We start from the raw sequence: 55983 nt of genomic DNA on the forward strand, positions 1-55983 counted from the left end.
CGTGGTCCGGCAGGTCGATCTTGACCAGGTCCAGCTCCTCCTGGAGCCACTGCGGGTCGTAGAAGTAGAAGAGCACCGGCTCCCCGGCCGCGTACCGCCGCCGCACCTCGGTGATCTGCGCGGGCTCGGACCCGGCGAACACGATCTCCAGGTCCAGACCGAAGGCATTGATCATCCCCTGGTCCTGGGTGACGAACCCGGGCGCGCCGCCCAGGAACTCCCCCCGGTCCCCGGTCTCGGCGGTGCGGAAGACGTCGGTGTTCTCCCGCAGCCCCTCCAGCGTGGTGATCTCCGGGTACTCCTCCGCCACGTAGGCGGGCACGTACCAGCCGATCACGCCCTCGTTGCCGTTGGGGCCGCCGTCGACCGCGGTGCCGTTGCCCTCGGGGCCGTACAGCTCCATGAGGTCCTCGTGGCCCCAGTTCTCCACGATGACGTCGATGACGCCCTGGTCGATGGCCTGCCAGGACGGCTGCTCGTCCACCCGGACCAGCTGCACCTGGTAGTCCATCTCCTCGCGGAGGATGTACGCGAGCACCTCGGCGCTGGCCTCGTAGCCCACCCAGCCGTTGAGCGCCATGCGCACCGTGCCCGGGTCCCGGGCGAGCTGGTCGGTGCGCACCGCGCAGGAGGAGACCAGGGCCGCCGCGGTCGCGGCCGCCAGGATCCTGACGAGGGGTCCCCTACGCACGCTGCACCCTCCTTCCCTGGGTGACCCGGTCCAGGAACAGGCCCAGGCACACGATGGCCAGGCCCGAGGCCAGACCCAGCCCCAGCTCGTTCTGCGCCAGGCCGAACACCACGTCGAAGCCCAGCGACCCGGCGCCCACCAGGGCGCCCATGACCACCATGGACAGCACCAGGATGAGCCCCTGGTTGACGGCGAGCAGCAGCGAGCCGCGCGCCAGCGGAAGCTCGACCTTGGTCAGCAGCTGCCACCGCGTGGAGCCCTGGGAGGCGGCCGCCTCCAGCGAGGCCGGGGACACCCCCCGGATCCCGTCGTCGACCAGCCGGATCACCGGCGGCAGCGCGAAGACGACCGCCGCCACCAGGGCGGGCACCCGCCCGATGCCGAACAGCGCCACCGCCGGGATGAGGTACACGAACGGCGGCAGGGTCTGCATGGCGTCCAGAACGGGCCGCAGGATCGCGGCGAACACGTCGCTGCGCGACATCAGCACCCCGACGACCACGCCCAGCGCGACGGTGAGCACCGACGCCACCAGCACCTGGGACAGCGTGTCCATGGCGTTGTCCCACACCCCGAGCAGGCCGACGACCGCGAACGACCCGGCGGAGACCAGCGCGACGCGCCACCCCCCGAAGACCCACCCCAGCGCGGTGGCGCACAGGATCACCAGCCACCAGGGCGAGCCGCCCAGCAGCTCGCTCAGCGGGCCCAGCACCCAGTCCAGGGTCCACGTGCCCAGCGCCGTGGTGAACGGGCCGACCACCGCCTGGAGCCAGTCCTCGAAGGCGTTCACCGGGCCGCTGATGTCGACGGACAGGTCGCGCGGCCAGCCCTCCACCCCCACCAGGCGGCACACCGCCACGGTGGTGATGAGGACGGCGAGGTCGGCCCCCAGCAGCGGCAGCCGGTACCGCTCGGGAAGCCTGTTCGCACCCCGCGAGCCGTGCCCGACGGCGCCGGTCACCCGGTCCATGGCGATGGCGAGCATGACGATCGCCAGCCCGGCCTGGAGCGCCTGCCCCACGTTGACCTTGGAGAGGGCCTGGTAGATGGCGTCGCCCAGGCCGCCCGCGCCGATGACCGACGCGATGACGACCATGGACACGGCCAGCATGATGGTCTGGTTGACGCCCAGCAGGATGGTGCGCCGGGCGCTGGGCAGCTGCACCTTGGTGAGGATCTGCCAGGGCGTCGACCCCAGCGAGGTGGTCGCCTCGATCGCGCCCCGGGGCACCTCGCGGATGGCCAGGGCGGTGATGCGCACCGCGGGCGGGATCGCGTAGACCGCGGTGACCACGGCCGCCGCCGGGTCGCCGATGCCGAACAGCAGCACGAACGGCAGCAGGTACGCGAACGCCGGCATGATCTGCATGAAGTCCAGCACCGGCCGGACCGCCCGGTGGAAGCCGTCACTGCGCCCCGCCAGGACGCCCAGCGGGACGCCGACCAGCAGGGCGATGGACACCGAGGTGATGATCAGCGCCAGCGTCCGCATCGACTCGTCCCACAGCCCGGTCAGGGCGAACACCCCGAAGGTGGCCAGGACCAGCAGCGCGATCCGCCACCCGGCCACCCGCCAGGCGACGATGGTGCCGAGCACGGTCACCCCGGGCCAGGTCAGGAACTCCAGGAACCGGTTGATCAGCACGACGGCCGATCCCAGCCCCACCGAGATGTAGTTGAAGAAGTACAGGAACAGCGGGCTGTCGTTGCGGTTGACGACGATCCAGGCGTAGATCCCGTCCAGCCACGCCATGAACCGCTCACCGGTGCCGGTCGGGAAGCCGGGTCCGCCGCCCCAGGCCAGGCGCGCCGCCCAGTATCCCGCCACCAGGACGGCGAACACCGCCGGCGCCAGGACCCACGGGGACCGCAGCGCCGCGGCCGGGTCCCGGCGCGCGGACGCCCGGGGCCGGCCCGCCCGTTCCCGGAGCATCGGGTCGGACGCTCCGGCTCCCCCCGCCGGGGTCGTCACGGCCATGTCAGCCACCCGACCCGGTCGGCGCGGGACCCCCGTGCCCCGCGGGGTCGGTCCCGGCCGGGGCCTGCGGGACCCGCCGGGAGCCTGGGGCCTCCGGGCCGTCCGGGGAGCCGGAGGCCGCCGGGGCCCCAGGAGGCGCCGGCACCGCCGAGGCCCCGGCCGGACCTCCCTCCCCCGACCGACCGGAGCCGCCGGGCCCGCCGGTGTCGGTGGGGCCGCCGGGACCGGTGGGACCTCCCAGGCGGTCGGGGCCACCAGGAACGTCGGGGCCGGTGAGGCCACCAGAGCCAAGGGGGTCATCGGAGCCACCGGGATCGGTGGGGCTACCGGGCCCGCCTGGACTGGTGGGTCCGACGGGACTACCGGAGGCGCCAAGACCGGTGGGGCCATGCGGGCCGTCCGGGGCGGTGTCGGCCGCGGGGTTGTCGGAGCCGTGGTCGACGAGGTCCTCGGACAGCTCGCCCACCGTCTCCTCCTCGATGGCGGCGGCCACGGAGGCGTCGGCCAGCTGGTCCTCGGCGATGGCGCGCAGCACGTCGTCGCGGCCCACGTAGCCGAGCAGCCGGCCGTCCTCCACCACCCGAACCGGGGCGGTGCTGGCGGCGAGCATCGGCAGCACCTCCGCCAGCACGGTGCCGGGTTCGGTCACCGGCCCGTCGGTGCTCTCCTCGGGGAAGGGGTCGCGCACCAGCCAGCGGGCCGTGAGCACGGTGGTGCGGGCGACGTCGGAGGTGAAGTCGGCGACGTACGCGTCGGCCGGCCGCCCCACCACCTCCTCCGGGGTTCCCACCTGGACGAGTTCGCCGTCGCGCATGATGGCGATGCGGTCGCCCAGCTTGAGCGCCTCCTGGAGGTCGTGGGTGATGAACACCGAGGTCTTGGCCAGCTCGCGCTGGAGCCGGACGACCTCCTGCTGCATGTCGCGGCGGATGAGCGGGTCCAGGGCGCTGAACGGCTCGTCGAACAGCAGCACCTCGGGGTCCACCGCCAGCGCGCGGGCCAGGCCGACGCGCTGCTGCATGCCGCCGGACAGCTCGCCCGGCCGGGAGTCCTCGTAGCCCGACAGGCCGACCATGCCGATCATCTGCTCGGCCCGCTCGTAGCGTTCGGGGCGCGCCATGCCGCGCACCTCCAGGCCGTAGGCCACGTTGTCGATGATCCTGCGGTTGGGCAGCAGCCCGAAGTGCTGGAAGACCATGGCGATCTTGTGGCGGCGCAGCTCGCGCAGCCGCTGCGGGGTGGCCTCGCCGATGTCCTCGCCGTCGAGCAGGACCTGCCCCGACGTGGGCTCGATCAGGCGGGTCAGGCAGCGGATGAGCGTGGACTTTCCCGAGCCGGACAGGCCCATGACCACGAAGATCTCACCGGGCCGGACGTCGAAGGAGACGTCGCGCACAGCGACGGTGCAGCCGGTCTCCTCCCTGATCCGGTCCCGGTCGGCCCGCTCCAGCCCGCTGCCGATGACGGTGTCGGCGTTCCTGCCGAAGATCTTCCACAGGTTGCGGACGGAGAAGGTGACGTCCCGCCCGCCGCCCGGCGGCGTGGCGGGTTCGGTCGTCGGGGCGCTCATCGGGCCTCCTCGCGGCGGTGGTCCTCGCGCACCAGGTCGGCGGCGCGCTCGCCCAGGGCCAGGACCGTGACCATGGGGTTGGGAGTGGGCAGGGTCGGGAAGACGGACGCGTCGGCGATCCGCAGCCCGCGCAGGCCCCGCACCCGCAGCCGCGGGTCGACCACGGCCATCGGGTCGTCGGCGGCGCCCATCCGGCAGGTGCCCGCCGGGTGGTAGACGGTGTGGGCGGCGCGGCGGCCGTACTCCGACAGCTCCTCGTCGGTCCGCACCCCGGGGCCGGGGGCGACCTCGGCCTCGATCCAGGAGCGGAACGGCTCGGCCTCGGCCACCCTCCGGGCGAGCTTGAGGCCGTCGACGATGGTCCGCTCGTCGTAGCCGTCGGGGTCGGTGAAGTACCGGAAGTCCAGGGCGGGCTTGTCCCGGGGGTCCGCGCTGGTCAGGTAGAGGCGGCCGCGCGAGCGCGAGCGCGGGATGTTCGGGGTCATGCAGACCGCGTATCCGTCGGGCGGGGAGGTGTAGCCCAGCCGCTTCGTGTTGTCGTCGAAGGGGACCTGGTAGATGTGGAACATCAGGTCCGGGCGCGGATCGGAGCCGTCGCGCCGGACGAACAGCGCGGCGTCGGAGTGCATCACCGTGTTCCGCGGGACCGGCCTGCTCGTCCTCCACATGATGATCGACTCGGGGTGGTCGAGCAGGTTCTCGCCCACGCCCGGCAGGTCGTGGCGGGGTTCCACCCCGACCTCGCGCAGGTGCGCGGTGTCGCCGACGCCGGAGAGCAGCAGCAGCCGGGGCGTGTCGACGGCGCCCGCGCACAGGATCACCTCGCGCCGCGCCGACACCGAGACACGGGTCCCGTCCCCGTCCGTCGCCTCCACCCCGGTGGCGCGGTCCCCGTCCAGGACGACCCTGTCCACCCAGGTCTCCAATAGGACGGTGAGGTTGTCGCGCACGTCCATGACCGGGTGCAGGTAGGCGACCGACGCCGAGGAGCGGTACCCGGTGTAGGGGTCGTAGGCGATGGACAGGAACCCGGCGCCCCCGGAGAACCCGCCGCCGTGCGAGGTCAGCGCGTTGAAGTCCTCGACGACCGGGACCCCGGCGGCCTTCGCCGCGGACTCCACCCAGTCGCGGACCATGGTGTTGCGGTCCTTGTCGGCGACCGGGACGATGTTGCACTTGATCCGGTCGGCGTAGGACTGCACGGTGGCGTTGTCCCAGCCCTCGGCCCCGGCGGCCACCCAGTCGTCGAGGTCCTCGGCGAAGGGCCGGAAGCTGATGAGCGTGTTGTGGGAGGAGCACCCGCCCAGCACGCGGGCCCGCGAGTGGAGGATGTGCGAGTTGCCGCGGGGCTGCTCGGTGGTCGTGTACTTCAGGTCGAGGTCGCCGTCGAGGACGCCCAGCCAGTCGCGCAGGCGGAGCACGTGCTCCAGGTCCCGGTCGTCGGGGCCGCCCTCGATCAGGCAGACGGTGGTGTCGGGGTCCTCGGTGAGGCGGTCGGCGAGCACCGACCCCGCGGTGCCGCCGCCGACGATCACGTAGTCGTAGGTCCGGTCGTGGGACACGGCGTGATTCCTCTCGTTGTTCTGCCGGGGGATGGCGGGGAAACCGGCCCGTGCCTTCGCGGTCAGCCGAACCAGCGCTGCGGTTCGGGTGCCAGGTTGCGGTAGATGTGCTTGGCCTCCCGGTACTCGGCGAGCCCGGACGGGCCGAGTTCGCGGCCGATGCCGCTGCGGCCGAAGCCTCCCCACTCGGCTCCGGGGAAGTAGGGGCCGTAGTCGTTGATCCAGACGGTGCCGTGGCGCAGGGCCGCCGCCACGCGCTCGCCGCGCGCGGTGTCGTCCGTCCACACGCCGCCGGAGAGCCCGTAGTCGGTGTCGTTGCCCAGGGCGATCGCCTCCTCCTCGGTGCGGAAGCGCTCGACGGTGACGACCGGGCCGAACACCTCGGTCTGCACGATGTCCATGGAGCGGTCGCAGTCGACGAACACGGTGGGGCGGTAGAAGTAGCCGTCCCGGAGCCCGGGCTCGTCGGGGCGCTTGCCTCCCGCGATGATGCGCGCGCCCTCCTCGACGCCGCGGGCGACGGCGGCCTCGACCTTGGCGCGGTGCCGCTCCGACACCAGCGGGCCGCAGCGCACCCCCTCGTCCTGGCCGCGACCGATGCGGATGGCGTCGGCGCGGCGGGCCAGCTCGGCGGTGAAGGCGTCGTGGACGTCCTCGTGCACGATGAGCCGGGCCCCGGCCGAGCAGACCTGGCCGGAGTGGAAGAACGCGGCGGAGAGGGCATGGTCCACGGCGGTGTCCAGGTCCACGTCCGGGAAGACGATGTTGGGGTTCTTGCCGCCCAGTTCCAGCGCGACCCTCTTGACCGTGGGCGCGGCGGCGGCCATGATCAGCCGGCCGGTGGCCAGGCCGCCGGTGAAGGACACCAGGTCCACGCCGGGGTGCTCCGACAGGGGCGCGCCCGCCTCGGGCCCGCTGCCGGTGACCAGGTTGACAACCCCGGCGGGGACGCCCGCCTCCACCACCAGCTCCATGAGCTTGAGGCTGGTGACGGGGGTGACCTCGGTGGGCTTGATCACGCAGGTGTTCCCGGCGGCCAGGGCCGGGGCGAGCTTCCAGGAGAGCTGGAGCAGCGGGTAGTTCCACGGGGTGATGAGGCCGCAGACACCGACGGGTTCGTACACGATCCGGCTCTGCACCCCCTCGGGCGCGGACACCAGGCGGCCGGCGTCCTTGTCGGCCAGGCCCGCGTAGTAGCGGAAGACCCCGGTGACGTCGTCGACGTCGATGCCGCCCTCCTCCACCGTCTTGCCGGTGTCGAGGGACTCCGCCAGGGCGATGTCGGCCCGGTCCCGCTGGAGGAGGTCGGCGATGCGCTCCAGCAGGCGGGCGCGCTCGCCCGCCGCGGTGCCGCGCCACGGGCCGGCGAAGGCCCGCCCGGCGGCGGCGATCGCGTCCTCGGTGTCGGCCCGGCCGCCCTCGCTGACGACGGTCAGCACCGACGCGTCGGCGGGGTCGATGATCTCCCGCACCCGGCCGTCGCGGGCGGCCCGCCACTGCCCGTCGATGTGGATGCTGGTGGCGCGGGTCGAGCCCGGGGGCGCCAGGTAGGGCGCCTCGGGGAGGGTGTCATGCCGTTCGTTCACGGGCCCGGTGTGCCCTCGTTCGCTGGTCACAAACAACCTCTCCCCATGGGGCACCTGCGTCACAATGCCCACGAACAGGCCCTGAACAGCGCGAATGACCGCAAGAGGCGTCGTCACCCGTGGTCCGCACCACGTGACCCAGGCGTAAGGAACCACACGCCGCGGCGGTCGGGGGCGGAGCCCACGCCCGGGCCTGGGGAATACGGGGAAGAGACTTTGACGTACATTTAGGTGTACCTAAGTGGTTCGCCCGGCTCACGGGCGTCCGGCACCGACGGCCCGCCCAGGGTCCGACCGCGCACCCTCGAGGAAGTCGCCAGATGTTGTTGGAGCAGGAACGACGGGACGTCTGCCTGGCCGCCCGGACCCTCGCCGCACTCCCCGGTATCGCCCCCGGCGAATCCGCCACCCTCAGCGTCCGCAACGGGGACCTGGTCGTCGTCACCCCGCACGGGGTCCCCCTGGACCAGGTCCAGCCCGCCGACTGCCCGGTGATGGCGCTGGACGACCGGATGCTGGAGGGCCGCCGCGACCCGGCGGCCGAGACCACCCTGCACATGGCCGTGCACCGGCGGGCCGCCGACCACGGGCGGGAGACGAGCGCCGTGGTCAACGCGTTCACGGCCGACACCGTCGCCGTGTCCTCGGTGCTGGCCGAACTGCCGCCGATCCACCACCGCGCCGCGGCCCTGGGCGGGGCGATCGCGGTGACCCCGTACACCCTCTACGGCAGCGGCGACATCGCCGACCAGGCGGTCAAGGCCCTCAAGGGCCGCGACGCCGCGCTGCTGGCCGACCACGGCGGGGTCGCCCTGGGCCGGGGCCTGGAGCACGCCCTGGAGAACCTGCGCCTGCTCGACTGGCTGTGCGCCGCCTACCTGCGCGCCCGCCGGCTCGGCGAGCCCCGCGTCCTCTCCGAGGACGAGCTCGCCGCCGTCTCCCACCGCGACACCTACGGCTGGGCCGGCCCCGACATCTGGTGACCGGCCCCGTCCGTGCGCTCCCCGCCAGGTCGCTCCGCGGATCCGGCGGTGAGCGCACACCGACGGTATTTCGACATCTCGGCGACGGGACGGCCCTCACGGGTGACGGTCACAACCTCCCCGCCCTCCACCGCTGCGAGCAGGTCCCAGAAGCACTTCGAGGCTTCGGCCTCGGTGAATACGCGCACAGCACCCGTTCTACCGGTCGGCGCCACGCGGCAAGGCGCTGACGGGGAAATCCGTCACTCCTCATCGGGCTGGACCCAGGCCAGATGGCAGGCGGGGAAAAGGTTGTGAAGCGCCAGCACGACCCACGCGACTGCGGCGGCCAGGCCGACCGGCACCTCCACCACCGCGCCCAGGACGTCCCCGGCGACCAGGTGGGCGATCCCGCCCAGCATCACCAGGGCCGCCATCGCCCGACCGGTCACCGTGTGGCCCAGGGCTCGGGCGTGGTCGATCTCCGCGCGCTGGCGCTCGTCCACCACCCGCTCGTAGCCCCTGAGCACGCGGGCTCCGGCGTTCAACCGCTGAGCGAAGGACGTGTGGAGGGCCAGCACAACGATCAGCGCCAGCGCCGAAGCGATGACGAGCGCGCCCGTCCGCGCGGTCACCATGACGGCGAACGCGGCCGTGCCGAGCAGGGTCAGGGCCAGAACCAGCGCGACCAGGCGCAGGCGGGTGGAACGGCGGGCCCAGACGGCCCGGGCACCGGGCTCCTCGAGCTTCTCGAGAAGGATCGTGTCGGACAGGTCGGCAGAACGGCGGGGGGTGTTCATGGTGCTCCTTTTCGCGCCGGGGTCCCGGCCGTCAGTCCTCGTCGTCGGGGAGCTCGTCGGGGCGGGTCCAGGCCAGGTAGCAGGCCGGGAACGCGGCGTGGGCCATCGTGGTGACCACCACCAGCGGCGCCAGCACGGCCAGCGGCAGCTCGGCCCCCATGTCCGTTCCGGGCGCCGCCGTGGCGAACCCGGCGGTCACCGCGACCAGCAGGGTCGCCAGGGCGGCCGTCACGTGGTGGCCGAGGCGGGTGGCCCGGTCCATCTCCGCCCGCTGGAACTCGTCCAGGCCGTGGTAGCCCACCACCCAGCGGGCGGCGATGTTGATGTGGGTCGACAGCACCGCGCTCACGAGCAGCAGCCCGACGAACCCGGCGATCCCGGCGAACGACAGCGAGGCGCCGACGACCAGGGGCAGGGCGAGGAAGAGGGCCGCCGCCAGGGTGAGGGCGACGAAGACGGCCACCGCCGCGCGGCGGCGCGAGCGCGCCGCCCAGAACGCCCGGCGCCGCGGGTTCTCGATCATGGAGCGGATGCGCTCCTGGGTCCGGCTGTTCGGCTGTCCGATGAACATGGCGATCCTTCGTGGTGGTGCGGTCGGGTGCGGCGGCTCAACCGCCGATGCGGGGGAACGGCTCGGTGGAGAACACGACCTCCACCGGGACCTCGAAGTAGCGGGCGATCCTCAGGGCCAGGTGGAGGCTGGGGCTGTACTCGCCCCGCTCCAGGTAGCCCACCGTCTGGTAGTGCACCCCGAGCGCCTCGGCGAGCTGGCGCCGCGAGACGTCCCGCTCCGCCCGCAGCATCGCGATGCGGTTGTAGATGGCCTCGGCCGGTCCGGCCGCCGCCCTGCCGCGGCGGCCGCCCCCGCCCTTCTTCTCCTCAGTAGGCACGCTGCATCGCCTTCTCCCGGGCCTGCTGGACCCTCGATCCCGACGTCTTGCGGGTCATCCGGCGCAGCACCCACTGCGCGGCCACGAACCCGACCACGGACCACAGTGCCAGAACCCCGGCGGCCTGCGGCAGCTGCCAGGTCCCCGCGAGCTCGGCGGCGGCGTGGGCCTCGGGGAGCAGCGCGGCGCGCACGCCCATGCCGGACCAGTAGACGGGGAAGACCTGGGCGAGCGTCTGGAGCCAGGAGGGCATCACCGAGATCGGGAACATGACCCCGGAGACCATGGTCAGCCCCATGACGGGCAGCATGATCACGCCGACGCCGGTGCGCGGGTTGCTCAGGGTGGCCCCGATGATCGCGCCGATCGGCGCGAGGGCGGTCATGGACAGCAGCGACACCCAGAGCAGGGTGAACACGCCGGACACCCCCTGGACGGCGAACCCGTCGACGAGGAGGAGGCCGGGCAGCAGCATGAACGCCATGGCGGCCGCGGACATGGTGACGAGGTGCCAGGTCTTGGCCACCGCGTAGCCGACCATCCCGTTGGGCGCGACGCGGGCCCGCAGCAGGGTCCCGTCCTCGCGTTCGCTGCCGATGACCTGGGCGACCGTGGCGGTGCCGAGCATGAGCAGCAGCATCGTCACGCCGCCGGTCATCATCATCGCGGCGACCGGGACGTCCGCGCCCTCCACCGTGTCGTCCCCCACGAACAGGGTGAGGGCGACGAAGACGAGGGGCATCGCGAAGTAGCCGCCGATCACCTCGCCCGCGTTGGCGAACGAGTTCTTGAACTCGGTCCAGCCGCGCGAGAACCCGGTGCGGACGGCGTGGGCGGTGGGGTTCATCGGATCTCCTCGGCGAACTCGGCGGCGGCGCGCTCGGCGTCGCCGGACTCGGAGCGCTGGACCAGGTCCAGGTAGACCTCCTCCAGCGAGGGGCGCAGGACCTTGAGGTCGGTGATCCCGTCCCCGTGCACCCGGTACAGCTCGGCGATGTGCCGGGCCGGGGCGTCGGTGGCGTGCACGTGGCGCTCCCCGCCGACGCTCCAGGTGACCTCGCTCTGCATGCCGACCAGGGAGGAGAGCCGGTCCGCGCTGCCGTCGGCGACGATGCGCCCGCCCGCGAGGATGAGGACGCGGTCGGCGAGCTTCTCCGCCTCGGCCAGGTCGTGGGTGGTGAGCAGGACGGTGGTGTCGTCCTCGTCGGTGAGCCGGTGGACCAGCTCGTGGAAGTCGCGCCGGGCCTGGGGGTCCAGGCCGGTGGTGGGCTCGTCGAGGAAGAGCAGCTCGGGGCGGCCGACCAGGCCCAGGGCGACGTCGACGCGGCGCCGCTGGCCGCCGGAGAGGGTGCGCAGCCGCTTGTGGGCGTGCTCGGCCAGGCCCAGGGACTCCAGCAGTTCGTCGGTGTCGTAGGGGCGCGGGCGGCCGGGCTCGGAGTAGGGGGCGTGGAAGCGGCCGAAGTGGTCGACGAGGTCGCGCACCCTCCAGGCGGCGTGGTCGCGCCAGGACTGCATGACCACGCCGATCCGGGACCGCCAGCGCTCGTCGCCTCGGGCCGGGTCCGAGCCGAGCACCTCGACCTCGCCGGCGGAACGGGCCCGGAAGCCCTCCAGGATCTCGACGGTGGTGGTCTTGCCGGCCCCGTTGGGGCCGAGCAGGGCGACGACCTCGCCGCGGCGGGCGGTCAGGTCGACACCGCGCAGGACCTCGGTGGCCCCGTAGTTCATGCGCAGGCCGCGAACGGTGATCGCGGCCGGCTCGGGGGTCCCGTACGACACCTCTCGGGCCACCGATCGCACACCGGCTTCCGCCATGGCCGCACCTCCTTCATCGTCTCTCTACTGCGGTTGATAGTACATGTACTACATCAGACAGAACAAGCACTACATCTGAAAGTAGAGATGGTACGGACCGCCGCACATGGACTATCCCCGGCGAAGGCACAGTTCGGCGCAGGGGCGTGGCCGCATCCGGACGGCAGCGGGAAATCCCCCCGCCACCGTGTCGGCACCCCCCTGGACCCGGAAACCGGGTACGGATACTCAGGAAGGGCGTCACCCCGAGGCGCCACACTGGTGCCGACGACCGCAGACCCCGCTGGGAGGCCCCCGAGATGCGCTGCAGCTACATCCGCCTACTGGTCGACGACTACGAAGCCTGCTTCCGGTTCTACTCCGACGTGCTCAAGCTCCCCGTGCTGCGCGGTGACGAGCACAGCCGCTACGCCGAGTTCGACGTGGACTCCACCACCCGCCTGGCGCTCAACCAGCGCGAGGTCATGGCCGAGGCGCTGGAGACCGACACGGCCGACCCCGGACTGCCCCACCAGGACCGCATGGCCGTGGTGTTCGAGGTGGACGACGTGGACGCCACCGCCGCCCGGCTGGTCGCCGCCGGGGCGCGCCAGGTGATGGCGCCGCGCGACTGGACGGCGTGGGGGATCCGCGCCGCCCATTTCCGCGACCCGGACGGCTACCTGCTGGAGGTCAGCCGCCCGCTCATCTGAGTCACGGGGCCACGTGCTCCACCAGCAGCTCGTTGACCCGGTCCGCCCGCTCCACACCGAGCAGGTGCGCGGCTCCCGCGACGACCTCGAACCGGGAGTCGGCGATGCCGTCGGCGAGCCTGCGCCCGTGCCCGGGCGGCAGCAGGGGATCGTGCGCGGCCGACACGACCAGGGCGGGCACCCGCACGCCCGCGACCAGGTGCCGCTGGTCCATCGCGTGCACCGCGTCGCACACCGAGGCGAACGTCGCCGGGTCGATCCGGCCCAGCTCGTCGGTGAACCGCTCCACCACGTCGGGGCGCTCCCGCCCCATGTCGGGGGTGAACCACGGCAGCGACACGTCGGCCAGCACCGACTCCATCCCGGCCTCGCGCGCCCGGTCCGCCAGCCGGCTCCACCGGTGCGCGGGGGGCGTGCGCGGCGCCGCGGCCAGCAGGGCGATCCGCTCCAGGGTGCGCGGCGAGTTGGCGGCGATCCACACCACCAGCGAGGCGGCGAACCCGGCGCCCACCGCCGACACCCGTGCCAGGTCCAGCTTCTCCAGCAGCGCCAGCACGTCCAGCGCGAGGTCCTCGATGCCGCACGAGCCGGCCGCGGCCGGCGAGGAGCCGTGGCCGCGGTGGTCGATCCGCAGGACCCGGCGGTTGCGGGTCAGCTCGGGCATCTGCGGCTCCCACACCGACATGGTGGTGCCGAACGGCGGCACGAGCAGCACGACGGGCGCGTGCCGCGGTCCGTCGATCCGGTACTGGAGCGGAATGGTCATGGGGCCTCCGGGTCGCCAGAACGCCAGGGTATCCGCAAGCGCCGGGAGGCCACCGGTATCCGCCGCCGGTGGAGGACAGAACCTGACCTCCACGCTTTCTAGGGTGGTACCACCGAGACGGCGAAGAGAGAAGGCGGCCACGATGGCGACGGACACCGAGCGCACCTCCATCCTGAAGATGCTCGCGGACCAGCGCGACTTCCTGCGGTTCGCGGTCAGGGGGCTGGACGACCACCAGGCCACCCGGCGCACCACCGACAGCGAGCTGACGCTGGCGGGCCTGGTCAAGCACGTGACGCAGATGGAGGAGAACTGGATCCGGTTCGCCCAGGACGGCCCGCCCGCCGAGCCGGTCGACTACGAGGACCCGGCCTCCTGGCAGGAGCAGGCCGACAGCTTCAACCTGCTGGACGGCGAGACCCTGGAGGGCACCCTCGCCCGCTACGACCTCGTCGCGGCCGCGACCGAGGAGTACGTCCTCTCCCTGCCCGACCTGGAGAAGAGCCACCCGCTCCCGGAGGCCCCGTGGTTCGAGCAGGGCGCCTCCTGGTCGGTCCGCGACGTGCTCCTGCACATCCTCCGAGAGACCGCCCAGCACTGCGGCCACGCCGACATCATCCGCGAGTCCTTCGACGGCCAGAAGACCATGGGCTGAGCCCCCGCACCGCCCCCGAACAGGACATGTGAGGGATGCCGGCGCCCGGGGTGACAACCGTCATCCCGGGCCGGTGACAACGGCGCCTACCGGCCCCGCGGCCCGGCGGCGAGGATGGTGCACATGACGAAGACACAGAGCACCTCCCCGGACTGGACCCTCGGACTCTCCCTCGGATTGGCGGTCGGCATGGGCTTCGCCGCCGTCCTCACCGACCTGCTGCTGGGCGTCACCCTCTCCGCCTGCTTCGGCGTCGCCCTCGCCTACACGCTCCCCCAGGCCCGCCGCGCCGCGACCGCCGCACAGTGACCCCGGGCGGTGACCCCGGGCATGCGTACGGGGTGCGCCCGAAGGCGCACCCCGCCGCACGAAGGCGGCGAGGGCCGCTTCCGCATCCCCCCTCAAAGTACGGAAGCGCCCCTCGCCTGGGAAGCGGCCTGCGACTCCTCCCCCCTGGAGTCGCGGCCTGGAAGGTCCGCACGCGGGCGGCTCGGTGCGCTCGGCGGCCCTGGGGCCCCGGAGCGACTTTGTCGTTCCGCGTTGATAGAGACACTACCCACCCCGACCTCGGTAGACAACCCTCTGTCACGAGAACTTACTTAAAGTGATCGCCATTCCTCCGTCGATACCGGCCCAAGCCACCGCGTGCAGTGTCAACCCGGGGTCATGACCGACTCCTCCGGAGGCGCACATAGCCTGGTCGGGTGAGATCACCGCTGCTCCGTCCCCGATGGCTCGGCATCCACCTCGGCATCCTCCTGGTCGCCGTGGTGTGCGTCGCCGGCACCGCCTGGCAGTTCGTCCGCGCCTTCGAGCCGGACCGCGAGGTCATCACCAACCCGGTGGAGGACCTCGCCGGCGCCGTGCCGCTGGACGACCTCCTCGAACCCGGCGAGTACATGCACCCGGAGACCTTCGCCAACACGGCGGTCACCGTCACCGGACGCTACTCCCCCGAGGAGACGCTGCTGGTGCCGCGCACCGAGGACGGCGCCCGCGGCCACGACGTCATCCTGCCGCTGGTCACCGACGACGGCGCGGCCGTCACCGTCGACCGCGGCTGGATCCCCGAGGGCGCCGCGGCCCCCGAGGTCCCGGGCGGGGAGGTGACCGTCACCGGCTGGCTGCTGCCGCCGGTCTCCGACGGCGGGTTCACCCCGGTCGCCACCGAGGACGGGACGGTGGAGCGGATCGCCACCTCGCTGCTGGTCAACGAGTGGGACCACCCCCTCTACGAGGGGTACGTCATCCTGCCCGAGGGCGACCCGGCGGCCGAGGGCCTCACGCCGGTGCCGCCGCCCGAGCCGCCCACCGGGTTCACGGTCAACTGGCGCAGCCTGAGCTACACCTTCCAGTGGGCGATGTTCGGCGTCTCCGCGCTGGTGTTCTGGGTCCTGCTGATGCGGCGCGAGCTGGCGGACGCGCGGGTGTCCGACGACACGAAGGCCCCCTCCGAGGCGGAGGGGGCCCGGTCGGAGGAGGCCGCGGGTCCGGGGGAACGGCCCGGGGATCAGCCGGCGGCGGCGGGCTCCTGAGCCGGGGCGGCCGCCCCGGCCTCCTTCGCCTTCTCCGCCTTCACGACACGGTGCTCGACCACGAAGCCGAGGATCGGGATGGTGCCGGCCAGCACCACACCGAGCGTCTTGGGCGCGCTCCAGCGGCGGTCCAGGGCGACCCACAGCACCACCAGCACGTACACCATGTAGATGTAGCCGTGCGGCATGGCGATGAACAGCATCAGCGGCGACTCGGGCCCGAACCAGTGGTCCAGGCCGAACGGCGCCGGCATCAGGGAGAACCGCGCGGTCTCCCCGATGAGGTACTTGGCAGGCATGGCCACGAAGGTCAGGCCCAGCAGGAAGACACCGGTCACATAGGCCAGCACCCGGTACAACCCCAACGACACACGGCTCTTGTCCACCGTTGCTCCACACCCACTCGGACGGTCTCGCACCCCGCGGAGATCCGGGGCCCTTTCCCGAGGCTAAACGCTGTCCGAAACCGGCCGTCCCCGGGGTGCCACGTGCCGTCCCCCACACCGCGCGGCGCCCCCGCGCCGCACGGTGTCACTTCTTCGAGACGCGGTCGGGGCTGGCCCACCGGCCGTCCGACCGGGCGGTCCAGGCCCGCGGGATCATCCGAAGCGTGATGAAGGCGTCCACCACCCGGATCGGGAAGAACAGCAGCCCGTACACGAGGTACGACGGCCGCCGCCGGATCGCGGCCATGACGCAGGTGAGCATGTAGTCGGGGATGAGCAGGCCCATGGCCAGCGCCGTCAGCGGCAGGAACGCCGTGACCGCCGTGAACGACGTCCCCACGAGGGGCACCGACACGAACGCCTCCCCGGCGATGGTGCCGATCAGGACGAACACGGCGATGACCGTGGTCAGCAGCAGGATGACCGAGACCACCACGACCTCGAGGATGTACAGCCCGAGGAACACCCAGAACGTGCTGGGCCAGATCCCGTGCCTGCGCACCGTCTGCCAGAACCCCAGCGTCCACCGGCCCACCTGCTTGCGGTAGTCGGAGAACGTGAACGGGTCCTGGCTGTAGGCCTTGGTGTCCGGCCGCATCGAGATCCGCCCCAGGCGCTTGTGCTGCACCTCGAACGTCATGTTGAAGTCCTCGATGACCAGGCCCTCGGGGTTGACCTCGATCTCCCGCAGCGCCTCGCTGCGGTACACGCTGGCGAAGCCGGGGACGATGAACGACGCGTTGGTGCCGCGCCAGGTCTGCCCGAACCGCATGAAGTACTGGAGCATGAAGTACAGGCGGTCGCGGTAGGCGGAGATCATCCGGCCGACGAAGGTCCGCTCCCGCGGCTTCCACTCCGACACCACGAACCCGGCGACGGCGGCGACCTTGGGGTCGCGCAGCTGGCGCCGGACCCCGTCGACGTACCCCTTGTCGAGCTCGGTGTCGGCGTCGAGGATGAGCACGCCGTCGTAGTTCTCGGTGAGCGCGAACTCCTCGATGACGGCCTCGATGGCCCCGGCCTTGCCGCGGTTGGTGAGCAGCTCCAGGACGTTGACGCCGGTCTTGGCGGCGATCTCGGCGGTGGAGTCCTTGGAGGAGTCCGACACGACGTAGATGTCCCACCGGGGGAACAGGCCCAGCGCCGAGCCGATGGCCCCGTGGATGACCGGTTCCTCGTTGTGGGCGGGGATGACCACGGCGATGGTGGCGTCCCGGGGGCCGTCCCCGGCCTCCGGGGCGTGGTCGCCCTCGGTCCCGGCGTCCCCGGAGGGGCCGCCGGCGCCGACGAGGACGCGCTCGCGGGAGCGGACGGCCCGGCGTTCGTCGGCCGCGGTGCCGCGCCGCAGCACGGCGCGGACGGAGTCGTCCCCCAGGCGCAGCAGCCCGACGGCGGTCCAGAGCAGAAGGTTGGCGCCGAAGGCGAGCCACAGGAACACGTACCCGACGGGGCCGAGTCCGGCCGCGGCGGCCATGTCGGTCGCGAAGTCGAGCCAGAAGACGAAGAGCGCGGCGGCAAGTGCCAGGGCGATGAGCCCGATCAGCAGGCCGCCGACGAAACGCACGATACGCACAGCCTTGGGACCCCTCCCGAAAGTCAGCGGTTTCGGACCGACAATAACCCGCTAAGTCGGCGTTAGGTTGACGCCCTGCCACCTGGAGGGGTTCACCCGAGTTCGCGTCCTATGTAGGCCACGGAAATCGTATACACGGGCTTGCGTGAAGTGGTACCCATTAGAAGATATTTGAGATCGGGGACCGGGGGCGCACGCGCCGTCGGTTTATCCCCGGACGGCCCCGATACGCGGGGGCCCACGTGTTCCGAGACGGACGGAGACAAGGAGAGTGCCCGGCGTGATCGGCGACCCTGCTTCCCCATCACCCGATCCTGCTCCCGCCGCCTCGGATCGAGAACCCGGCTCCGGCCCGCTGACCGGCCGGGACACCTCCCCGGACCGACGCGTCCGGGTGGCGATCCACCAGCCGCACTACCTGCCCTGGCTGGGAACGGTCGACAAACTCGACCGTTGCGACCTCTTCGTCTTCCTCGACACGGTGCAGTTCGAGCGCCGCGGATGGCAGAACCGGAACTATGTGGCCGGACGTGGCCACCCGGTGCTATTGACGGTTCCCGTGACCCAGGGCAGTCGAGACGACCGCATTCTGGACAAAGAGATTGACAACAACCAGAAATGGAGGGCAAAGCACCTCAAGGCACTGGCAGAACACTGTTACCCCAAGACGCCCTACTGGAACGAGTACAAGGAAGAAATCGCCCACCTGTACGAGACCGAGTGGGACGACCTCGCGACCCTGGCCATCGCCACGACGCGGATGGTGATGCGCGGATTCGGCATCGACACGCCGGTCCTGCGCGCGAGCGAGATCGGTGACTTCCCCGGCCGCAAGACCGAGCTGCTGGCCCAGATCTGCGCGAAGACCGGAGCGGACGTCCTGCTGTCCGGCGACGGGGCCCGGGGCTACCTCGACCCGCAGATCCTGCTCCGCTACGGGATCGACGTCGAGTGGCAGGGGTTCCGGCACCCGGTCTACCGCCAGCACCAGCGGGAGCCCGAGGACTTCGCCCCCCGGCTGTCGGCGATCGACCTGCTGCTCAACGCGGGTCCGGACGCCCTGGAGATCCTCCGTCGGGCGAGAGCACAGAGCTGATCTCACACGAGCCGATCTCCCCGTGGCGGCACCGCGGCCGCCGTGTCACCCGGGGCACCCCGCAGTCGCACCGCTCGCGGGCGCGCGCCCCCAACACTCGGTAAAGGACGGGAAACCAGCATGACGACGGACTGGTCCCAGGAACGCATCCTGGTCTTCGCACCACACCCGGACGACGAGACGCTCGGCTGCGGCGGCCTCATGAGCAAGGCCAAGGCCGAGGGCGCCGAGGTCTTCGTGCAGTTCATGACCGTCGGGGACACCGCAGACCAGTCGCCGAAGGGTTTCTCCACCGCGGAGGAGCGCTACGCGGAGATCAAGAAGGTCGCCGACCACTTCCGCTGGGACGACTGGCACATGGCGCTGCCCGGCGACGAGTACCACCTGAGGCTGGACGCCGTCCCCCGCGTGGAGCTCACCCAGATCATCGAGAGCACCAGCCCGCTGGCCGTCTCGCGGCTGCGCCCGACCGTGGTCATCGCCCCCCACCGGACCAGCTACAACCAGGACCACCAGGCCACGGCCGAGGCGGTGCACACCGCCCTGCGCCCGTCCGACAGGGAGCTGCGCCACCACCCCCGCCTGGTGCTCGCCTACGAGGAGGCCGCCGACCAGTGGCGGCTGGAGCAGGCGCCCTCGCCCAACCTCATCGTGGAACTGTCCGAGAAGGAGGTGGGGGACAAACTCCTCGGCATGGAGCTGTACGGGTCGCAGAGCCACCGGCACCCGCACACCCGCTCGGAGTTGACCCTGCGCAGCCTGGCCGTCCTGCGGGGCATGCAGGCCGGCGTCGCCTTCGGCGAGGGCTTCCACATCCTGCGCTGTCTGGCCTGAGCGGCGCCGGGCCCCGCCCCGGCACCGGAACCCCCCACCCATCCCATTTCGCGTCATCTCCCCAGTGAAGAAACAAGTCAACGCCTGAAAATGGAGGGGAAACCATGAAGGCTGTGGTCACCGGAGGAGCCGGCTTCATCGGCTCCCACCTGTGCGACCGCCTCGTCGCACAGGGGCACGAGGTGGTCGTCCTGGACGACCTTTCGACCGGGTCCCTACAGAACCTGGTCCAACTGGAGGGCTCACCCGGGTTCCGCTTCGTACAAGGGGACATCCTGGACCGGGACCTGGTCGACGACCTGGTCTCGCAGGCCGACACGGTGTTCCACCTGGCAGCGGCGGTGGGCGTCTACAACATCGTCGACGCGCCGCTGAGGTCGCTGCGGATCAACCTGCACGGCACCGAGAACGTGGTGGAGGCCGCGGTCCGCCACCGGGTGCCCTACATGGTCGCGTCCACCAGCGAGGTCTACGGCAAGAACGACGCCGACGGGCTCAAGGAGGACGACGACCGGATCTACGGCTCGCCGACCAAGAGCCGCTGGTCCTACGCCGCGGCCAAGGGGCTGGACGAGCTGGTGGCCTACGTGCACGGCTCCGAGTCCGGCGTCCCGTGCGTGATCACCCGCTTCTTCAACGTGGTGGGGCCCCGCCAGACCGGCCGCTACGGCATGGTCGTGCCCCGGTTCGTCGACCAGGCGCTCGCGGGCCGGCCCATCACCGTCTACGGCACCGGAACGCAGCGCCGCTGCTTCGGCTCGGTGTTCGACGTGGTGCCCGGCATGCTGGAGCTGATGGACACCCCGGCGGCCTACAACCGGGCGGTCAACCTGGGCGGGCACGAGGAGGTGTCCATCAAGGGGCTGGCCGACCGCGTCGTGGAGCTGACCGGCTCGGACAGCGAGATCGTCTACATCGACTACGACGAGGCCTACGGCGAGGGCTACGAGGACATGCAGCGCCGCTACCCCGACACCTCGCTGGCCAAGGACCTGATCGGCTACGAGCCGACCCGCGACCTCAACGCCATCATCAACTCGATCGTGGAGCACCGCCGGGCGCAGGACACCGTCCCGCAGCCCGCCTAGCACCGGCCCGCTCCCGCCCGGTCCGGGTCCGGAGCGGACACCTCCCGCCTCTCGCCCGCCGAGGGCGTCCCACTCCATCCCCGCTCATGGAGACCTCCCCGCCGAGGGGGTCCGCTCTCCCCCCTGCCCCGGGGAGACGGCAGAGACGACGGCGCCCCGCAGGGGGCGGCGACCGCCCGTACCGTGCGAACACGATCGTCCGCCCGCAGGCACGGGCCCCGGCCCTCCGGGACCGGCGGCCGACCGCGGTGCGGACGGGCCGTGACGGTGGCCCCTCCCGCCGGGACCCCGTCCGGTCCTCGGACGGACCGCAGACACTGACGCCGACCCGCCACCGGTCACGGAGGGCGCGCGGACGCGCAGGACGCGGCCACGACCCGGGACACACATCGCGCCGTCGCAGCCCGGGCACCGGCCGCCACCGGCACGGACACGCGGAACGGGAGCACCGGGGACACGGTCAGCCGGCGAGCACCGCCGCGATCTGGACGAGGGCCAGCACCAGGACGGACGCGCACAGCAGGACCATGGCCCAGGGCGCGGACACCGCGCGCGGCGGCCCGCCGGTGCCGGCGGGATCGCGCAGGCCCTCGCGGCTGCGGCGCCAGCGCAGCCACAGGTGCAGGCCCACGATGGCGGCGACGAACAGGAAGGCGATCATCAGCGCCATCCGGACCACGGGCGGCGCCTGGGGGATCGGGTTCGCCCCGGTGGTCAGCTCGCCGCGCAGGAACAGCAGCCCCACCACCACCAGCAGGATCAGGGTGCGCTGCCACGCGAGCAGGGTGCGCTCGGGCTGTAGGCCCGGGTCCTCCCGGTCGATCGGACTGCTCACAACAGATGCCCCAAAAGCACCACCAGGCACACCAGCCCCACCGCGAACGTGGTCAGCAGCGGCAGCACGCTCATCCTCAGGGTGCCGCCGTCGCGCATGATGCGCTGGACCCGGTACCAGCGCATCGGGGCGTAGACGGTGATGACCGCGGCCAGGACGGCCAGGGTCAGGCCGACCACCGTGCGCGGCCCCGCATCCCAGCCCAGAGGGAGCAGGTGCAGGACGGCCACCGCTCCGGCCAGCAGGGCCAGCGCGGTGCGCACCCAGGCGAGGAAGGTGCGCTCGTTGGCCAGGGTGAAGCGGTAGTCGACGGGGTCTCCACCCTCTTTGGTGTCCGCGTCGGCCGTGTCAGCACCCATCGGAGTCCCCCTCTTCTCTCCTGTCCCGCCACCGTAGCCCCATCTTCACTTTCCACCCAAACAGGTATTGACCACGTGTTGTGTAGGAAACTTCCAGTTCAGTCCGGACTCCGGGTACTCCCTGCGAGCATGTGGAACAAACGAGTGGGCACGATCGCTGTAGTCCACCAAGAGGAGGACGGCCCGGTCCGACCGGTCCGTCCGACACCGACAGATGCAGGAGATTCCGTGGCCACCGTCGAACTCACCAAGGACAACTTCGCGGACACGCTGAAGGACAACGACTTCGTCCTCATCGACTTCTGGGCGGACTGGTGCGGTCCCTGCCGGCAGTTCGCCCCGGTCTTCGAGCAGTCCTCGGTGAAGAACGCCGACATCGTGCACGCCAAGGTGGACACCGAGGCCCAGCGCGAGCTGGCCTTCGAGTTCAAGATCCAGTCCATCCCGACCCTGATGATCGTGCGGGACCAGACCGTCATCTACAGCGAGCCGGGCGCCCTGCCGTCGGAGGCGCTGGAGAGCCTGATCACCCAGGCCCGCGAGCTGGACATGGAAGAGGTCAGGCAGAAGATCGCCGAGCAGTCCGGCGAAGCGGGCGCCTGACCGGGCGGCCCCGCGCAGAGCACCGGTGCCCCGGCCCAGCGGCCGGGGCACCGCCGTGTCCGGACCCCTCCGGCCGCTCACCAGGCCGGATCCGACTCCGCGGAACCGATCCGTGCGGTTCGGTGACCGGTGGGCAACGGTCCGCGTCATCACACATCCGAGTCCACCGCCCACGTTCATCCGTGCCACGGGGATCGTTCACCGTCACTTCACCCGGACATATTTGCATGGGTTCGACCGCGCCCCGGCGGTTCACCCCCCATGAGCCCGCAAGCACCGTCCGACCCGGAAGTGGCACCATGTCCATCAGCAACACCGCGTCCACTCGTGGCACCGACTCCGGTCGCGGAGTCGCCCCCGACACCGTCCGGTACAACCGCGAGGTGCCCGGGCTGGGAGACCCCGTCTTCGACGTCTCCGGCCTCTCCATCTACTACGGCTCCAACAAGGCCGTGCGCGACGTCGACCTCAAGGTCGGCCCGCGCCAGATCACCGCGATGATCGGCCCCTCCGGCTGCGGCAAGAGCACGGTGCTGCGGACGCTCAACCGGATGAACGACCTCATCCCCGGCGCCCGCGTCGAGGGCAAGGTCGAGTACCACGGCGAGGACCTGTACGCCCCGCACGTCGACCCCATCGAGGTCCGCCGGCGCATCGGGATGGTCTTCCAGAAGCCCAACCCGTTCCCCAAGTCGATCTACGACAACGTCGCCTACGGACCCCGCATCAACGGCATGCGCGGCAACATGGACGACCTGGTCGAGGAGACCCTCACCAAGGCCGCCCTGTGGGACGAGGTCAAGGACAAGCTCAAGGAGAGCGCCTTCGCCCTCTCCGGCGGCCAGCAGCAGCGCCTCTGCATCGCGCGGACCGTCGCGGTGAACCCCGAGGTCATCCTCATGGACGAGCCGTGCTCGGCACTGGACCCGATCGCCACGCTCAAGATCGAGGACCTGATGTACGAGCTGGCGGCCGAGTACACGATCGTCATCGTCACCCACAACATGCAGCAGGCCGCGCGCGTCTCCGACCGCACCGCGTTCTTCACCGCGGGCGTCGACGAGAAGGGCGAGCGCTACGGCAGCCTGGTGGAGTTCGACGAGACCGCCACCATCTTCAGCAAGCCGGCCGACCAGCGCACCGAGGACTACATCTCCGGCCGCTTCGGCTGATCGGAAAGCCCCGCAGACCTCTTCGACACGCCCTCCCCGACGAAGTGGAACCATGACCATGACCGCGCTCCCCGCCTCCACGTCCGTCCCCCGTCCCGCGGGCGCCCCGGACGACGCGGTGGAGCGCGCGGAAGGCCCGCTGCGGGTCCTGCTGGTGGAGCCTGAGTCGGAGCAGTCGCACCAGCTGGTGCTCTCGCTCAGCGGCCACGACGTGGACATCACCGTGTGCGTCGACGGGGCCGAGGCCCTGCTGCGGGTGGGGCTGCTGCGCCCGGACACGATCGTCACCAGCGCCACCCCGCCCGAGGTCGACCTGGAGACGCTGGTGCGGGTGACCCGGCGCGCGACCGACATCCCGATCCTCATCGGAGTGGGCCCCGGCGACTCCCAGCGCGCGCTGCGCGCGCTGGCCGCCGGGGCCACCGCCTGCGTCAACCGGCCCTACCGCATCCCGGAGCTGGCCGCGCTGCTGCGCGGCTCGCTGCCGGGGGTGGACGGCCACCACTCCCTGGAGCACGTCTCCGGCCCCGGCACGTCGCTGCGCTCGGGCGCCCTGGAGCTGGACGCCCTGGGGCACCGGCTGTTCGTGGACGGCCATCCGGTGGACCTGGCGCTTCGGGAGTTCGGGATCATGGACTTCCTGCTGCGCCACCACGGCCGGGTGGTCAGCCGCGAGGAGCTGTGGACCGAGGTCTGGCACAAGCCGCTGCCCCCGGTGAACAACACCATCGCCGTGCACATCCGCCGGCTGCGTCACAAGCTGGGTGACTCCGAGGCCCGTCCGAGGTTCATCCACACCGTGCGCGGAATCGGCTACCGATTGGACACTGCGAACGGCGGATAAGCATGCTCTGAACTTTCTCCAAGGGTCCCCCGGCACGTCCGGGGCGACCCCTTGTTCATGTTCGCGTCACTTCTCTCGAAGACGCACGCGAAAGTGAATGATCGAAAAATCCCCAATATCGGCGCGATGACCCCGCACTCCCCGCTCTACTTGGCATACCCGCAGGTCATCACAGTGGGATTCGCCACGGCGACACCCCGGACACAGAACCATCACACGCCGCTCGTTACCGGAATGTGACCACCATTCACCCTCCATTCACCCGACTTCCACCGAAGGTCTGCCATTTCGATGGCGACACGACTTTCTCCGCGTTTAACGTCGTTTCACGTCAGCCCCGACAGCGGTGATTCAACGAGGAGAACTTCGACATGCGCAACGGGCGTTCCAAGCTCGCCGTCCTGGCGGCCATCCCCCTGCTCGCCACTGCGTGCGGCGGCGGAGGCGACACCGGTGGTGACACCGGCGGTGACGCTGCCGCCGAGCAGCTCAGCGCTTCGCTGACCGGCGCGGGCGCCAGCTTCCCCGACCCGCTCTTCCAGGACCTGATCTACACCTACAACCAGGACGTCCAGCCCGGCGTCCAGATCAACTACCAGAGCGTCGGCTCCGGTGCCGGTGTGGAGCAGTTCCTGGAGCAGACCGTCGACTTCGGCTCCTCCGAGGAGCCCCTGGACGACGAGGACCTGGCCGCCGCCCAGGAGGCCCGCAGCTGCGAGGCCGTCCAGTTCCCGGTGGTCTTCGGCGCCGTGGTCATCGCGTTCAGCAACGAGGCCCTGGACGGCCTGGTCCTGGACGCCGAGACGATCGCCGGGATCTACTCCCGCGAGATCACCACCTTCGACGACCCGGCGATCGCCGAGCTCAACCCCGACATGGAACTGCCGAGCGACGAGATCATCCCGGTCCACCGCTCCGACAGCTCCGGCACCACCTACGTGTTCAGCCACTACCTGTCCACCGAGGTCGAGTCCTGGGCCGACGAGTACGGCGAGGGCAAGGAGCTCGACTGGGCCGACGGCCTGGTCGGCGGCCAGCAGAACGACGGCGTCACCCAGGGCATCACCCAGAACCCCGGCGGTATCGGCTACGTCAACCAGTCCTACGCCCAGGAGGCCGGACTGGCCGTCGCCCACATCGTGAACGAGGACGGCACCCCGATCGAGCCCACCCTGGAGGCCACCATGGCCGCCTCCGAGGAGGTCGAGGTCCCGGACAACTTCCAGTTCGCGATCGACAACGTCGGCGGTGACGGCTACCCGATCGCCGGCTCCAACTGGATCTTCACCTACACCTGCGGCTACGAGCAGGCCAACGCCGACGCGATCATCGACTTCTGGACCTGGGCGCTGACCGACCAGAGCGCCCGCGACCTCGCCGGCGAGCTGGGCTACGCCCCCCTGGGCGAGGCCCTGACCGACCGCGTCGTCGCCGAGCTGGAGAAGACCAACTCCGCCAACTAGCGCGGCCCCCTCCCCGAGGCGCGAGGTTCCCCTCCCCCTCCCGGAGACCCTCCGCGGCGGCCGGGCCGACCGGCCCGGCCGCCGCCCTTCCACCCCTCTTCCGCCCCGTGGTGCCGGGGCGGGGACGCTCTCCACTCCCCACGAAAGCCACAGAGGAGAAGCACATGTCCACCGAGGCCCCCGAGGCCCCGCAGGCCCCCGAGGACTCCCCACGGAGGACCTTGTCGGCCGGCAGAGGGCGCCTGGCCGACCCGATCTTCAAGTGGACGGTCGCCGCCTGCGGGACCGTCGTGCTGGTCATCCTGGCGCTGATGGTCGTCCGGACGACCACCGAGGCCTGGCCGGTGTTCGCCAAGGAGGGCTTCTTCGGCTTCCTCCTCGGGGAGGACTGGACGGCGGGCGGCTCCCGGACCGAGATCACCGGTACCTACGGCGCCTGGCCGTTCATCTACGGCACCCTGGTCACCGCGACCATCGCGATCGTCATCGCGCTGCCGCTGTCCATCATGGTCGCCGTCTACCTCACCCACATGGCCCCGCGCCGCATCGCCAAGCCGCTCTCCTACACGGTGGAGCTGCTGGCCGCGGTGCCCAGCGTCATCTTCGGCCTCTGGGGCCTGCACTGGTTCCTGCCGAACGTGATGCGGCCCTTCTTCGACCTGGTCGAGTCGACCCTGGGCTGGTTCTTCCTCTTCGAGGGCCCGGTGCGCGGCGTCGGCTACTTCCCCGCCGGGATCGTGCTGGCCATCATGATCCTGCCGATCATGACCGCCATCATCCGCGAGGTCATCGTGGTGCAGCCGCTGGAGCAGCAGATGGCCGGCTACGCGCTGGGCTCCACCCGGTGGGAGGTCATCACCAAGGTGGTGCTGCCCGCCAGCTTCTCCGGCATCGTCGCCGCGACCATGCTGGGCCTGGGCCGCGCCCTCGGCGAGACCATCGCCGTCCTGATGCTGATCGGCGGCTCCCAGTCCTGGGGCGCCAGCCTCTTCGGCGCCGGCAGCAGCATGGCCTCGCACATCGCCGCGACCTTCGGCGAGTCCTCGCCGGAGACCCGGACGGCGCTGATGGCGATCGGTGTCGCCCTCTTCCTCGTCACGATGATCATCAACGTCCTGGCCCGCGTCGTCGTGTGGCGCCTGGGGCAGTTCACGGGAGACGCCGCCGTATGAGCACCGCGACCACCACACCCCCGACCCCGGCGCAGCACGTCCCGCTGAGCGTGCGTCCGCCCGGCACCGGCTACCGGCGGTTCAAGAACCGCGCGGCCACGGTCGTCCTGACCGGCGCGATGATCCTCGCGATGATCCCGCTGTTCCTCATCATCTTCGAGGTCACCCGGCGCGGCATCGGCGTGGTGAACCTGGAGTTCTTCACCGCCACCGAGCCCCCGCCCCGGCGCGAGGGCGGCGGCTACGCCGCCGGGTTCTTCGGCACGCTGTACATCATGGCGCTGGCCGTCGCGATGTCGATCCCGTTCGGCATCGCCACCGCCGTGTACATCGTGGAGTTCGGCCCCAACCGCCTGACCGGCGCGATCCGGTTCTTCACCGACGTCATGACCGGCATCCCCTCGATCTTCGTGGGTCTGTTCGTCTACGGCCTGCTGGTGATCGGCTGGGGGGCGATGGGCTTCGGCACGTTCGTGGGCGCCGTCGCGATCGCGGTGATGATGCTGCCGATCGTCACACGCTCGGCGGAGGAGATGCTGCGGCTGGTCCCGGACGAGATCCGCAACGCCAGCTACGGCCTGGGCGCCCGCAAGTGGCAGACCATCGTCCACACGGTGCTGCCCGCCGCCGCCCCGGGCCTGACCACCGGCTCGATGCTGGCGATCGCCCGCGGTATCGGCGAGACCGCGCCGCTGCTGCTGACGGCGTTCGGCACCGGCATCATCGTCACCGCGTTCCAGGGCTCCCCCCAGGGCGCCGTGCCGATGCAGCTGTACCGCGGTGCGGCCCAGCCGTTCGAGGCGGGCATCGACCGCGCGTGGGGCGCGGCGCTGTGCCTGTTCGTGCTGGTGCTGCTGTTCACGGTCATCGCCCGCTGGATCGGCTCCCGGGCCTCGGTCGGCAAGTGACCTGAACACGCCCCCCGAACGAAGGGCCGCCCCGGTGCGAGAACCGCCCGGTGCGGCCCTTCGTCCTACCGGTAGCCTTTCCGCACCAACGGACCCCCGACTGGGAGAGACAATGCCCGAAACCTCCGAGTACGCCGCCACGTTCGCCCTCGTGGACGCCGACGGCGACGGCCGCATCACCGCCTCCGAGCTGGTCGCCCTCATGCGCAACCTCGGCGACGAGTGCACCGACGAGCAGGCCGCCGAAACGGTGAGCGCCATGGACTCCGACGGCGACTCCCGCATCTCCCTGGAGGAGTTCGCCCGCTTCATGTCCTCCCGCGGCTGAGGCCCCCGCCGTGCCCGCCCCCTGACCGCGGTCCCGGCGGCGGGCACGGCGTCCCGCGGCCGGAACCGCTCCGCGGTCAGGCCTCCCGGGCGAGGTAGACGGTGTCGGGGATGCTGTGGGCCACCGTCACCTCGATCGCCTCCACGTGGGTGAAGCGCTCGCGCAGCAGGGCCTCGAAGGACTCCACCGGGTTGGCGCTCCAGAACGCCAGCACCCCGCCCGGGGCCAACAGCCCCTTGAGCAGGTCCAGCCCCGCCGCCCGGTACAGCCGGCCGTTGGCCTCGGTCACGGTCCAGTCCGGGCCGTTGTCGGTGTCCAGGCAGATCGCGTCGTAGCGCTGCGGCCGCCCGGCCGCCGCCTCCGTCCAGGCGACGATGTCGGCGTTGTGCACCCGGCAGCGGGGGTCGCGGTGCACGTAGCCCGCGGCCTCGCCCAGTTCGCCGTCGTGCCAGGCGATGACCTGCGGCTCCAGCTCGACGACCTCCACCAGGGAGACCCGGGGGTCGTCCAGCGCCTCCCGCGCCGAGAAGCCCACCCCCAGGCCGCCGATGAGGACCCGCGCCCGGCCGCGCCCCCGCGGCAGCGCCGCCAGGCTCGCGCGCACCATCTCGCGCTCCGAGGTGCCGTCCCGGGTGTCCATGAGGAACACCCCGTTGCTGTAGATCTCGTAGTGCGCGCCCACCCGGCGCAGCACCAGGTCTCCGCCCGTCTCACCCGTGACGCGGGCGAGCGTCTCCTTCTCCTCCGCCACCTGTGGTGTCTCCATTCCGCCATTGTGCCCGCCCGCGCACCCACCGTGTCGGCCGGACCGGAAAGCCGTACGGGCAGGGCACGCGCGGTTCCCCCCACTTACCAGATGGTTTCGGGAAAGTTCCCAAAGTATTGAATCTGCAATGCAACCGATTCCTTTGTGACGCCCGCAACACGGGTAGGTCCTGCACGATTGTCGCGATATGGCTCCCGGATTCCTCCCCGGGTTCCCGACAGGTTAGAGAGAAGGATCAGATGTCCTCTGTTCCGGTCAATGGCAAGGCGGGGCCCCCGCCGGCGCCGGACAAGCCGAAGTGGACACCACAGAGCATCGCCATCTGGGCCGGCGTCGCCCTCGTGGGAGCGGTCGCGTGGGGCGTGATCGCCATCGGCCGAGGCGAGGAGATCTCGGCCGCCTGGCTGATCTTCGCCGCGCTCGCCTCCTACGCCATCGCCTACCGCTTCTACGCACGGTTCATCCAGTACAAGGTGCTGATGGCCGACCCGACCCGGGCCACCCCGGCCGAGCGCCTCAACAACGGCGCCGACTACCACCCGACCGACCGCCGGGTGCTCTACGGCCACCACTTCGCCGCCATCGCCGGCGCCGGACCCCTCGTCGGCCCGGTCCTCGCGGCGCAGATGGGCTTCATGCCCGGCACCATCTGGATCATCCTGGGTGTGATCTTCGCGGGTGCCGTGCAGGACATGGTCGTGCTGTTCTTCTCCACCCGCCGCAACGGCCGCTCGCTCGGCCAGATGGCGCGCGAGGAGATCGGCCCGGTCGGCGGCATCGCCGCGCTCATCGCGGTGCTGTCCATCATGATCATCCTGCTGGCCGTGCTGGCCATGGTCGTCGTGAACGCCCTGGCCGAGTCGCCGTGGGGCGCGTTCTCGCTGATCATGACCATCCCCATCGCCCTGTTCATGGGCGTGTACCTGCGGTTCGTCAGGCCCGGCAAGGTCATGGAGACCTCCGCCATCGGCGTCGTCCTGCTGCTGCTGTCCATCGTCGGCGGCGGCTGGGTGGCCGAGCACGCCGTGCTGAGCGAGGTCTTCCTCTTCAGCAAGAACGAACTGACCATCGGCCTGATCGTCTACGGCTTCGTCGCCTCGGTGCTGCCCGTGTGGCTGCTGCTGGCGCCGCGCGACTACCTGTCGACCTTCATGAAGGTCGGCGTGGTCGTCCTGCTCGCGGTTTCCATCCTCATCGCGATGCCGTCGCTGCAGCTGCCGCGGTTCACCGAGTTCGCGTTCAACGGCCAGGGCCCCGTGGTGGCCGGGCCGCTGTTCCCGTTCGTGTTCATCACGATCGCCTGCGGCGCGCTGTCGGGGTTCCACGCGCTGATCTCCTCGGGCACCACGCCCAAGCTCATCGAGAAGGAGACCCAGGTCCGCATGATCGGGTACGGCTCGATGCTCACCGAGTCGTTCGTGGCGGTCATGGCGCTGATCACCGCGTGCATCATCGACCCCGGCGTGTACTTCGCGATGAACATGCCGATGAACGCCCTGGGCGGCAGTGTGGAGTCCGCCGCGCAGACCGTCAGCCAGCTCGGCTTCACGGTGGACGCCGCGACACTGCAGCAGATCGCGACGAACATCGGCGAGAGCGAGATCATCGCCCGGACCGGCGGCGCGCCGACGTTCGCGCTGGGTGCCGCGACGATCTTCTCCAACGTGTTCGGCGGCCAGGCCATGATGGCGTTCTGGTACCACTTCGCCGTCATGTTCGAGGCGCTGTTCATCCTCACCACCGTCGACGCCGGAACCCGCGTCGGCCGGTTCATGCTCCAGGACACCCTGGGCAACGTGTACAAGCCGATGCGCGACACGAGCTGGCGGCCCGGCGCGTGGATCTGTAGCGCTCTGATCGTCGGCGGCTGGGGCTACTTCCTGTGGGCGGGCGTGAACGACCCGCTGGGCGGTATCAACCAGCTGTTCCCGCTGTTCGGCATCGCGAACCAGCTGCTGGCGGCGATCGCCCTGGCGGTGTGCACCACGCTGATCATCAAGTCCGGCAGGGCCAAGTACGCCTGGGTCACCCTGGTGCCGCTGGCCTGGGACGCGGTGGTCACCCTGACCGCGAGCTACCAGAAGGTGTTCTCCGACGACCCGAAGATCGGGTTCTTCGCCCAGCGCAGCCAGTTCTCCGAGGCGCTCGCCAACGGCGAGCCCGGGGTGGGCGCGGTGCAGGGCGAGGAGGCCATGCGCCAGGTGGTCGTGAACACGACGGTCCAGGGCACGCTGTCGGTGCTGTTCGCGCTGCTGGTGGTCATCATCCTGGCCGACTCGGTCCGGGTGTGGATCAAGGCGCTGCGCGCCCCGGAGGGCACGCTGCCCATCACCGAGATCCCGTACGAGAGGTCCAAGACCTGGGCCCCGGACGGGCTCATCCCGAGCCGTGAGGAGCGCGAGTACGCTCGGCAGCTGGAGAGCGTGGGCGGTTCCTCCGAGGAGAAGAAGGAGTAGCGGACGATGACGACGGGCTCGGCACTCGGTCCGAGGCTGCTGCACGGACTGCGCGAGGCGTGGCAGATCGCCCGCGGGGTCGTGGGCGAGCGGGCCTACGAGATCTACCTGGAGCACCACAACCGGGAGCACCCGGGCGAGGAGCCCATGAGCGAGCGCGTCTTCTGGCGCCACCACACGGACAAGGGCGACACGAATCCCGGGTCGCGCTGCTGCTAGGTGACGGGGGTCCCGGAGTCCGCTCCGGGGCCCTTCCGCGTTTTATGACCCGCGGGTAACTTAGGGGTCGTGACGAAGAACCCGCGCACGGCCGCCCCGTACGCCCTCGGCGGCCTGTTCCTGGCCTCGGCCGTACTGCACTTCATCGCCCCGAAGCCGTTCGAGGCGATCATGCCGCGCTCCCTGCCCGCGCCGCGCGCCTGGGTGTACGGCAGCGGCGTCGCCGAGGCCGCGTGCGGCCTGGGCCTGCTGACCCGCCGCCGCTGGGCGGGGCCGGCCAGCGCCGCCCTCCTCCTCGCCGTGTGGCCCGCCAACATCCGGATGGCCATGGACTCGGGCACGGGGCGCCTGCCCGGCCCGGCCGACAACCGCATCGTGGCCTGGGGGCGCGTCCCGCTCCAGATCCCGCTCATCTGGGCCGCGCTCCAGTCCCGCCCCGAGCCCCCGGCCTCCTAGGAGGCCGGCGGTACGGCGGTCAGGACTTCCAGGACGGGCCCCACCCGCTGCTGTCGGAGACCCCCTCCGGCATGGGCTCTAGCAGCCCGGCGCCGGGCGGCTCGCGGTCCGCCTCGGGTCCCGGAGCGATCGACGGCTCCGCCTCGACCTCCCAGCGGTCCGCGGGAGGCGGCGGCACCAACGAGGCTCCCGGAGGCGCGCTCGCCCCACCGCTCCCGAAGGCGTCCCACGTCCCCTGCGCCCCGGTGGCCCCGGCCGACCCGCCGTGCTCGGAGGCCCCGCCGCCCACCTCGGCGGCCGGGCGGCCACCCGAGCCGTCACCCGCCCCGGCGACATCGCCGTACCCGGACGCATCCGCGTACCCGGGAGCACCGGCCCCAGCCGTGTCTCCGTACGCACCAGAGGCCCCAGCGGCACCACCGTGTCCAGGGGCACCGTGCCCGGAAACACCATGCGCACCCGGGGCCCCGGTCACATCTGCATAGCCAGAGGCCCCAGCCGCACCGCCGTGCCCGGGGGCACCGACCGCATCTGCGTAGCCAGGGGCACCGTGCCCACCAGAAACACCAGCCGTGTCTCCGAACCCGGAAGCACCGGGCGCACCCGCACCGCCCGCACCACCATGGCCAGAGCCACCGTACGCACCAGAGGTATCAGCGACACCCGAGGCACCAGAGCCACCGCTATGTCCGGGCGCACCATGGCCACCAGAAGCACCGGCCGCATCCGCGTAGCCGGAGGCACCGTGTGCCCCGGGCGCATCCGCGTAGCCGGAGGCACCGTGTGCCCCGGGCGCATCCGCGTAGCCAGAGGTCCCAGGCGCACCGGCCGCACCCCCGTGCCCAGGAGCACCGTGCCCACCAGAAACACCGGGTGCATCTGCGTACCCGGAGGCCCCAGGCGCACCGCCATGTCCAGGGGCACCATGCCCACTCGGGGCACCGGCCGTGTCTCCGTACCCGGAGGCGCCATGCGCCCCGGGCACACCACCGTGTCCAGAGGCACCATGCCCACTCGGAGCACCAGCCGTGTCTCCGTACCCGGAAACACCGGGCGCACCCGCACCTACAGCACCGCCATGACCGGAGTCACCGTACGTACCAGAGGTCCCAGCTGCGCCCGGGGCACCGGCGACACCACCGTGCCCGTGGGCACCCGGGGCACCGGCCGCAGGCGTCCAGCCACCCGGGACATCACCGGCCCCCGGCACACCGGGGGCACCGCCGTGTCCAGGGGCACCGTGCCCACCAGGGACCCCGGCCGCATCCGTGTACCCGGGGGCGCTGTAGGCGCCCGAAGGCCCGGACGCGTCGGCGCCGGCGGGGCCGCCGTGACCGTGGGAGCCGGAGTCGCCCTCGTACGCCGCGGCGGTGTGCGCACCGGAGGCGCCCGAGGCGCCGACCGCGTTCCAGGAGTCGTCGGCGTCCCGGGGGCCGGGACGGCCCGGAGCCGGCGCCGCGTCGGCGGGGCTCCAGTCCTCCGGCGGCACGTCCACCACCGGGGACGTCTCCTCCTGGCTCTGCACCAGGGGGTGCACGACGGTGCCCGCCGGGTGCACCCGCCCCCACCAGGCGGCGGCCTCGTCGCGCCCCAGCTCCTCCTCGACCCGCAGCCACCCCGGGATGTGCGGGTGGCGGCGGCCGGTCCGCCAGGTGTGCTTGAGGGAGATCGGCTCCAGCACCAGCACCCGCTCGCCGTCGACGACCGGCACCGATCCCGGCGTCGCCTCGTTGCCCACCCACATGCCGTCGCCGCCGACCAGGTCCCACTCGCCCTCGACGATCGACAGCCGCGGGTCGTCGCGCAGGTCGGTGGCGGACGCCACCCAGTCCGGCATCGGCCGCTGCCCCGGCACGCCCCGGCCCTCCGGGCCGATGAGCGCGTCGGCCAGCAGCGTGTGCAGCTGGAAGTTGTCCCCCACACCGTCGAAGCGCACCCGGAAGGCGCGCCCCGACGCCCGGTCCAGGACGAGCATCCGGTCGGCCTCGGCCATCAGCAGCAGCTCGTACACCTCGCCGAACTCCTCGACGTGGCGGCGCATCCGGGAGGACAGCGCCTGCAGCTCGGCGAGCCCCCGCGGGTCATGGCGCAGCGCGGCGCGCACCTCGGCGTCGCCCAGCACGGCGCGGATCGCGATCCCGTACGGCTGCATGGTCGCCCACGAGGCGAGCGAGTACATGTCGGCGTCGCCCAGCACCGGGGTCACCCGCGCCCGGTGCGACTCGCCGGTCTCCCGCGGGTGCGGCGGGTCGTCCTCGCCCGTCGACTCCCAGGCGTCCGCGAACCGCAGCGCCTGCGCGCCGACCTCCCGCGCGCGTCGGGTGATCTCGACCCCGGCGGGCCCGGCCGGGGTCCCCACCTCGACGAGGGCGCCGCACAGCACCGCCAGGTCGGCGACGGCCCCCAGGGCGATCCGCTCCGGCGTGCGGAGACGTTCGGCGATGGCCGCGAGCGCGGCGGCCCGCTCCTCGACGGGAACGTGCCCGGCCAGCTGGAACAGCGTTCCGGCGAGCGGTAGAACCTCGTGGGGCCGCGACTGGGCGGCCTCGACGACGTCGGCGACGGCGCGGCGGAAGTCTTCGATCATTCGGGCATCGTGACACAGTCCTCCGTCAGTGCCGGAGTCCTCCCCCGGAAACGACCACCTTCGGCCACGGGGGATCACCGTGGGCGAACAGCGCGTGAACACCATCAAACCGACGGACGACGGGTTCAGGTGCGTCCGAAACCCCGTCCCACCCGGGTCTTCAGGCCGCCACCGCCGCCCGCGGCCGGGTCGCCAGCCGGGCGAATCCGCAGATCCAGCCCAGTGTCGAACCCCACAGCAGCCCCGTGACCAGCCCGCCCGCGAGCATCGCGTACCACCCGGCGGGGCCCAGCCCCATCTCCCAGGCGGGCAGCAGGGCGCGCGGCACACCGGCGGCCGCCGCCCCGAGGGCGAACGCGCCCCACCCCGCCAGGAAAGCCCGGACGGCGGAGGCGTCGGGGCGGCGCGCCACGGACCGCGCCGTCGCCCACCACACGACGGCGACGAGCACGGCCACCCCGGCCAGCTCGGCGGCGAGCGCCGACCAGGGCTGTTCGCCCAGCGGCGCGAACCGCAGCCCGGGCACGGCGAACGGCGCCCCCAGGGCGCTGGGCAGCAGCAGCCAGGCGCCCCGCGCGCCCAGCCAGGTGAGGAAGCCGGTGGTGCCGAACAGCAGACACGGCAGCAGCGCGGCGGCGGAGGCGGCCGCCGGGATATTGCGAATAAGATTCACGTTTTGCAGGATAGTGACGTACGTCTCTTTTCCCCACCCCCCGAAGGACGCGACTTGAAACGTCTCGCGGCGGTCCTCGCCGTCCTGGTCCTGCTGCCCGGCCTGCTCGCCGCGGCCACCCGGCACGACCCGGGACCCACCCGCTACATCACCGACGACCGGGGGCGCGCCCTGTTCCTGCACGGCTTCAACACCTCCGGCTCGGCCAAGTCCGACCCCGAGCGCCTCCCCTGGATCACCGAGGACGCCGTCCAGGCCGAGTACGACCTCATGGGGACCAACTTCGTCCGCTTCCTCATCCAGTGGCAGGCGCTGGAGCCCGAACGCGGCGTCTACGACGAGGACTACCTCGACGCCGTCGCCGAGCGCGTCGACTGGTACGCCGAACGCGGCTACCACGTCCTCCTCGACATGCACCAGGACCTCTACGGCCGCTACACCAGCCCGCAGGAGCACTCCGGCAACGGCGCCCCGCGGTGGGCCACCCACAACGACGGCCTGCCGGTGGAGTCCCAGGACATGTGGGAGCTGGTCTACCTGGAGCCGGGCGTCATGCGCTCCTTCGACCACTTCTGGAACACCACCGGCGAGCACCCGTACCTCATGGACGACTACGCCGCCGCCTGGAACCACGTGGCCGCCCGCTTCGCCGACGAGCCCGCCGTCCTGGGCTACGACCTCATGAACGAGCCGTTCGGCGGCAGCCTCCAGGGCCCGGACTTCGAGGCCGGCCCCCTGGCCGAGCTGTACCGGCGCTGCCTGGAGCGCATCCGCGAGGTCGACCAGGACGCCTGGATCTTCGTCGAGGGCCAGGCCGTGGGCGTCAACTGGGGCTTCCCCTCCGCGCTCCCCCGCTTGGAGGACCCGCGCGAGGGCGGGCCCCGCATCGCCTACGCCCCGCACGCCTACCCGCTGCCCATGGACCTCGGGCGGCCCTACGAGGGCGACTCCCGCGCGACCGTGGACCGCAGCATCGACCTGTGGTCCGACAGCGTCCGCGTCACCGCCGAACGCCTGGGGGCGCCGATCGTGCTGGGCGAGTTCGGCCTGGACATGTCGGGCCCGGGCGCGGACGCCTACGTGCGCCGCATGCTTGAGGAGACCGAGTCGATGGCCTCCGGCCGCGCCTACTGGTCCAACGACCACGACGGCTGGGGGCCGTGGGCGGACACCGACCTCACCCCGGGGCCGCTGGCGGAGGTCATGTCCCGCGCCTACCCCCGGGCGGTGGCGGGGCGGCCGGTGGAGGTCTCCTACGACGCCGGACCGGCCCGGTTCCGGCTCCGGTTCACCGAACGCGAGGGCGTGTCGGGCCCCACCGAGATCCACCTCCCGGCGCACGCCTTCCCCGACCACGAGCTCACCGTGGACGCCCCGGACGGCTGGACCTCCGACTGGGACGCGGAGCGCCGCGTGCTGTCCGTCGAGATCCCGGACCACGGGGAGGGCACGGAGTACACCATCACCGTCGTCCCCGCCTGAGCGTCCCGCCCGGCCCGCACCGGTACCCCCGTCGGAGGGCGGCGGCCGCCCGCACCCTCCGGGACGCACGCCCCGGACGCGCGGAGGGGCCCGCGGTCGCCCGCGGGCCCCTCCTCCACCCGCCGCCTACAGGCGGCAGGCGTAGATGTCCGTCACCAGGATCGCCCGGGCGCCCAGCTGCCACAGGTCGTCCATGATCCGCTGGGCGTCCCGGCGCGGCACCATCGACCGCACCGCCACCCAGCCCTCCCGGTGCAGGGGGGACACCGTCGGGCCCTCCATGCCGGGGGTCAGCGCCACCGCCGCCTCCAGGCGCTCGGCGTGCACGTCGTAGTCCATCATCACGTAGTCGCGGGCGACCAGGACGCCGCGCAGCCGCCGCAGCAGGGTGTCGAACTTGGCGTCGGGTCCGGCGTCCACGGGGCGGATCAGCACCGCCTCCGACACCAGGATCGGCTCCCCGAACGTCTCCAGCCCCGCCTGGCGCAGCGTGGTGCCGGTCGACACCACGTCGGCGACGGCGTCGGCCACCCCCAGCTGGACGGAGCTCTCCACCGCGCCGTCCAGGTGGATGACGCGCGCGTCGACCCCCTCCTTCTCCAGGTAGGAGCGGAGCAGCCCGTCGAACGACGTGGCGACGCGCTTGCCGTCGAGGTCGGCGACCGTCATGTTCGCGCCGTTGGGCGCGGCGAACCGGAACGTGGACCCCCCGAACCCCAGCGGCAGCACCTCGTCCACGGGGGCGCCGGAGTCCAGCAGCATGTCGCGGCCGGTGATCCCGGCCTGCAGGATGCCCTCGCCGACGTACACGGCGATGTCCTTGGGGCGCAGGAAGAAGAACTCGGTCTCGTTGTCCGGGTCGACCATCACCAGGTCGCGGCTGCTCTTGCGCTGCCGGTAGCCGGCCTCGCGCAGCATCTCGACGGCGGGCTCGGACAGCTGGCCCTTGTTGGGCACGGCGATTCTCAGCATGTCGGGCATGTGTTCTGGCTTTCGTGTTGGCTCTGCGTGTTCGAAGACGTCGAGCGGCCGTACGCGCCGTGGTCGGGGCGCGCCGACCTACAGATGCTTGTAGACGTCTTCCAGCCGCAGGCCACGGGCCAGCATCAGGACCTGGAGGTGGTAGAGGAGCTGCGAGATCTCTTCGGCGGCCTGCTCGTCGGATTCGTACTCCGCGGCCATCCAGACCTCGGCCGCCTCCTCGACGACCTTCTTGCCGATGGCATGGACGCCGGCGTCGAGCTGGGCGACGGTCCCGGACCCCTCGGGTCGGGTGCGCGCCTTCTCGGACAGCTCGGCGAACAGCTCTTCGAAGGTCTTCATGGTGTCTTTCCTCGACCGACAGTGCACTGACAAGCCTAGGCGTTGCGGCCACCATCCGCTGCACGCGGGGGCGGGAGTCTCACCATGCGGTCGGGGAACACGTCACATCCGCCGCCGCGCCCGCCCCGGCACCGGCCCGTCACACCATGCGGCGGGCCACCAGCCGCACCAGGGAGCGCGGCAGGACCTTGAGCAGGCCGTCGGCGGTCTTGTACTGGGCTCCGGGGACCACGTGGGAGCGCCCGGCAGCCCAGGCCCGCAGCGAGTCGCGGACGATGTGCTCCTTGGGCACGAACGCGAACTCGGGCAGCCCCTTCTCCTGGACGCCCCGGGTCATGTCGGTGCGCACGAACCCGGGCAGCACCACGGTGACGGACACACCCCTGCCCCGCACCTCCGCGGACACGCTCTCGCTCCACAGGGTGAGGAACTTCTTGCCCGCCCCGTACACCGAACCGCCGGGGTTCACGGCGGGCTCCCCGGCCAGCGAGGAGACGGTGATGACACCGAGCCTGGCCTGCTCCCCGGCCTCACGGCGGGCGATCTGCACCGGCAGCACGGCCCGGGTCAGCTGGAGGACGGCCCGCACGTTGAGTTCGAGCATGGCGTCGATGTCGGCGGGGTCCTGTTCGGTGAACGCTCCGCCGTCGCCGCGCCCGGCGTTGTTGACGAGCAGGTCGACGGCGGGGCGCTCCCCCGTGCCGTCGGCGGTGAGGCGCCCGGCGACCGCGTCCACCCCGCCGCGCGAGCCGAGGTCGGCGGGCAGGACCTCGACGGGGGTGCCGTAGATGTCGCGGATCTCCTCGGCCAGCGACTCCAGGAGCTCCTTGCGCCGGGCCACCAGCACCAGGCCGTAGCCGCGCTGGGCCAGGCGGCGCGCGTACTCCTCGCCGATGCCGGAGGAGGCGCCTGTCACCAGCGCCGTCCGGGGGTGCTCGGTACGGGTGCCCTCGTCCGCTTCGCTCATGGGGCCAGCCTAACCACCACGGTCGGCGCGGTGCCGCGGCCGGGGTTCCCGCCGGGGCGGTGGGATGGTCCACACCCGCAATTCACGGCGCGGGAACACCGGTGTCTCCCATCGGAGGCCGCCAGGGGTTAGCGTTCGGTTATGTCCGAGACAAAGAGCACCGCCGGACCCCTCGCCGCCCTCGACGAACGCCTGCGCGACACCAGGCTGTTCTTCACCCAGGCGCTGCGGACGTTCCATGCCACCGGTTCCATCCTGCCCAGCAGCCCAGCGCTGGCCCGGGCGATGGCCGAACACGTCCGTGTCCGTCCGGTACCCGACGAGCCGCTGCGGATCATGGAGGTGGGCGCGGGCACGGGGGCCATCACCCGCGGGATCGCCGCCGCCATGCGTCCGGGGGACACCGCCGACCTGGTGGAGGCCAACCCCGAGTTCGCCGCCCACCTCGAACACCTGCTGGAGACCGACCCCGCGCTGTCACCGATCGCCGCGCAGGCGCGGGTGCACGCCAAGCTGGTCGGCGACATGGGCACCGACCGCACCTACGACGTGATCCTGTCGGGGCTGCCGTTCGCGAACTTCACCGCCGACGCCGTCCGGGAGATCCTGGAGTACTACTTCGAGGTGCTGCGCCCCGGCGGCCACCTCTCCTTCTACGGCTACCTGTACACGAAGGAGGTGAAGGCGGTCATCGCCCGGCGCGAGGACTACCTGCGCCAGGCGCGCACCAGCTGGGTGGTGCAGGACTGGATCGACCGTTACGGCGTCCGGTCCGACCGGGTGATCGCCAACGTCCCGCCCGCGTTCGTGCACCACCTGCGCAAGCCCGAGAAGACCTCGTGACCGCCGGGGCCCGCCCGGTGCGGGCCCCTCAGCCCCTTCCTCCGATCCGGGCGACCGCGTCGCGCAGCAGGGCGGTCAGGTCCCGGTCCTGGGCGATACCGCGCCTGCTCAGAGCCCGCGGCGACACGTGGGCGGTGCGGTCGGAGCCGAGCAGCGCGCGCAGCCGCGGCAGCGCCCGCCCGGCGGGGGGACCGATCCCGCCGAGCAGGCGCACGGCGGCCGTGCCGGTGCCGGTGAGCACCCGCTCCCCCAGGTAGGGGTGGTCGGTGTCGAGCAGCGCGGCGAGCACCGCACGCGTGTCCCCGGTGACCCGCCACAGGGCGTGCAGGGCCCGGGCGTCGTGCGCCCCCCGCAGGTCCGTGTACTCCCGCAGGTCGGCCTCGTAGCGGGCGGCGGCGGAACCGGCCTCGGCGAGCAGCGCCCACTCCCGGTCGTGCCACCGGGCGCCGAAGGGGCCGAGCAGGTCCAGCGCCGCCCCCGTGTCACCGGTGAGCCGCAGGTACGCGTGGGCCCGTCCGGGGCCGGCCGCGGACTCCCGCACCCGGTCGGCGTGCCGCGCCGCGGCGGGGCCGATCGCGGCCAGCACCGCCACCAGGCCGGGGTCGCGGTCGCCGCCGCCGAGCAGGCCGGCGACCGTGTCGGCCAGCGGGGCCGCGCGGGGACCCCACGCCGCCAGGGCGGGAGCCGCCCACCGGGCCTCCCAGGGGTCGCCCCCCATCCGTTCGCGCAGGTGCGGCAGCAGCTCGTCGGCCCAGGGCGCGAACGCCTCCATGGCCTCCTCGAACGTCGGGTCCCAGCCCCACGGGTCCCGGGAGGGGACCGGGTCGAACCCGAACAGCGGCAGGCCGGAGCGGGCCAGGAGGAGCCCGGGCGCGCGGGGGTCGCCGAGCCGGGCCAGGGCGAGCAGCGCCTGCGCGGCGTCGTCGCCGGGTTCCGCTGCGATGCCGGCCAGCCGGTCCGACCACGGGCGTGCCCGATCCCCGACCGCGGACAGCGACCGCACCGCCCACCGCCGGACCTCCGGGTCGGGGTCGTCCAGCAGCGGCGCGACCCGCCCGGCCCACGGCCCGGCCGCCGAACGGAACTCCCCGACCAGGTCCAGCGCCGCCCGCACGGCGGCCGCGCGCACCCGTGCGTCGGCGTGCCCGAGCAGGTCCCGGGCGACCCGTTCCCGCCCGTCGCGGTCCAGCGCCCGGTGGATCCAGACCTGGGCGTAGCGGAAGCGCCGGTCGTCACGGCCGTCGGCGCCCAGCCCGGCGGCCCGGAACCACCGGGGACACGGCTCCCGGACCAGGTCGTCCATGGCGGCCCGGGCGGTCGGCACCGGGTCCCCGAAGGCCCCGGACCCGACCAGCACCCGCTCGTCGCGGTCCCCGTTCTCGAACCGGTCGCGCAGCCATCCCGGAACCGGGCCGCCACGCCCGGTGAGCCGGACGGCGGCGGCCAGGAGACGGAGCCGGACCCCGGGGTCGGTCTCGGCCCCGTGGCGTTCGCGCAGGGCCTCCACCACGGCCGCGTCCCCGCCCCGCCCCCGGGCCAGGGCCTCGGCGGCCTTGACGCGCACCTCGGGGCAGGGGTCGGCCAGCAGGGGGAGCAGCGCCTCCCGCACGGTGGCCGGTGCGGGCAGGTCCCAGCCGGAGCACACGTCCCCGACGAGGTCGAGGGCGTCCAGCCGGACCTGCCGCGGGCGCACGGCATCGGCGGCCGCCCGCGCCAGGAACGGCAGCGCCGCGGGCACCGCCGACGGGAGCCGGTACCCGTACCCCCGGTCGGCGAGGCTCACGCAGAGGTCCTCGACGGCCCCGGCGGCCTCCGCGGGGTCCCCGGCGAGCGCCGCCGCGAGGTCGTCGCGGACCCCGGTGCCGTCCTGTCCGTGGCAGTCCACGAGATCGCCCCAGGGCACCCCGTCCAGCCCGCGCAGGCGTTCGTCATCGGCCATGGGCACCACCGAACAGCTCCGCCCACCGCAACGCAAGCCCCCTTTCGGAGGCCGGGCCTCACCCTCCTCCGACACGCGCGATGGCCCTGTCGAGCAGCGCCAGCAGGTCCCGGTCGTCGGCCACGTCGCGCCAGCCGGAGCTCAGGTTCCCCGGCCGCCGGGGGGCCGCCCGCAGCTCCCGCAGCCTCGGCAGCGCGGGCGCGGCCGCCGCGCCCATCGCCTCCAGCGCACTCAGCGCCCTCGCCCGGCTCCCGCGGGCCGGCGCCGACGAAAAAATCCCGATCGGCCGGTGGCACACCGCACACCATCCTCTCGGCCAAGAAGGGGAAGAGTCCCGGTCAAGTCGGCTTTGCGTGCTTTCTCCGCATTCGCAACGCTCGACGCCCCGCCTCCATCTCGGACACACCCTCGCCATTCACCCGAAACACCTCTAGAGTGACCTGCATCACGCCCCCCACGGGCCTCAGGGGCAACAGACCGCAGGTAGTCTCGCGTTGACTTCCGGAGGACCGGATCTTGACGCTGCGCGCGATCCCTTTCATCCACATCCGCGTTAAAAGTTCCTGAGATCTGCTTCAAGTCCCCTGAGGCCCCACCCGTGCCACAAGCCCCGGGTTCTACGTTTTCCACACCAGTCTCGTGTGAACCCGGCGTATGCGTACGGAGTCCTACAGATCACCCATTTTTCCCAGGTCGTTGCGTGGACCAGCGGAGGAGGCACAGTGACGCTCACCCAAACGGTGAACGCGGCCCCGGGCATGCCGGAAGAGCCCACCGGCGTGACCCCCGACCCCTTGTCCACCGATGCGCGCCGACGGGTGTCGGCACTGGCCCGCACCTCCCGGCTGCTGGTGGCCTGCGACTACGACGGAGCCCTGGCCCCGCTGGACGCGGACGGCCGTCCCGACCGCCGCCCGTTGCCCGAAGCGGTGCGCGCCCTACGCGAGCTGGCCGAACTCCCCGGCACGGTGTGCGCGGTCATCTCCGCCCGCCCGCTGCGCGACCTGGCCGCCCTGTCCCGGCTGCCCGGCGAGGTGCGCCTGGTCGGCGCCCACGGCACCGAGTTCGACACCGACCTGACCGCCGACCCCTCCGCGCACGGCAAGGCCGAGGCCCTGGAGGTCCTGCGCGGGCAGGTCGAGGCCACCGCGGTGCTGTACATGGGCGGCGGCGACGGCGAGGAGCCCGTCTTCCTGCACCTGTCCGGCGCCGACGCCGGGATCCGGGTCGGCGACACCACCGAACCCTCCGTGGCCGCCCACCGGGTGGCCGACACCCCGGCCGCCGCCCAGCTGCTCTCCCTGCTGGCCGCCGAGCGCCGATCCTGGGTGTTCGGGGAGCGCCCCACCCCGATCGAGCGCATGTCGCTGCTGTCCAATCAGTCCTCGGTCGCCCTCGTGGGCCCGGACGCCCGCCTGCTGTGGCTGTGCCACCCCGAGCCCGACTCCCCGGCCCTGTTCGCCGAACTGCTGGGCGGCCGCTCCGCCGGGGTGTTCGCGATCGCCCCCGCCCACAAGGGCCTGCCCCTGGGCCAGCGGTACGAGCGCGACACCATGACGGTGCGCACGCGCTTCTCGCGGCTGGAGGTCATCGACTACCTGGCCACCGACACCGCACCGGGCCGCACCGACCTGGTGCGGGTGATCACCGGGACCACCCCGGCCGTGGTGGAGTTCGCCCCGCGCCCCGACTTCGGCCGCGCCCCGGTGCGCATCACCCCCAAGGACGACGGCCTCGTCGTCGAGGGCGCCGAGTTCCCCATCGCCCTGTACTCGCCCGGCGTGTCCTGGCGCATCGACCACGACGGCGTGGACGACATCGCCTACGCCACCGTCCAGCCCACCTCCGAGCGCCCCGTGGTGCTGGAGCTGCGCTGCGGCACCGACTCCCTGGCCCCCGGCGACCTCCCCGAGGCCGAGCGGCGCCGCACCGGCGAGGCCGAGTGGGCCGACTGGCTCGGCGGGCTGTCCCTGCCCGAGACCGAGAGGCGGCTGGTGGCGCGCTCCGCGCTGACCCTGCGCGGGCTGTGCACCCCCACCGGCGGCGTCATGGCCGCGGCCACCACCTCCCTGCCCGAGGAGATCGGCGGCATCCGCAACTGGGACTACCGGTACTGCTGGCTGCGCGACGGGGCCCTGACCGTCCAGGCCCTGGTCGACCTCGGCTCCACCGCCGAGGCCGAGGCGTTCCTGGACTGGGTGCACCGCGTCGTGGAGACCCTCCCCGGCCCCGAGCTGCTCAAGCCCCTGTACTCGCTGCGCGGCACCGACCTGGGCCCCGAGGAGGTCATCGACTCCCTGTCCGGCTACGCCGGGTCCCGCCCCGTCCGGGTCGGCAACCTCGCCGACCACCAGGTGCAGCTCGACGTGTTCGGCCCCGTCGTGGAGCTCATCGCCCACCTCGCCCGGGTGCGCGGCACCCTGGCCGACCGCGACTGGGAGCTGGTCCAGGAGATGGCCCACGCCGTCGCCCGGCGCTGGCAGGAGCCCGACCACGGCATCTGGGAGGAGCGCGACGAGCCCCGGCACCGCGTCTACTCCAAGGTCATGTGCTGGCTCACCCTGGACCGCGCGCTCACCCTGGCGGCCGCCTACGACCGCGCCCCCGACCCCGGCTGGGAGCCCCTACGGGCACAGATCGCCGCCGAGGTCGTGGACAAGGGGTGGAACGCGGACGCGCAGGCGTTCACCACCGCCTACGACGGCACCGACCTGGACGCGGCCTCGCTGCACATCGGGCTGTCCGGGCTCATCGACCCCTCCGACGAGCGGTTCCAGGCCACCGTGACCGCCATCGAGGCCGAGCTGCGCAGCGGCCCCACCGTGTACCGGTACCACCGAGACGACGGCCTGCCCGGCGGCGAGGGCGGCTTCCACCTGTGCACGACCTGGCTGATCGAGGCCTACCTGGCCACGGGGCGCCGCGCGGAGGCCGAGGAGCTGTTCGCTCACCTGGTGGACTGCGCCGGTCCGACCGGCCTGCTGCCGGAGGAGTTCGACCCGGTGACCGAACGCGCGCTGGGCAACCACCCGCAGGCGTACTCCCACCTGGGCCTGATCCGCTGCGCCCGCCTCCTGGACCAGGGCTGACCGGTCCCGGGCACAACGGAAGGGGCCGTGCCGCGGATGTTCCGCGGCACGGCCCCTTTCTCGCTCCCCGGGGTCAGAAGTGGGTGCCGCCGTCGACGCGGACCTCGGTCCCGGTGATGAACGCACCGTCGTCGGAGGCCAGCATCGCCACCACCGAGGCCACCGTCTCCGGCCCGGCGAACCCCTGCCCGAGGGCGGGGCCGAGCTTGGCGAACAGGGCCATGTCGGCGTCGTCGGGCAGTCCGGGCCCGCGGCTCTGGCCGCTGGCGCCGCTGCCGTCGGTCATCCCGCTGGAGATGGAGCCGGGCTGCACGGCGGTGAAGCGGATCCCGGCGCCGGCGAACTCCGACGCCAGCGCGTGGGTCATCGACTGGATCCCGCCCTTGCTGGCCGCGTACGCCGCCATGTAGGGGTGGGCGAACGCCGCCGAGGTGGAGCTGAAGTTCACCACGGCGGGGCCGTTCCCCCGCTTCAGCTCGGGCAGCGCCTCGCGGATCACCAGGAACGTGCCGACCAGGTTGACGCGCAGCACCCGCTCGAAGTCCGCCAGCGCCGTCCGCTCGGTGTGCGAGGAGCGCAGGATCCCGGCGGCGTTGACGAGCGCGTCGAGCCCGCCCAGGGCCTCGACGGCGATGCCGACGCCGGTGCGCACCGAATCCTCGTCGGAGACGTCCAGGAACACCGTGGTCAGCCGCTCGGCCAGGTCCCCCGCCCGGTCGATGGTGTCCTTGAGCCCGGCCTCGCTGACGTCGGCGGCGACGACATTGCCGCCCTCGGCCAGCATGCGCAGCACGGTGGCCTGGCCGATGCCCGACCCGCCGCCGGTGACCAGGACCCGTCGTCCCTCGTAACGGTTCACGGCCCTTACCTCCTCCGCCGCGTCCGGCCGGGCGCGGCTTCGTGCATGAAATGTCCAATTGGCACAACATGCCACTCCGACTTTTTATGCCGCCCTGGGTGGGACTTAGGATCGAGCGCGATGGTCACCGCAGAATCCGGGGGGTCCCGCCCCTCCCTCACCGCCCGCCGCAAGGCCGCGACGCAGGTGGAGATCGCCCGGGCCGCCGCCCGGCTCTTCGCCGAGCGCGGCGTCGACAACACCACCGCCGAGGACATCGCAGCCGCCGCCGGGGTGGCGCTGCGCACGTTCTACCGGTACTTCCGCACCAAGCAGGACGCCGTCGCCCCGCTGCTCAGCACCGGTGCACAGCACTGGCGGGACGCGCTGGCCGCACTGGAGGAGCCCGCCGGCGACGGCGGGCCGACCCCGGGGCTGCCCGAGGCCGTCGAGCGGTCCGTCGTGGACGCCCTGACGCCCGGTGGGCCGGAGGAGGAGCGCGCCCTGGAGTGGACGCGCGCGCTGCTGCGCGCCGCCCGCGAGGACGCCACCCTGCGGACCGTCTGGTACCGGGTCAACCAGGAGTCGGAGGAGCTCCTGGTACCGCTGCTGGCGGCGGCCGCCGGCCGCCCCGACGATGACCTGACGGTGCGCCTGGCGGCGGCCGCCGTCACCGACGCCATCCGCCTGTCCATGGAGACCTGGTCCGCCGGGGACGCACCGCCCGGAGGAGAGGACGGCCCCGCCGCCCTGGCCGCGCGCTGCCTGCACGCCCTCGCCGGAGGGCTGCCCGACCTCCTGCGCTGACCGGGGGCGGACACGGCGGAGGCCGCCGGCGGTGCCGGCGGCCTCGACGTCCGTGTTCCCTGCGCCCCGGCCGGGGTCAGCCGCGCACCCGCTCCGCGGCCAGCATCACCACGCGCTCCAGGTCCTCGCGCGGCACCTCCCCGCCGTAGGCGATCGCGGTCACGTACAGCTCGCCCGGCAGCGACAGGTACAGGTGGCGGGTGCCGCCGTCCACCGTGCCCACGTACTCCAGGTCGCCGCCCAGGGAGTCGGACTCGTCCGTGTGGTAGGTGTCGACGTCCACGTCGATGTCCACCTCCCAGTTCATCTCCTCCTCGGCACCCGGCACCGCCACCACGTCGGGGCTCAGGCTCGGGTCGACGTTGAGGGTGAACACCAGGGTGAACGTGGCCGCGCCCGGCGTCCCGGAGCCGTCGCTGAACGAGCAGGTCAGCTGCTCGGCGTCGGCGAACCCCTCGACCTCGCCGCGGTCCTCGGCCAGCACGGTCCCCGGCGCGAGGTCCCCGACGACCTCCGCGGCGCCGGCCTCCGCGCACGACTCCGGCAGCGCGTACTGCGCGGCCTCCTCCTGCCCCTCCCCGTCCTCCGGGCTCGGGCTCGCGCTCGCCTCCGGGCTCGGGGACGCCTCCCCGTCCCCGGAGAAGAGGCCGAAGTCCGTGTCGAACTCGTCGAACTCGACGACGTCGCAGCCGACCAGGACGAAACCACCGATCACTGCGGCGGCGACGGCCGTGCCCAGGCACGACAGGGGGGAGGACGGGATCAGTCGCATGGGTGGCTCTCGGTGTCGGGAGTGTGCCGGACGAAAGGGGACGGTTCCGGCGGGGGACACAGGGAAACTTAGCAAGTCCGCCGCGGTCCGGCACAACAGGACGACGGACGGCCGCCGGGGCCGCGACCGCGCCCGGCGCGCCCGGCACCGGACACGGGGAAGGGCGCCGGGGACCGGCCCCGGCGCCCTTCGTTCCGCACGCCGCGGGACGGACCCCCGCGGCGGACGGCCTAGAAGTTGATCATGTGCCCGGACAGCCCGTGCACGGCCTCCTTGACGGCCTCGCTCAGCGTCGGGTGGGCGTGGATGTTGCGCGACACCTCGTGGACGGTCAGGTCCCACTGCTGGGCCAGGGTCAGCTCCGGCAGCAGCTCGGTGACGTCGGGGCCGATCATGTGGGCGCCCAGGATCTCCCCGTACTTGGCGTCGGAGAGGACCTTGACGAAACCGCGGCTGTCGCCGATGCCGTGCGCCTTGCCGTTGGCCATGAACGGGAACTTCGCGACCTGCACGTCGAACCCGGCCTCGCGGGCCTCGTTCTCGGTGTAGCCGAAGCTCGCGATCTGCGGCTGGCAGTAGGTGGCGCGCGGGATGAACTTGTAGTCGATCTCCTGGGTCTCGGCCCCGGCGATGGTCTCCACCGCGACGATGCCCATGGCCTCGGCGGTGTGGGCCAGCATCAGCTTGGCGGTGACGTCGCCGATCGCGAAGATGTGCGGCACGTTGGTGCGGCCCCGGCCGTCGATGGCGATGGCGCCCCGCTCGGTCAGCTCCACGCCGGTCTTCTCCAGGCCGTAGCCCTCGACGTTGGGCGCGAACCCGATGGCCTGGAGCAGCTTGTCGGCCTCCAGGACCTGCTGGTCGCCCCCGGTGGTGGTGACGGTGACCTTGACGTTGCTCCCGGTGTCCTCGACGCCCTCCACACGGGTGGAGGTCAGGACCTTGACGCCGAGCTTCTTGTAGGCGCGGGAGAGCTCCTTGGAGACCTCCTCGTCCTCCAGGGGGACGATGCGGTCCAGGAACTCGACGATGGTGACGTCCACGCCGTAGTTGGCCAGGACGTAGGCGAACTCGACGCCGATGGCGCCCGCTCCGGCGATGATGATGCTGCCGGGCAGCTCGGATTCGAGGATCTGCTCCTCGTAGGTGACGACCCGCTCCGACAGCTGCGTGCCGGGCAGCAGCTTGGTGGAGGAGCCGGCGGCGATCACCGCGTGGTCGAAGGTGACGGTCTCGCTGGAGCCGTCGCCGCCCGCGACCTCGATGGTGTGGTCGTCGACGAAGGTGCCGCGGCCGTCGATCTCGGTGATCTTGTTCTTCTTCATGAGGAAGTGGACGCCCTTGACGCGGCCGTCCGCGACCTCGCGGCTGCGGCTGAACGCCTTGCCGTAGTCGAACTCGACCTTGCCGTCGACCTTGATGCCGAAGAGGTCGGCCTCGTTGGTGAAGAGGTGGGCCAGCTCCGCGTTGCGCAGCAGGGCCTTGGAGGGGATGCAGCCCACGTTGAGGCAGACGCCGCCCCAGTACTTCTCCTCGATGACGGCGGTGTTCAGGCCGAGCTGGGCGGCCCGGATCGCGGCGACGTAGCCGCCCGGGCCCGCGCCGAGAACGACCAGATCGAAGTGTCGCTGCCCCATGACGGGATCTCCTTGAGTGTGCTCGTGACTCACCCAGCGCGGTCGGCCTGCCGGGGTGTCGGATTGCCGAACGCCAGCCTAGTCGGGTCCGTGCTCCCTGTGGGCGACCGCGGCTGCCGCGCCGGTCGGACACCGGCTCCCGGGGCGTCCACCTGCGTATTCCCGTCCGGGCCCAGGCCCGCCGCCGACGCGGCGCCGTCCGCGCCCACGGCGCGCGGGCCCGCCGCCCCGTTCCCTGGTCAGGGGGTGGTGGGGAATTCGTAGTCCTCGGGGTGGAACTCGACGACCACGGGCTCGACGCCCTCCTCCTCGCGTGCCGTCTGGGCGTCGACGCAGGCCTGGTCGCAGTCGTTGACCAGGGGCGGGCGCTCCTGGGGCGTGTTGAGGATGTCGTCGAGGATCTGCGCGCGCGGGTCCTCCCCTCCGGAGGTACCGCCGCTCCCGTCGGCGGGCGCGGTGCCCTCCACCGGTGCGTCGACGGGGCCCTGGGCGGGGGCCGCCGCTTCACCGCCGGCCTCGGGGCCGGCACCGGTCCCCTGGGGGGCACCCTCGCCGGGGTCCGCGAGCAGTGGCGTGGTGCGGCGTTCGCCCGTGTCCCGGTCGGGCCCGGACTCGGCCGCCCCGGTCGTGGCGGCCGGCGCGAACGCGTCGGCGACCTCCACTCCCAGGTAGGCGGTGCCGCCCACCACCAGTCCGGCGGCCGCCACCAGCGCCACCCGGGCCGCCCACGACTTCGCAGGGCCGGAAGCACTCTCCACGCCGTCGGCGGTGTCCGGGGTCGCCGCGGTCCCGGTGCCCCCGTCCTCCCCGACGGGGCCGCCCGCCGTCTCGGGCTCCTCTGCCCCGGGGGTCCGGGGGGTCTCGATCACGGCGTCCTCAGCGGCCGCCGCGGCTCCGGCGGGCTCGACAGGCTCGGCGGGGCGGGTTCCGGGGCAGCGGTCCGGGCGGGCTCGGGCATGGGGGTCTCCGGGTTCGGTGTTCGGGGGATACCGGGTGCGCTACGGCGTGCCCGGGTGCCGCCTTCGGCGGCGGGGTCTCACGGGCTCGGCGCGGGGCCTGGCGGGGGCGGCCACTTCCAGTGCGGGGCCCACGCCCAGCTGTCCGACACCCCGGGCGGCAGCGGCGGCACCAGGTGCGCGCCCGGCGGGCGGCCGTCGTCGGGCGGGATGTACCCCCGGGGCCCGGGTTCGGGCTCGACGGCCGGCCACGGGTCGGGCGCCCGCTCGACGAGCGGCCACGCCTCGATCTGCGGCTCGACCCGGGGCTCGGGCCGCGGCGCGGGGTCGTCGGCCCACCCCACCGCCTCGCGCGGGTACGCCTCGGCCCACGGGCCGCCCGGCGACGCCTCCTGCGGGAGCCCGCCCGGCAGGCCGTCCGACAGGTCGTCCGGCTCCAGGGCCGGGAACGTCGACGACAGCGGACCCGCGTCGACCTCCTCGAAGTGCGCGGCCACGCCGAAGTGCCGGGGCGGCCGGTGCGCGCCGGTGTCCCCGTGTTCGATGGCGGGCGCCAGCGGGTGGCGCACCGATCCGGCCGGGTGCATCCGCGACCACCACCCGGTGGCCTCGTCCGGGTGCAGCTCCTCGACGATCGTCAGGCTGCCCGGGATGTGCGCGTGGCGCCGCCCCGCCCGCCACGAGTGGGCGAGCGTCTGCGGTTCCAACACCAGCACACGCTCCCCGTCGACGAAGGGGATGTCCGCCGGGCACGCCTCGTTGCCGACCCAGGTCCCGTCACCGCCGACCAGGTCCCACTCGCCGCGCACCACGTCCGCCAGCGGGTCCGGGGCGCCGTCCAGGCAGGCGGCGGTCCACCGCGGGTCCGGCCGGGTGCCGGGCAGCCGCTGCCCCTCCTTGCCGATGAGCGCGTCGGCCAGCAGCGTGTGCAGCTGGAAGTTGTCGCCGATGCCGTCGAACCGGACGCGGAAGGCCCGCCAGGAGGCCCGGTCCAGCACCAGCGCGCTGTCCGCCTCGGCCATCTTCAGGAGTTCGCCGACCTCGGTGAACTCGGGCAGCCGGGTGGAGAGGGCGTGCACGATCTGGCTCAGGCCCTCCAGGGCCCCGGAGTCGGCGCGCACGGCCGCCCGCACCCGGGAGTCGCCGAGCATGGCCTTGGCGGCGAGCCCGTAGCGCAGGCAGGTCCACCAGCCGACGGTGGCCAGGGGCGCGTTCTCGCCCAGGACCTCCTCGACCCGCTGCTCCTCGGCCTCGCCCACCTCGCCGGGGTGCGGCGGGGCGCCGCCGCCGGTCTTGTCCCAGGCGTGCATGAACGCGGCCGCGGCCTGTCCGTAACTGCCGAGCTGGCGCAGCACCTCCAGCCCCACCTGCCCCGCGGGCGCACCGGCCTCCACCAGCGCGCCGGCCAGGACCGCGAGGTCGGCGGCGATGCCGGCCACGGGTTCGCAGTCCGACAGCACGGGGGCCAGCGCCTCCATGGCGACGGCCAGCTCCTCCTGCGGGACCTGGGAGGAGAGCCGGAAGACGTCGTGCACGGCCGCGGGAAACCCGGGAGCCTGTTCGGCGGCGGTGTCGAGCACGCGTTGGAACGCGGCACGGAACTCTTCAGTCACCCGAGAATCCTTCCATATCACCCCGTATTGTCCGTGGTCCGGATGCATACGTCCACATCAGGGCACCCACGGGCGAAGCGGGCGGGCGATACGGTCCGGGGAACCGGTGCGGGATCAGGGCTCGACGAACCGGATCCCGTGTCCCCCGGGTTCCAGGAACGCCAGGGTGCGCTCGCCCTCGGCGGCGACCGCCTCGCGGTCCGCGGCGGTGATCGGCTCGAACAGGGAGACCTCCAGGTGGGGCTCGGCCCCCCGGGCGCGCACCACCTTCCAGGAGGCGCGGACGAACCCGTCCACCAGGACCGTCCCCGGGGGCATGCCGTTGCGGGAGACCAGCCGCGCCCGGTGCTCGTGCGGCAGCACGCGGCTGCGGTCGGCGTGGCCGCGCAGGACGTTGTCGAAGTCGTAGAGGAAGCGGACCGGGGCCTCGGTGCCCTCGTCGGGCCGGGGCGCGTCGGGGAGGTCGAACAGGACGGTGCCGTCCTCGGCCCGCAGCTCGACGAGGCGGTCCCGCAGGCCGTCGAAGACCGGCTTGAACCGGGTGAGCGAGGACCACGCCTGCATGTCCTTGACGCTCGCCGGGCCGAACGCCGCCAGGTAGCGCAGCACCAGGCCCTCCGGGTCGGGGTCGGCGTCCATGGCCAGCCCGGTCCAGGTGTCGGCGGGCGCGAACGCGGGCGCCCCGGTGGCGCCCCACACCCCGCGCGGGGGGATCTGCACGAGGGGGAGCCGGTCCTTGACCGCTTGGGCGAGGTGCTCGCCGCCCACCCGGGGCCACCGCTCGGCGAGGTGTCCGGCCAGGTCGTTCGGGGTCATGGGGCGGGCGATCAGGAGGTCGTACCCGGCGCGGGCGACGGCGTCGAGGTCCATGCCGCGGGTGGCCTGGCCGTGGCGGCTGCCCGAGAACCCGCGGTCGATGGCGGGCTGCACGGTGGGGCGCAGGAAGCGGCAGTCCCGCGGGGTGACGAGGTGGAGGGTGCCGCGCATGAGGGTGACGCGGACCAGTTCGCCGTCGGTGAGCATGCGGCCGACCCGGTGGGGGTCCAGGCCCTCGATGCGGTTCTCCAGTCCCAGGTACCAGGTGTGGGTGGTCTGGGCCTGGAGGCCGACCAGGTGGGTGACCACGTCCGCCACGGGCAGTTCGGTGCGGGAGAGGAGGAGCTGCCGGTCGAGTGTGGCCCGGTTCAGCGCGCGTGTGCGCAGGACGGTCCCGGCCATGGACGGCTCCCTCGACGGACTCGGCGGCGGGCGTTCCCCGCACTGTACCGTCCGCCCCCGACATTTCCGGGGCCGCGTCGCGGCCGCCTCCCCGCCCGCGACGGGCGGGGAGGCGGCCGCTCGCGTCGGCCGTCCGCTGACTCAGTCGCGGACGTCGTCGGGCGTCGGCGCACCCGCCCGGGCGGCCGTCCGGGCGGCGGCCAGGGCCTGGACGCCGCCCGCGGCGAGGGCGGCGAGCACCAGGGCCACCGCCACCAGCACCGGGCCGTGCGCCCCGGCCGCGGCGTAGGCGGTCCCGCCCAGCACGGGCCCGGCGACGGCGCCCAGGTTGAGGGCCGCCGTCGCGAACGAACCGCCCATGGTGGGCGCCTCCGCGGCGTTCGCCATGATGCGGGCGATGAGGGTGCCGCCCACCGCGAACGACAGCGCGCCCGCGAGGGGGACCAGCGCCACCACGGCGGCGGCGTGCGAAGCGGTGGCGGCGAGGAGGCCCCAGCACGCCGGCAGCCCGCATCCGCCCCAGAGGAGCAGCGTCCGCCAGTGCCGGTCGGCGAAGGCCCCCGCCGCCCGCACCCCGGCGAACGCCCCGGCCCCGAAGAGCGCCAGCACCACCGGGACCGCGCCCGGCGACAGCCCCGCCGCGTCCGTCACCAGCGGGGCGAGGTAGGTGAACACGCAGAACGTCGCACCGTTGACGAGCACGGCGAGCAGCAGGACGGCCTGGAGGCGGGCACGGCCGAGGACCGCGAGCTCGGCGCCCAGGCCGGGGGCGTCGGCAGCGGGCAGGTCGTCCCGGTCCGCGTCCGGCCGAGCGCCGCCGGCCCGGTTCGGGGTGGCGACGGCCACCGCGACGAGCGCGGGCAGCGAGACCGCGGCCACCGCCCACAGCGTCGACCGCCAGCCGAACCCGGCCCCCAGGACCGCCCCCAGCGGGGCCCCCGCGACCAGCGCCAGCGTGGTGCCGCCGAGCACCACCGCCAGCCCGCGGGCCCGCAGGCCCGCGGGCACCACGGCGGCGACCACGGCCAGGGCGACCGCCAGGAATCCGGCGTTGGCCAGGGCCGCGACCACCCGGGTGGCGAGCAGGACGGAGAAGTCGTCGGTGAGGGCGCCCACGGCGTGGGCGGCGGTGAACAGGCCGAGGAAGCCGGTCAGGGTCCACCGCGGTGACCACCGGCGGCCCAGCGCGGCCATCACGGGCGCGCCGATCACCATGCCGACGGCGAAGGACGAGGTCAGCAGCCCCGCCTGCGGAATGGAAACGTCCAGGTCGGCGGAGACGGCGGGCAGCAGCCCGGCGAGCATGAACTCCGACGTGCCCTGCGCGAAGACCGCGAGGGCGAGCATGTACAGCAGAAATGGCACGGGTGTCTCCCGAGAGCGTCGTGTGAAGGGAAGGCGGGCGCGCGGCACCGCCGGTGTTCACGAGCGCATGGGAGGCAGACCCCGCTGCGGGGGCCTGGGATCTCGGCCGACGGCTGAGGGCGTCGGCGGCGTCACGTGCCTACCGGCGGACCGGCGGCACGCGTCTGGACGCTTCGGGAGAGGACACGGAACAGAACCTATCCCCCGACCCCGGGCCGGTGTCCACACGTTTTCCGGTCCACGCGCTCCGTGCCGGCCTCTGTGGAATCCGCCCTGTGGACGAACCCTCCTCCCGCCCCGATCTCCGGCACCCTGGAGACCATGGACGTGAAAGAGATGTTCGAGTGGCGCGGGCACCGGATCGCCTGGGGGCGCCGGGGCGCGGGACCGCCCCTGGTCATGTGCCACGGCACACCGTGGTCCTCGCGGCTGTGGTCGCCGTTCGCCGACGCGCTGGCCCGCGACTTCACCGTGTACCTGTGGGACATGCCGGGTTACGGCGCCTCCTCGAAGGACCCGCGGAACCCGGTCGACCTGGGGGTGCAGGGCGAGGCGTTCGCGGCGCTCCTGGACCACTGGGGGCTGGAGCGCCCGCGCGTCATCGCCCACGACTACGGCGGCGCCGTCTCGCTGCGCGCGGCGCTGCTGCACGGCGCCGCGTACCTGGCGCTGTGCCTGGTGGACGTGGTGGCGCTGCGGCCGTGGGGGTCGCCGTTCTTCCGGCTGGTGCGGGAGAACGCGGCGGTGTTCGCCCGCCTGCCGGACGCGGTGCACGAGGGGGCCCTGCGCGCCTACATCGCCGGGGCGTCGCACCGGGGGCTGCGGCCCGAGGAGCTCGACGCGCTGGTCGGCCCGTGGCTGGGCGAGGAGGGCAAGGAGGCGTTCTACCGGCAGATCGCCCAGGCCGACGAGCGGTTCACGGAAGAGGTCGAACCGCACCTGGCGGAGCTGCCGTTCCCCGTGCACATCGTGTGGGGGACGGAGGACACCTGGATCCCGGTCGACCGCGCCCACCGGCTGCGGGAGGCGATCCCGGGCAGCACGCTGTCCCTCGTCCCGGAGGCCGGGCACCTGATCCAGCTGGACGCCCCGGTCGCCCTGGCCGACGAACTCCGCCGCTGGTCGGCCACCCGACCACCCGTGTCCTGAACCGGTCCCCGCGTCCCGCCGGAGCCCGGGGCGGGGCGCGGGGCCGGTGCCGGGCCGGGGTCAGCGATGAGCGGAGTGGAGGTGGTCGAGGACGGAGCGGTGTGCGGGGCCCGTGTGCAGGCCGCGCAGGGTGTGCACCAGGCGAAGGATCGCCTCGGCGTCCTCCGCGGTGCCCTCCGCCAGGTCGTACACCATCTCCAGGGAGGCGATGACCTCCTCCAGGGTCGGCTGCGGGATCGGCCACTCCCAACCGGTCGTCCGCGTCGCGGCCTCCCGGTGCGCGCCGCGGGTCGTGTCCTTCCGGTCCTGGAGCATGAGCAGCGCCTCGTGCACGGTCGCGGGCTCGGTTCTCACGGTGCCGAACCCCCGCGCGCGTGTCCCCCGGTCCCGAGGGGTCCCCACACCTGCGGCGGCGGGCCCTCTCCGGGGATCACCACCGTGCGGGTTCCGGTGCGCGGGCCGCGCAGCCGCGCGGTCACGGCGGCGCGGTCGTCGGCTCCGCCGAGCCGGGCGTGCCGGAGGCCCCTGGGGCCGGTGCGCGCGGGAACGTCCCCGGTGCGGGCGCCGCCGCGCGCGGACGCGCCCGGGTCCGTCCGCTCCTC

At 72.7% G+C, this 55983-nt stretch carries 54 protein-coding genes and 1 pseudogene (2 of these 55 cut by a window edge); 23 read left to right on the forward strand and 32 right to left on the reverse strand.

Features of this window, described 5'->3' with window-relative positions; translation table 11 throughout:
* From ABZ249_RS05640 to ABZ249_RS05660, 5 genes and pseudogenes are all read right to left on the reverse strand, one after another.
* Positions 1 to 691 carry the 5' portion of an ABC transporter substrate-binding protein gene (locus tag ABZ249_RS05640; RefSeq protein ID WP_355257717.1) on the reverse strand. The gene continues 269 nt to the left of window position 1, outside the view, so the window shows 691 of its 960 coding nt (coding positions 1-691); the start codon lies at positions 689 to 691; its stop codon lies off the left edge, out of view.
* Positions 684 to 2681: an ABC transporter permease subunit gene (locus ABZ249_RS05645; RefSeq protein ID WP_355257719.1), complete on the reverse strand. Its 1998-nt coding sequence runs from the start codon at positions 2679 to 2681 to the stop codon at positions 684 to 686. Before ABZ249_RS05645 ends, ABZ249_RS05640 begins: the two co-directional genes overlap by 8 nt.
* A 421-nt stretch (positions 2682 to 3102) precedes the next feature.
* Positions 3103 to 4242 (reverse strand): annotated as a pseudogene (locus ABZ249_RS05650) (glycine betaine/L-proline ABC transporter ATP-binding protein); the annotation flags it as partial.
* On the reverse strand, positions 4239 to 5804 hold the full coding sequence (locus ABZ249_RS05655) for a GMC oxidoreductase (protein WP_355257721.1): 1566 nt from the start codon (positions 5802 to 5804) through the stop codon (positions 4239 to 4241). The pseudogene ABZ249_RS05650 and the gene ABZ249_RS05655, both read right to left, overlap by 4 nt.
* Positions 5805 to 5866: 62 nt before the next feature.
* Positions 5867 to 7390 (reverse strand): aldehyde dehydrogenase family protein, encoded by a 1524-nt coding sequence (locus ABZ249_RS05660; protein WP_355257724.1) that lies wholly within the window; start codon positions 7388 to 7390, stop codon positions 5867 to 5869.
* 320 nt (positions 7391 to 7710) lie between these two features.
* Here ABZ249_RS05660 and ABZ249_RS05665 point away from each other — a divergent pair, with 320 nt between their 5' ends.
* On the forward strand, positions 7711 to 8373 hold the full coding sequence (locus tag ABZ249_RS05665; RefSeq protein ID WP_355257727.1) for a class II aldolase/adducin family protein: 663 nt from the start codon (positions 7711 to 7713) through the stop codon (positions 8371 to 8373).
* 242 nt (positions 8374 to 8615) lie between these two features.
* On the opposite strand, the gene ABZ249_RS05670 is transcribed toward ABZ249_RS05665, so the two are convergent.
* The 5 genes from ABZ249_RS05670 to ABZ249_RS05690 are packed head-to-tail and all read right to left on the reverse strand — an operon-like array spanning position 8616 to position 11770.
* Positions 8616 to 9152, reverse strand: a complete 537-nt coding sequence (locus ABZ249_RS05670; protein WP_355257730.1) for a hypothetical protein — start codon at positions 9150 to 9152, stop codon at positions 8616 to 8618.
* 31 nt (positions 9153 to 9183) lie between these two features.
* Positions 9184 to 9723, reverse strand: coding sequence for a hypothetical protein (locus ABZ249_RS05675; RefSeq protein WP_355257733.1), 540 nt, complete (start codon positions 9721 to 9723; stop codon positions 9184 to 9186).
* Positions 9724 to 9760: 37 nt separating this feature from the next.
* Positions 9761 to 10042, reverse strand: coding sequence for a helix-turn-helix transcriptional regulator (locus tag ABZ249_RS05680; protein WP_355257735.1), 282 nt, complete (start codon positions 10040 to 10042; stop codon positions 9761 to 9763).
* Positions 10032 to 10889 carry an ABC transporter permease gene (locus tag ABZ249_RS05685; RefSeq protein WP_355257738.1) on the reverse strand — a complete coding sequence of 286 codons (858 nt, stop codon included), beginning with the start codon at positions 10887 to 10889 and terminating at the stop codon, positions 10032 to 10034. The genes ABZ249_RS05680 and ABZ249_RS05685 overlap by 11 nt, the downstream gene beginning before the upstream one ends.
* A complete protein-coding gene (locus ABZ249_RS05690; protein ID WP_355257948.1) occupies positions 10886 to 11770 on the reverse strand; it encodes an ABC transporter ATP-binding protein in 885 nt (294 codons plus the stop codon). Before ABZ249_RS05690 ends, ABZ249_RS05685 begins: the two co-directional genes overlap by 4 nt.
* Before the next feature lie 386 nt (positions 11771 to 12156).
* On the opposite strand from ABZ249_RS05690, the gene ABZ249_RS05695 reads away from it, so the two are divergent.
* Positions 12157 to 12549: a VOC family protein gene (locus ABZ249_RS05695; RefSeq protein WP_220564304.1), complete on the forward strand. Its 393-nt coding sequence runs from the start codon at positions 12157 to 12159 to the stop codon at positions 12547 to 12549.
* 1 nt (position 12550) lies between these two features.
* On the opposite strand, the gene ABZ249_RS05700 is transcribed toward ABZ249_RS05695, so the two are convergent.
* Positions 12551 to 13315, reverse strand: coding sequence for an alpha/beta fold hydrolase (locus tag ABZ249_RS05700; RefSeq protein WP_220564303.1), 765 nt, complete (start codon positions 13313 to 13315; stop codon positions 12551 to 12553).
* Between the two features lie 142 nt (positions 13316 to 13457).
* Here ABZ249_RS05700 and ABZ249_RS05705 point away from each other — a divergent pair, with 142 nt between their 5' ends.
* The 3 genes from ABZ249_RS05705 (at position 13458) to ABZ249_RS05715 (ending at position 15505) form a co-directional block, all read left to right on the forward strand.
* A complete protein-coding gene (locus ABZ249_RS05705) occupies positions 13458 to 13970 on the forward strand; it encodes a DinB family protein (protein WP_220564302.1) in 513 nt (170 codons plus the stop codon).
* A gap of 123 nt (positions 13971 to 14093) precedes the next feature.
* A complete protein-coding gene (locus ABZ249_RS05710; protein ID WP_255646955.1) occupies positions 14094 to 14279 on the forward strand; it encodes a hypothetical protein in 186 nt (61 codons plus the stop codon).
* A gap of 395 nt (positions 14280 to 14674) precedes the next feature.
* A complete protein-coding gene (locus ABZ249_RS05715; RefSeq protein ID WP_355257743.1) occupies positions 14675 to 15505 on the forward strand; it encodes an SURF1 family protein in 831 nt (276 codons plus the stop codon).
* On the opposite strand, the gene ABZ249_RS05720 is transcribed toward ABZ249_RS05715, so the two are convergent.
* Entirely contained in the window at positions 15481 to 15891 is a 411-nt protein-coding gene (locus ABZ249_RS05720; protein ID WP_355257746.1) for a DUF3817 domain-containing protein, read from the reverse strand. The two genes, ABZ249_RS05715 and ABZ249_RS05720, sit on opposite strands and share 25 nt — an antisense overlap.
* 145 nt (positions 15892 to 16036) lie before the next feature.
* Complete coding sequence (locus ABZ249_RS05725; protein WP_355257749.1) at positions 16037 to 17524, reverse strand: glycosyltransferase family 2 protein; 1488 nt, start codon at positions 17522 to 17524, stop codon at positions 16037 to 16039.
* 394 nt (positions 17525 to 17918) lie between these two features.
* Here ABZ249_RS05725 and ABZ249_RS05730 point away from each other — a divergent pair, with 394 nt between their 5' ends.
* From ABZ249_RS05730 to ABZ249_RS05740, 3 genes are all read left to right on the forward strand, one after another.
* Positions 17919 to 18620 (forward strand): WbqC family protein, encoded by a 702-nt coding sequence (locus tag ABZ249_RS05730; protein WP_355257951.1) that lies wholly within the window; start codon positions 17919 to 17921, stop codon positions 18618 to 18620.
* 120 nt (positions 18621 to 18740) lie between these two features.
* Positions 18741 to 19454 carry a PIG-L family deacetylase gene (locus ABZ249_RS05735; RefSeq protein WP_220564296.1) on the forward strand — a complete coding sequence of 238 codons (714 nt, stop codon included), beginning with the start codon at positions 18741 to 18743 and terminating at the stop codon, positions 19452 to 19454.
* Between the two features lie 104 nt (positions 19455 to 19558).
* Positions 19559 to 20542 (forward strand): SDR family NAD(P)-dependent oxidoreductase, encoded by a 984-nt coding sequence (locus ABZ249_RS05740; protein WP_355257753.1) that lies wholly within the window; start codon positions 19559 to 19561, stop codon positions 20540 to 20542.
* A gap of 460 nt (positions 20543 to 21002) precedes the next feature.
* On the opposite strand, the gene ABZ249_RS05745 is transcribed toward ABZ249_RS05740, so the two are convergent.
* Both ABZ249_RS05745 and ABZ249_RS05750 read right to left on the reverse strand, forming a co-directional pair.
* On the reverse strand, positions 21003 to 21377 hold the full coding sequence (locus tag ABZ249_RS05745) for a DUF202 domain-containing protein (protein ID WP_355257756.1): 375 nt from the start codon (positions 21375 to 21377) through the stop codon (positions 21003 to 21005).
* Positions 21374 to 21736 carry a DUF202 domain-containing protein gene (locus ABZ249_RS05750; RefSeq protein WP_220564293.1) on the reverse strand — a complete coding sequence of 121 codons (363 nt, stop codon included), beginning with the start codon at positions 21734 to 21736 and terminating at the stop codon, positions 21374 to 21376. Before ABZ249_RS05750 ends, ABZ249_RS05745 begins: the two co-directional genes overlap by 4 nt.
* 228 nt (positions 21737 to 21964) lie before the next feature.
* Between ABZ249_RS05750 and trxA the strand changes: the two genes are divergently transcribed.
* The 7 genes from trxA (at position 21965) to ABZ249_RS05785 (ending at position 28226) form a co-directional block, all read left to right on the forward strand.
* Positions 21965 to 22339, forward strand: coding sequence for a thioredoxin (gene trxA / locus ABZ249_RS05755; protein WP_220564292.1), 375 nt, complete (start codon positions 21965 to 21967; stop codon positions 22337 to 22339).
* 299 nt (positions 22340 to 22638) lie between these two features.
* Entirely contained in the window at positions 22639 to 23511 is an 873-nt protein-coding gene (gene pstB / locus ABZ249_RS05760) for a phosphate ABC transporter ATP-binding protein PstB (RefSeq protein ID WP_355257761.1), read from the forward strand.
* Positions 23512 to 23569: 58 nt separating this feature from the next.
* Positions 23570 to 24355: a response regulator transcription factor gene (locus tag ABZ249_RS05765; protein ID WP_220565451.1), complete on the forward strand. Its 786-nt coding sequence runs from the start codon at positions 23570 to 23572 to the stop codon at positions 24353 to 24355.
* A gap of 371 nt (positions 24356 to 24726) precedes the next feature.
* The gene (pstS, locus tag ABZ249_RS05770) at positions 24727 to 25818 is read left to right on the forward strand and encodes a phosphate ABC transporter substrate-binding protein PstS (protein ID WP_220564290.1); all 1092 of its coding nucleotides are present in this window, start codon (positions 24727 to 24729) and stop codon (positions 25816 to 25818) included.
* A gap of 164 nt (positions 25819 to 25982) precedes the next feature.
* Positions 25983 to 26990 carry a phosphate ABC transporter permease subunit PstC gene (gene pstC / locus ABZ249_RS05775; RefSeq protein WP_220564289.1) on the forward strand — a complete coding sequence of 336 codons (1008 nt, stop codon included), beginning with the start codon at positions 25983 to 25985 and terminating at the stop codon, positions 26988 to 26990.
* Positions 26987 to 27898, forward strand: coding sequence for a phosphate ABC transporter permease PstA (gene pstA, locus ABZ249_RS05780; RefSeq protein WP_355257765.1), 912 nt, complete (start codon positions 26987 to 26989; stop codon positions 27896 to 27898). The genes pstC and pstA overlap by 4 nt, the downstream gene beginning before the upstream one ends.
* 112 nt (positions 27899 to 28010) lie before the next feature.
* Complete coding sequence (locus ABZ249_RS05785; RefSeq protein WP_220564287.1) at positions 28011 to 28226, forward strand: EF-hand domain-containing protein; 216 nt, start codon at positions 28011 to 28013, stop codon at positions 28224 to 28226.
* A gap of 76 nt (positions 28227 to 28302) precedes the next feature.
* Here ABZ249_RS05785 and ABZ249_RS05790 read toward each other — a convergent pair whose 3' ends face one another.
* Positions 28303 to 28992, reverse strand: coding sequence for a spermidine synthase (locus ABZ249_RS05790; RefSeq protein WP_220564286.1), 690 nt, complete (start codon positions 28990 to 28992; stop codon positions 28303 to 28305).
* Positions 28993 to 29231: 239 nt separating this feature from the next.
* Between ABZ249_RS05790 and ABZ249_RS05795 the strand changes: the two genes are divergently transcribed.
* The 3 genes from ABZ249_RS05795 to ABZ249_RS05805 all read left to right on the forward strand — a co-directional run bounded on the left by ABZ249_RS05795 (position 29232) and on the right by ABZ249_RS05805 (position 32123).
* The gene (locus ABZ249_RS05795; protein WP_355257769.1) at positions 29232 to 31448 is read left to right on the forward strand and encodes a carbon starvation CstA family protein; all 2217 of its coding nucleotides are present in this window, start codon (positions 29232 to 29234) and stop codon (positions 31446 to 31448) included.
* A gap of 6 nt (positions 31449 to 31454) precedes the next feature.
* Positions 31455 to 31667, forward strand: coding sequence for a YbdD/YjiX family protein (locus tag ABZ249_RS05800; protein WP_220564284.1), 213 nt, complete (start codon positions 31455 to 31457; stop codon positions 31665 to 31667).
* 69 nt (positions 31668 to 31736) lie between these two features.
* Positions 31737 to 32123: a MauE/DoxX family redox-associated membrane protein gene (locus ABZ249_RS05805; RefSeq protein WP_355257772.1), complete on the forward strand. Its 387-nt coding sequence runs from the start codon at positions 31737 to 31739 to the stop codon at positions 32121 to 32123.
* 19 nt (positions 32124 to 32142) lie between these two features.
* Here ABZ249_RS05805 and ABZ249_RS05810 read toward each other — a convergent pair whose 3' ends face one another.
* Entirely contained in the window at positions 32143 to 34710 is a 2568-nt protein-coding gene (locus ABZ249_RS05810) for a hypothetical protein (protein WP_355257775.1), read from the reverse strand.
* Positions 34711 to 34870: 160 nt separating this feature from the next.
* Positions 34871 to 35383 (reverse strand): hypothetical protein, encoded by a 513-nt coding sequence (locus ABZ249_RS05815; protein WP_355257778.1) that lies wholly within the window; start codon positions 35381 to 35383, stop codon positions 34871 to 34873.
* A gap of 54 nt (positions 35384 to 35437) precedes the next feature.
* Between ABZ249_RS05815 and ABZ249_RS05820 the strand changes: the two genes are divergently transcribed.
* A complete protein-coding gene (locus ABZ249_RS05820) occupies positions 35438 to 36865 on the forward strand; it encodes a cellulase family glycosylhydrolase (protein ID WP_355257781.1) in 1428 nt (475 codons plus the stop codon).
* A 126-nt stretch (positions 36866 to 36991) separates the two neighbouring features.
* On the opposite strand, the gene hisG is transcribed toward ABZ249_RS05820, so the two are convergent.
* From hisG to ABZ249_RS05835, 3 genes are all read right to left on the reverse strand, one after another.
* Positions 36992 to 37846 carry an ATP phosphoribosyltransferase gene (gene hisG / locus ABZ249_RS05825; RefSeq protein WP_220564280.1) on the reverse strand — a complete coding sequence of 285 codons (855 nt, stop codon included), beginning with the start codon at positions 37844 to 37846 and terminating at the stop codon, positions 36992 to 36994.
* Between the two features lie 78 nt (positions 37847 to 37924).
* A complete protein-coding gene (locus ABZ249_RS05830) occupies positions 37925 to 38188 on the reverse strand; it encodes a phosphoribosyl-ATP diphosphatase (RefSeq protein WP_306367642.1) in 264 nt (87 codons plus the stop codon).
* A 139-nt stretch (positions 38189 to 38327) separates the two neighbouring features.
* The gene (locus tag ABZ249_RS05835; protein ID WP_220564278.1) at positions 38328 to 39155 is read right to left on the reverse strand and encodes an SDR family NAD(P)-dependent oxidoreductase; all 828 of its coding nucleotides are present in this window, start codon (positions 39153 to 39155) and stop codon (positions 38328 to 38330) included.
* A 141-nt stretch (positions 39156 to 39296) separates the two neighbouring features.
* On the opposite strand from ABZ249_RS05835, the gene ABZ249_RS05840 reads away from it, so the two are divergent.
* On the forward strand, positions 39297 to 39998 hold the full coding sequence (locus ABZ249_RS05840) for a methyltransferase (protein WP_220564277.1): 702 nt from the start codon (positions 39297 to 39299) through the stop codon (positions 39996 to 39998).
* A 28-nt stretch (positions 39999 to 40026) separates the two neighbouring features.
* Here the strand turns inward: ABZ249_RS05840 and ABZ249_RS05845 are convergent, their stop codons facing one another.
* On the reverse strand, positions 40027 to 41937 hold the full coding sequence (locus ABZ249_RS05845) for a hypothetical protein (protein WP_355257787.1): 1911 nt from the start codon (positions 41935 to 41937) through the stop codon (positions 40027 to 40029).
* Positions 41938 to 41995: 58 nt separating this feature from the next.
* The gene (locus tag ABZ249_RS05850; RefSeq protein WP_355257790.1) at positions 41996 to 42154 is read right to left on the reverse strand and encodes a hypothetical protein; all 159 of its coding nucleotides are present in this window, start codon (positions 42152 to 42154) and stop codon (positions 41996 to 41998) included.
* Between the two features lie 505 nt (positions 42155 to 42659).
* Between ABZ249_RS05850 and ABZ249_RS05855 the strand changes: the two genes are divergently transcribed.
* Positions 42660 to 45026: a trehalase-like domain-containing protein gene (locus ABZ249_RS05855; protein WP_355257793.1), complete on the forward strand. Its 2367-nt coding sequence runs from the start codon at positions 42660 to 42662 to the stop codon at positions 45024 to 45026.
* A gap of 73 nt (positions 45027 to 45099) precedes the next feature.
* Here ABZ249_RS05855 and ABZ249_RS05860 read toward each other — a convergent pair whose 3' ends face one another.
* A complete protein-coding gene (locus ABZ249_RS05860; RefSeq protein WP_355257796.1) occupies positions 45100 to 45885 on the reverse strand; it encodes an SDR family oxidoreductase in 786 nt (261 codons plus the stop codon).
* Between the two features lie 120 nt (positions 45886 to 46005).
* Between ABZ249_RS05860 and ABZ249_RS05865 the strand changes: the two genes are divergently transcribed.
* Positions 46006 to 46671 carry a TetR family transcriptional regulator gene (locus ABZ249_RS05865; RefSeq protein WP_355257799.1) on the forward strand — a complete coding sequence of 222 codons (666 nt, stop codon included), beginning with the start codon at positions 46006 to 46008 and terminating at the stop codon, positions 46669 to 46671.
* 76 nt (positions 46672 to 46747) lie between these two features.
* Here the strand turns inward: ABZ249_RS05865 and ABZ249_RS05870 are convergent, their stop codons facing one another.
* From ABZ249_RS05870 to ABZ249_RS05895, 6 genes are all read right to left on the reverse strand, one after another.
* Positions 46748 to 47443 (reverse strand): hypothetical protein, encoded by a 696-nt coding sequence (locus tag ABZ249_RS05870; protein WP_355257802.1) that lies wholly within the window; start codon positions 47441 to 47443, stop codon positions 46748 to 46750.
* Positions 47444 to 47673: 230 nt separating this feature from the next.
* Complete coding sequence (lpdA, locus tag ABZ249_RS05875; RefSeq protein ID WP_220564266.1) at positions 47674 to 49080, reverse strand: dihydrolipoyl dehydrogenase; 1407 nt, start codon at positions 49078 to 49080, stop codon at positions 47674 to 47676.
* A 239-nt stretch (positions 49081 to 49319) separates the two neighbouring features.
* Positions 49320 to 49949 carry a hypothetical protein gene (locus ABZ249_RS05880; RefSeq protein ID WP_355257806.1) on the reverse strand — a complete coding sequence of 210 codons (630 nt, stop codon included), beginning with the start codon at positions 49947 to 49949 and terminating at the stop codon, positions 49320 to 49322.
* Positions 49950 to 50116: 167 nt separating this feature from the next.
* Positions 50117 to 51649, reverse strand: coding sequence for a hypothetical protein (locus tag ABZ249_RS05885; RefSeq protein ID WP_355257809.1), 1533 nt, complete (start codon positions 51647 to 51649; stop codon positions 50117 to 50119).
* A gap of 114 nt (positions 51650 to 51763) precedes the next feature.
* The gene (locus ABZ249_RS05890; RefSeq protein ID WP_355257812.1) at positions 51764 to 52867 is read right to left on the reverse strand and encodes a winged helix DNA-binding domain-containing protein; all 1104 of its coding nucleotides are present in this window, start codon (positions 52865 to 52867) and stop codon (positions 51764 to 51766) included.
* 141 nt (positions 52868 to 53008) lie between these two features.
* Positions 53009 to 54232, reverse strand: a complete 1224-nt coding sequence (locus tag ABZ249_RS05895; RefSeq protein WP_355257815.1) for a Cmx/CmrA family chloramphenicol efflux MFS transporter — start codon at positions 54230 to 54232, stop codon at positions 53009 to 53011.
* Positions 54233 to 54553: 321 nt separating this feature from the next.
* On the opposite strand from ABZ249_RS05895, the gene ABZ249_RS05900 reads away from it, so the two are divergent.
* Positions 54554 to 55381, forward strand: a complete 828-nt coding sequence (locus ABZ249_RS05900) for an alpha/beta hydrolase (protein WP_355257817.1) — start codon at positions 54554 to 54556, stop codon at positions 55379 to 55381.
* A 60-nt stretch (positions 55382 to 55441) separates the two neighbouring features.
* Here the strand turns inward: ABZ249_RS05900 and ABZ249_RS05905 are convergent, their stop codons facing one another.
* Both ABZ249_RS05905 and ABZ249_RS05910 read right to left on the reverse strand, forming a co-directional pair.
* On the reverse strand, positions 55442 to 55735 hold the full coding sequence (locus tag ABZ249_RS05905; protein ID WP_220564257.1) for a hypothetical protein: 294 nt from the start codon (positions 55733 to 55735) through the stop codon (positions 55442 to 55444).
* Positions 55732 to 55983, reverse strand: partial view of a hypothetical protein gene (locus ABZ249_RS05910; protein ID WP_355257819.1) — the 3' portion only. 201 nt of this gene lie beyond the right edge of the window; the window shows 252 of its 453 coding nt (coding positions 202-453); the start codon falls outside the window, past its right edge — the gene reads right to left on this strand; the stop codon is at positions 55732 to 55734. Before ABZ249_RS05910 ends, ABZ249_RS05905 begins: the two co-directional genes overlap by 4 nt.

Source organism: Nocardiopsis sp. NPDC006139, from assembly GCF_040614155.1.
Taxonomy (GTDB): Bacteria; Actinomycetota; Actinomycetes; order Streptosporangiales; family Streptosporangiaceae; genus Nocardiopsis; species Nocardiopsis changdeensis.

Excerpts from the sequence above, each read along its gene's own strand:
- ABZ249_RS05670 (WP_355257730.1), bottom strand. The coding sequence starts at position 9,152 with ATGAACACCCCCCGCCGTTCTGCCGACCTGTCCGACACGATCCTTCTC.
- pstS (WP_220564290.1), top strand. The coding sequence starts at position 24,727 with ATGCGCAACGGGCGTTCCAAGCTCGCCGTCCTGGCGGCCATCCCCCTG.
- ABZ249_RS05765 (WP_220565451.1), top strand. The coding sequence starts at position 23,570 with ATGACCGCGCTCCCCGCCTCCACGTCCGTCCCCCGTCCCGCGGGCGCC.
- ABZ249_RS05675 (WP_355257733.1), bottom strand. The coding sequence starts at position 9,723 with ATGTTCATCGGACAGCCGAACAGCCGGACCCAGGAGCGCATCCGCTCC.
- ABZ249_RS05750 (WP_220564293.1), bottom strand. The coding sequence starts at position 21,736 with ATGGGTGCTGACACGGCCGACGCGGACACCAAAGAGGGTGGAGACCCC.
- ABZ249_RS05785 (WP_220564287.1), top strand. The coding sequence starts at position 28,011 with ATGCCCGAAACCTCCGAGTACGCCGCCACGTTCGCCCTCGTGGACGCC.
- ABZ249_RS05685 (WP_355257738.1), bottom strand. The coding sequence starts at position 10,889 with ATGAACCCCACCGCCCACGCCGTCCGCACCGGGTTCTCGCGCGGCTGG.
- ABZ249_RS05695 (WP_220564304.1), top strand. The coding sequence starts at position 12,157 with ATGCGCTGCAGCTACATCCGCCTACTGGTCGACGACTACGAAGCCTGC.
- ABZ249_RS05710 (WP_255646955.1), top strand. The coding sequence starts at position 14,094 with ATGACGAAGACACAGAGCACCTCCCCGGACTGGACCCTCGGACTCTCC.
- ABZ249_RS05800 (WP_220564284.1), top strand. The coding sequence starts at position 31,455 with ATGACGACGGGCTCGGCACTCGGTCCGAGGCTGCTGCACGGACTGCGC.
- ABZ249_RS05840 (WP_220564277.1), top strand. The coding sequence starts at position 39,297 with ATGTCCGAGACAAAGAGCACCGCCGGACCCCTCGCCGCCCTCGACGAA.
- ABZ249_RS05700 (WP_220564303.1), bottom strand. The coding sequence starts at position 13,315 with ATGACCATTCCGCTCCAGTACCGGATCGACGGACCGCGGCACGCGCCC.
- ABZ249_RS05735 (WP_220564296.1), top strand. The coding sequence starts at position 18,741 with ATGACGACGGACTGGTCCCAGGAACGCATCCTGGTCTTCGCACCACAC.
- ABZ249_RS05890 (WP_355257812.1), bottom strand. The coding sequence starts at position 52,867 with ATGGCCGGGACCGTCCTGCGCACACGCGCGCTGAACCGGGCCACACTC.
- ABZ249_RS05795 (WP_355257769.1), top strand. The coding sequence starts at position 29,232 with ATGTCCTCTGTTCCGGTCAATGGCAAGGCGGGGCCCCCGCCGGCGCCG.
- pstC (WP_220564289.1), top strand. The coding sequence starts at position 25,983 with ATGTCCACCGAGGCCCCCGAGGCCCCGCAGGCCCCCGAGGACTCCCCA.
- ABZ249_RS05900 (WP_355257817.1), top strand. The coding sequence starts at position 54,554 with ATGGACGTGAAAGAGATGTTCGAGTGGCGCGGGCACCGGATCGCCTGG.
- ABZ249_RS05790 (WP_220564286.1), bottom strand. The coding sequence starts at position 28,992 with ATGGAGACACCACAGGTGGCGGAGGAGAAGGAGACGCTCGCCCGCGTC.
- ABZ249_RS05705 (WP_220564302.1), top strand. The coding sequence starts at position 13,458 with ATGGCGACGGACACCGAGCGCACCTCCATCCTGAAGATGCTCGCGGAC.
- ABZ249_RS05690 (WP_355257948.1), bottom strand. The coding sequence starts at position 11,770 with ATGAACTACGGGGCCACCGAGGTCCTGCGCGGTGTCGACCTGACCGCC.
- ABZ249_RS05740 (WP_355257753.1), top strand. The coding sequence starts at position 19,559 with ATGAAGGCTGTGGTCACCGGAGGAGCCGGCTTCATCGGCTCCCACCTG.
- ABZ249_RS05665 (WP_355257727.1), top strand. The coding sequence starts at position 7,711 with ATGTTGTTGGAGCAGGAACGACGGGACGTCTGCCTGGCCGCCCGGACC.
- pstA (WP_355257765.1), top strand. The coding sequence starts at position 26,987 with ATGAGCACCGCGACCACCACACCCCCGACCCCGGCGCAGCACGTCCCG.
- pstB (WP_355257761.1), top strand. The coding sequence starts at position 22,639 with ATGTCCATCAGCAACACCGCGTCCACTCGTGGCACCGACTCCGGTCGC.
- ABZ249_RS05870 (WP_355257802.1), bottom strand. The coding sequence starts at position 47,443 with ATGCGACTGATCCCGTCCTCCCCCCTGTCGTGCCTGGGCACGGCCGTC.
- lpdA (WP_220564266.1), bottom strand. The coding sequence starts at position 49,080 with ATGGGGCAGCGACACTTCGATCTGGTCGTTCTCGGCGCGGGCCCGGGC.
- ABZ249_RS05845 (WP_355257787.1), bottom strand. The coding sequence starts at position 41,937 with ATGGCCGATGACGAACGCCTGCGCGGGCTGGACGGGGTGCCCTGGGGC.
- ABZ249_RS05850 (WP_355257790.1), bottom strand. The coding sequence starts at position 42,154 with ATGGGCGCGGCGGCCGCGCCCGCGCTGCCGAGGCTGCGGGAGCTGCGG.
- ABZ249_RS05865 (WP_355257799.1), top strand. The coding sequence starts at position 46,006 with ATGGTCACCGCAGAATCCGGGGGGTCCCGCCCCTCCCTCACCGCCCGC.
- ABZ249_RS05810 (WP_355257775.1), bottom strand. The coding sequence starts at position 34,710 with ATGATCGAAGACTTCCGCCGCGCCGTCGCCGACGTCGTCGAGGCCGCC.
- ABZ249_RS05835 (WP_220564278.1), bottom strand. The coding sequence starts at position 39,155 with ATGAGCGAAGCGGACGAGGGCACCCGTACCGAGCACCCCCGGACGGCG.
- ABZ249_RS05830 (WP_306367642.1), bottom strand. The coding sequence starts at position 38,188 with ATGAAGACCTTCGAAGAGCTGTTCGCCGAGCTGTCCGAGAAGGCGCGC.
- hisG (WP_220564280.1), bottom strand. The coding sequence starts at position 37,846 with ATGCCCGACATGCTGAGAATCGCCGTGCCCAACAAGGGCCAGCTGTCC.